Source organism: Mycobacterium sp. FW102-FHT13B02, from assembly GCF_058790275.1.
This window is the reverse complement of the sequence record NZ_JBYTCM010000005.1, coordinates 291215-346924: the sequence shown is the minus strand read 5'-3', so window position 1 is coordinate 346924 and position 55710 is coordinate 291215. Positions and strand designations below refer to the sequence as shown.

The window sequence follows — 55710 nt, the reverse complement described above, 5'->3', positions numbered from 1 at the left end:
TCCGTGAATCCTCACGCGGGGTATGCGGTCGGGGCGAGGGCACAAAGGCCTTTTGGCCGGCCACATGAGTCACCGCTGGGGGCCACCCGTTGCGCGTTGCCTGTGGCGGGCCAACGAGTGACTTTCGGCCATAGCAGCACGTTGCCGGCGCTCGTAGCGTCGTGACCATCGGACCGGCAATGTTCTCGGAGGAAACTGTGACTGAATTAGCTTCCCGCCCTCATATTTTGGTCGGCATCGACGGATCGAGTTCGTCGCTGCTGGCACTCACCTGGGCCGTCAATGAAGCTCAGCTGCGCAACCTTCCGCTCCGGTTGGCGCACGCCGTCGACTTCGAGAGTTTTGCGATGGGATTCAACCCCGGCGCCTCGGAGAGTTTCTTCAAATACCTCGAAACCACGGGCCAGCGCTTCCTTGACGAAGCGCTGGATCACGTCCAGGTTCTGGACCCTGACTTGGAGGTGACCCTGACCCGAGTGGCTGGTCGGCCGGCCCGGGTATTGGCCGACCTGTCCAAGGATGCGTTCCTCACCGTCGTGGGCTCAACGGGCCTCAATGCGTTCATGGGGCTGCTCGCCGGCTCGGTATCGGTGGCGTTGACCGCGCACGGGCACAGCCCGGTCGTTGTGGTTCGTGCACCCGGGGTGCCGGTGACGGGCACCGTCGTGGTGGGGATCAGCGGCGCGCCGGACAGCGAAGACGCCATCGCGTGGGCATTCGAGGAAGCCTCGATGCGCGGTGCAGAACTGGTCGCTGTGCTGGTCTGGAGCTACATGCCGGCCTATTTCTACTACGTCGAACCACCCTGGAATGACCTCACCGGCCGGGCTCGAGAGGAACAGCAGGAGATGCTGCTGGCAGAGCGACTGGCGGGCTGGCAGGAGAAATTCCCCGACGTCGTCGTCCGTCGCATCACGGCACTCGGAAACCCGGCGCAGGTGCTGCTGAGCCACGCCCAGCATGCACAATTGGTCGTCGCCGGGAGCCATGGGCATGGCGATGTAACCGGATTGTTCCTCGGCGCCACCAGTCACCGGTTGATCCACCATGCGAACTGCCCGGTGCTCGTCGTTCGGCCGCGTGCTCGCGAGTCCACCCGGTGACCAGCACAACTCGTGCTGTCAGAGAGCCCTTGGCGGCGCCTCGGTTGCGGTCGGTCGACGCGTACTGGCGGGCTACCGACCGGCCGGTGATCTTTGCCTATCACGGTTACCCGCCGTTGATTCACCGGTTGACCATCGGGACTGGATCCGCACGCACGGTGAGGACCTGCCGGAGATACAGGAATGGAACTGGATTCCGGCGGTTGATTGACGCCGGGAGATGCCCGCCGGGCGCGGCGGGCATCCCGATACCCACCTGAAAACTATTGCGGCACTGTCTGGTCACCGGCAGATGCTGCCGCGCGGTCGGTGTGAGGTTCGGCTGCATCGTGATCCCGGTCGATGAAGACCACGAGCTGGCTCATATCCACCGGCTCGCGATGAATTCCTCCGATCACGGATGAAACGTCCAGTTTTCCAGTCGAATTCAACACCACGGTGACCGCCAACTCAGGATGGTCTCGCAGAAAATGCGGCAGCCCCGCATTCGTCGCTACGGGATACCACGTCACGTCGGGGTACTCCTGGCGCCATCGGTCCACCATCTGGTCCAACACGTCACGCGGGGTGGCTCCGAGATCGTTGTCCTTGACACCGAGCGCCAGCACGGGGGAGTGGTGACGACGTGCCCGACGTACCGCGGCTCGGATGATCCGGGAGTCGTCGGTGTACACGCTGACCGGTGCGACGACGAACTGCGGTTGGAAGTCGGCAGTTTTCGTTCCGTCTGCAGCCCGGATCAAAGCAACTGAGCAGGCGGCATCGCCGGCCACGGTTTCGGCGGTCGACCCGAGAAATGCCTTGACGAATCGGCCGATGCCGTTGGTGCCGAGACAGATAAGGGACGCGAATCGAGACTCGGCGACCAGGACTCCGGCAGGATTGCCTTCATAGAAATCGGTTTTCACTCTGGCTTCGGGGATGACCGACACAACGCGCCTGCGGACGGCGGCAAGTGCGTTCTTTGCCTTCTCGACCTCCACCCGGTACGACTCTGCGGGCATCGGCTGGCCTAGAACGGAATTGACCACGTAGATCAGTCGCAACTCCACGTTACGGCTGGCGGCTTCCTGCGCGGCCCATAGTGCCGCCGATTCAGCGGCAGGTGAGCCGTCGATTCCGACGATGACCGGAGCGGCTTGTTCGGTGTGCATGTCTTTCCTCATTCGGCGAAATGGAGTACGTCGGACAGTGGCCGACGTGGGGCCCGCGGCGGTAGCAGATCCCGGTTGCAGTGGGCCCCGATCCGCACGATCACCTGAGGCAGTGCCCGACCGACAACATCGGCCACGATGTCGCGAGTGGCGGGAACTTCGACCGCCCGGGTCATGATCGAGGTGGCGAAACCTGCCATGGTGGCCTCGAGGAGCACCTGCGAGAGTGTCTCACCACAGCCGAAGACCGCCCGGCGGGTGTTCTCGACCGCCGACAACACCAGCAGCACCGAATGATCATCGGCGACGTCGGTTCGTTCGTGCCGGTCTTGCTCGGATGATGTTGCGCCCCAATGATTCGTGTCTGATTCGAACGGCCGTAGCTGCTCGGCCAGCAGGGTTGTTTCGGTGATGCCGGCCCGATCGCCTTCAGCGATCACGTCGAGGTAGGTGAACCGGCAATCGACGTCCGAGTGCATCCGGGGCTCGAATTGAGACCAATTCGGTGGCTTGTCATACGGCAGCCGAGCGGAGCGCCGGTCGATGATCGCATGGGCGCGACGGCGCTGGAGTTCACTGACATAGGTCGCGGGTGCGATATCGATCGAGGCCAGGTACGCGAGACTGTTGGCGGATGGAAAGTACTTGACCTGGCAGTCGTAGCGGTTGGCTGCCATTGCGACGCGCAAGTGGTCCAGGGCCGCTCCACAGCTGATCAGCGATTGGCGCCCAGCGTGATCGACGGACGGCACTCGCTCGGGGGCAATGAACAGTTGCAATTGCGAATGGTCGATTATCCAGTTCCACGGCTGGCTGTTGCGATACGACGGAGCTCGACAGGCCATGCGCATGCCGTCCTCGAGCACCTCCACCGGTAGCATTGTCTTGAGCATCGTGATCCCTTCCGACAGCTGATTAGATTCGAGTCTCGTAGTGCTGCAGGGGGATCCGACAGGGCCGTAGGTCCTCGTTGGTGTGCCCTTGGGCTCATACTCGGGGAATCTATCGATCGACGGGAAGCCGGAGATCAGCTGACCTGGAGTACCGCGGCACCGGAGATACGTCCGGCCGCGAGATCGCTCAGGGCGTGCTGAGCCTGGTCCAATGGATACGTTGGGGCGGTGACTTCGATGTGATGGCTACCGGCGAACGCAAGGAACTCGCGGGCGTCAGCCCGGGTGTTCGACGTCACCGATCGGACCTGCCGTTCCTGAAACAGATGCCGCTGGTAGTTCAGTGCCGGGATGTCGCTGAGATGGATGCCGGCGATGGCCAGGGTGCCGCCACGATCGAGGGCTTCCAGGGCCGGCAACACCAATTCCCCGACGGGCGCAAACAGAATGGCGGAATCGAGTGCCACGGGCGGCGGATCAGCAGGACCCTGTGCCGAGGCGGCACCGAGTTCCATGGCCAGCTTTTGTGCGGCTTCACCGCGCGTCATGACGTGTACTTCCGCGCCGCGGGCCCGAGCCACCTGCGCGGTGATGTGGGCACTGCCCCCGAAGCCGTAGATGCCCAGCCGCCCGCCGCCCGGTAGGTCGGCTCGCAGCAAGGATCGATATCCGATGATGCCGGCGCACAGTAATGGCGCAAGCTGGGCATCTGAGTAGCCCGCGGGCAGGGAGTGTACGTAATCGGCTGGTGCGGTGATGAATTCCGCGTAACCGCCGTCTGCGTCCCAACCTGTGTAGCGAGACTGCGGGCAGAGGTTCTCCGCTCCCCGGAGGCAGAAGTGGCACCGCCCGCAGGTGTGCCGTAGCCACGCCACCCCGACGCGATCGCCCACGGCGAAGTCGCCCGGGGTCTGGTTTCCGACGGCCACCACTTCACCCACCACCTCATGACCGGGTGTCACGTGCGGATGGTGCACGGGTAGATCGCCTTCGACGACGTGTAGGTCGGTGCGGCAGACTCCGCAGGCGCGCACGGCGATGAGCAATTCGCCGTCGGCTGGTTCCGTGATGTCTGCGGTGCCGAACTCGAGCGGGCTGCTGCCGATGGGGGCCGGGGTACGAACTCGCCAGGTGCGCATGGTCGAGGTGATCATGACTGCGCCGCCGTGGCAACCGTCGGGCTGGTCTCTACGAGGGCTGCGTCGCGCCGCGCGACGATGACCGGTGTCGTCGTCGCGTGCACCAGTGTGGAACTGACCGAGCCCAACAGCATGCCGGCCAGGCCACCGCGTCCACGGCTGCCTACGACGACCAACTGGGCAGACTCGGACGCTTCCACCAGATGACGGGCTGGATGGTCGCGCACCACGTGATAGCTGACCGCCACTTCGGGATAGCGTTCCCGGTACGGCGCCAGGAACTGCGTCAGTCGACGTTCGGCGTCGCTCTCGAGTGCCCACCACGGAACCGCGGTGAGCTGGGGGACCTCGGCGTCACTGCAAGCGTGCAGCACGATCAATTCGGAGTTCCGGCAAGACGCTTCCCGGAAGGCTATTTCGACCGCGGGTACCGACCCGGCCGAACCGTCGGTGCCCAACAGAATCGGGGCATTGGCCGGAAGCGCCGGCGCGTCGGCGTGCACCAGCACGACGGGGCAGTGCCCGTGGTGGGCCAGTGCGGTGCTGACAGAGCCCAGCAAGGCGCGGTTGAACGTGCCCAGTCCGCGGCTGCCCAGCACCATCATGTCGGTGCGAGCACTCAGCTCGACCAACGCGGGCACGATGGCGCCGAACGGCATCATCGTGTCAATCTCCAACTCCCCGCCCGCGAGGGCACGCGCGAGATGTACCGCGTTGTCGAGCAATTGCCGTCCGCGGTCCTGCCGCCAATCGTTGAGATCTTGCGGCCAGACGGGTGCGGACATTCCGATGCCCGAGTATCCGCCGACCAGTGGGCTCACGACGTGTACAAGCGTGATCTTCTGATGGTTGAGCTTCGCGTCTCCGACAGCCCACCGCAGCGCGGCTTCGCCGTCCGCCGACCCGTCGATGCCGACCACAGTGCCGGCGATAGCAGCAATTGACATGTCTTCCATGGTGTTCGGCCCCTCGCTGCCGTACTAGGGACCAAGGTCATCGGACGGCGGCCGCGCTCAGATCAGGACCAACGGCTCTAACGGGACGGTGCCAACGACTCGTAGCGTCGATCGGATGCTTCAACACGATGCCGGAGACGGAAACACCGGACATGTACTGTCGGACAGCGAGATCGATATGCTGACACCCGCGCAGCGACGTGAGCTGATCCGCCGCCTCCAACGTCCGATCGGCGAAGTGATGTCTGCCGCACATCCGAAGCGACTGCGGCGTGCACACCTCAGCCTGATGACCGGAGGTGTGGTGTTCATGATCCCGTGGATCGTCTATCTGGCTTTCACCCTGCCGCGCACTCACGAGGTCCGGAATTGGCCGGTGATCTGGGTCGGATTCGATTGCCTGTTGGTGGTATTCATGGCGGCGACGGCAATCTTGGCATGGCTGCACCGCCATCTGTTGGTGTTCTCCGCGTTCACCACGGGAATCCTCTTGCTCTGTGATGCCTGGTTTGACGTGACAACGGCCAGTCCGGCTGAACTGCGCACCGCGGTCCTGACCGCTGTGCTCGGCGGTGTTCCCCTGGCCGGAATTCTCATCGCCGGTGCGTTGAGCCTGGTCCGGCTCAACGCCATCAGGTTGTGGGAACTTGATGCGGGGGAGTCGTTGTGGCGCTTGCCATTGCGGTACCACTGACCGAGGGGTGTCGGCTGCGCGGGATCAGCGCGCTCAGGGCTGCCGGGCAATGATGACCGGGACGGGCGACTCCGAAACGACCGCGCTACTGACCGAACCGAGTACGGCGCTCGCAATCGTGTTGCGCCCGTGGCTGCCGACGACGAGAAGTTGCGATGTTGCGGCTTCCTCCAGGAGTCGGTGGGCGGGATCGCCCCATGCCACCAACGGCCGGACACTGACATCCGGATACTGTTCGGCCCAGCCGGCCAGTCGCTCGGCCAGGATTTCCTCGCCGGACGTGTCGGGGGCGAGCGTGGTCCCCGCCAGCTCGATGGTTGTGTTCTCGCTGACCACGCAGAGCGCCACCAGTTCGACACCCCGCGACGCCGCTTCGTCGAATGCGATGGCTACAGCGGCTTCTGAGGCGGGCGAGCCATCGATACCCACGACGACAGGCAAGGCGCACGGCCGGATCCTGGCCTCTCCGCGCACGACCGCGACCGGGCAACCGGCGTGGCGAGCCAGGTCGATGCCGATGGATGGCCAGAACGTTGCCGAGGCGAGATGACGTTCAGTACCGCCCACGACGACCATGTCGGCATCGCCGGACAGGTCCGCCAGCGTCGCGGCCGCCGGCGCGGTGTGCAGCCTGGTCCGGAAGTATCCGAGCGGCGTGGCGTCCGACAGATGGTCGATGACGGATATCGCGCTGCCGACCAGGGCCTGGACGTCCTGCTCGACCTGCGGGCTTGACCGGATCGATTGCGGCGCGCTCGTCAATCCCCAAGCATTGCAATGGTTCTCAGGCTCGCGCAGGACATGCACAACTGTGAGCGGCAGGTCGTGCCGCGCCGCTGTGTCAAGGGCCCAATGGACGGCGCTGCGGGATTCTGCCGAGCCGTCGATGCCGACCAGGATGCCGAATCGGCTGTTGCGCGTTCTCATTGCCGGATGTCCGCTCGGCTCGTGACTGCTTGGCTGAAGTCGTCAGCCGAGATTTCGCGGCCGTGGCAGTGCAGGATCCGATCAACCAAGTCGCACAGCGAGTCTCCGTCATCAGCCACATGAGACAACCCGCGACTGTGGAGAAACCTCGCGACACGCTGATCGATCGACCAATTGACGAATTCCATGCGGGCGTATGGCGACGCCAGGAACTGCTGGGCAAGCACCCGGACGTCTGCTCGTGCTGCCGTCATTGCGGTCCCTCCGTGATCCGGCATCGTTCGGAGAAGGCGTGCGCGTCAGGAAGTGACGTGTAGAAGGCCGCCGCCGCACGACGGCGGAGCTGATCGATGTCGGTGATCTCGAACCGGCCCGGACCGGTCACGATCCAGCCGTGCGCGACGAAGTTCGCCAGTGCCTTGCCAACCGGTTCCTTTGGGGCGCCGACAAGTTCGGCGAACTCCTGACGGGTGAGGGTGTGATCGACGTGCATCACGCCCTCGACGGGAACTCCGAGGTGTTCTGCGAGCGTGAGCAATTCGCGTGCGACCCGAGCGGCGATGTCACCCGATGCCAAGAGCGCAATGTCTTGTTCGCGGGCGCGGATTTCCTGCGCGAGCGCCTGGAGCCAGCGTTGGGCGAGCGCAGGCCGGTGCCTGAGGAGCCGTTGCACGGCGCTACTGCTCAACGAAGCCGTGCGCACAAGAGTCTGGCACGTCGCGGTGCAGCCATGCGGGCTGCCGTCGAACGCCGCTGGCGCGTCGATGATGTCACCGGGGCCCAACAGTGATCGGACGGTGCAACGACCCCGGGGAATGGGCGCAGTGAGCTTCACGATGCCCGAGATGATCACGTAGACCCGGTTGGCCGGCCTGCCTTCGGCGAAGATCTGATGCCCGGTGGGGAAGTCGTTGAGGTGGAGCGATGGAGCCGATCCGGTGACCCCGAGAAGCTCATCCATTGTCTTGCGGTCGTGGATCAACCAGCTCTTGCTCAGCGCGTCTTTCCAATCGACATGGGTCGCCGGCACCGCGCATTCCGCCCAGCGATTCCGCATCGTCCTGGTGGCCGGGCGGGAACCGCTGCGGTTGAGAACCGTTGTTGCGGGATTCGACTCCGGCATACGACATGGTCGGGGCATGGTGTGACACTAAGTTCGCAGCCGGTAACTCCGATAGGGACGTTTGGCCCAATTCACCAACGTTCGGCTCGTACCAAAGTCCCTCGTTCCTTCGGATTTCGGCCGTCGACAACACGCCATAGGACATCCCGATGTCGCTACCTCGGCCCCTACACCCAGTATCACGCAGGTGATGTGATCGTTTTGTCAGCAATTCGGAGGTGATCGTCATGGGAGCAATCGCGGACTGGGTGGGTCGCGGATCAACGGCGGCCGATCAGCGCCCGTGTTTCTGCGTCCGGGATTGCTTGCACGGCGGCCGGACAGCGCACGTGTCCGGCGATATGGTCGCCGAAGTGGTCGCATCGTGGCTCGCCGAATTCGATGCGGTCAGCCCGGCAGTCGACGACCTGGCGCGCGCGGTGTGCGACGGTGACTGGCCCAGCGCGCACGCATTGGCTGCGCGGTTGTCGGTCGAGATCGAGGTCGAGGTCGAGGTCGAGGCCGACATCGAGGCGGTCGTCCGGAGGCCACGGCGGTTGTGGTCGGTGGCCACGGCCTAGTAGATGTGGATGGTCGAACCGGCGGCAAGCTGCTGGATATGTCCCCGGCATTCGACATCTATCGGTGCCACGTCCGAAGGGTCGGCGGTGACTTCGGCAGTTCTGCCATGAATCCTCAAATGCAGCCGATGACCGCGATACCAGATTGAAAGCCCCAGCGTTCCAGCATTTTCCGGCCACATGGGGCCGAGCACCAGCCGGTCACAACGCGTCTCGAGTCCGGAGAAGCATCGCTGTAACAAGTCGACACTGCCGGCCATGGCAGCCAAATGGATCCCTTCGGACGTGGTGCCGCCGGGGCCATCGGCGATATCGGACTTCAGTACCTGTGTGAAACACGACGTGGCCTGGTCACGGTTGCCGCGAGCCAACACCCAGGCATGCACGACGGCACTCAGCGTTGATCCGTGCGATGTCCGATTGAAGTAGTAGTCCACAGTTTTCGGAATAGCCTCGGGCGGCAGCCCGTACCCTAGTCGGCCCAGCAGTTGCCGCAACTCGTCGGCGGACAGTAGGTAGTACAGCATCAGGACGTCAGCCTGCTTGGACACCTGGTAATGGTCTGCGCTGTCGTGCTCTGCCTCGAGAATGCGGTCAAGTCTGCGGATATCGTTGTACCGCTTGCGATATGCAGACCAATCCAATTCGCGCAACTGCTCATAGCCTTCGAACTGGCTGATGATGCCGTCGTGAAACGGGACGAACATCCGCCGAGTTACGTTGTCCCACTCGGTGAGTTCGGGGCCGCGCAGATTGAGTCTGTCCAGGAGGTCCAACCGATCACGTAGCGGAAGGATGTCGAGCGATTCGAGGGCACGCGCGATGACCCACACCGCCATCACGTTGGTGTAGGCGTTGTTGTCGATTCCCTCGTACGGACGCCCCGGATAGCCAGTGTGGAACTCGTCAGGCCCGATCACACCCCGGATCTGGTAGCGGCCCCGCTGGGCGTCGAAGCTGGCGCGGCTGACCCAGAATCGGGCGATCTCGAGGAGCATTTCCGCGCCATAATCGATGAGGTACTTCAGATCGCCGGTCACCTGGTAGTACTGCCAGATGCTGTAGGCAATCGCTATTCCGATGTGGTGCGCATGCCGGCTGGGGTCTGGGTTCCACCTGCCCGACAAGGGATTCAGGTGCATCTGCTGGCTCTCTTCGCGGCCGTCGCTACCTGATTGCCAGGGGAACATCGCACCTGCGTAGCCACTGGCAGCTGCTGCGCGCCGCGCTTCGGGCAGCCGGCGATACCGATACTTCAACAACGCGCGACTGACCGCCGGGGTCCGGAGATTGAGCACCGGGATGATGAACAGTTCGTCCCAGAAGATATGGCCGCGATACGCCTCGCCATGTAACCCGCGAGCCGGCACTCCGGCGTCGAGATCAGCGGTGTGCACGGATACGGTCTGCAGCAGATGCAGGATATGCAGACGGTGAATGCGCAGCTCGGCGGTGTCGGCGACCAGGTGCAGGTTGAATGATTCCCACAGCTGACCCCACACAATGCGGTGTGCAGAGCAGAGTTCGTCGTACCGATGCACGCCGTTGAGTCTGCGGCGGGCCTCGTCGCCGGGTTCGCCCACCGCGTGATCGCGACCGGTGAATATCAGCGCGACCTTCTCGGTGGTCACCGACTGGCCCGCAGTGAGCTCTACAGTGACGGTGTGCCCGGCGCAGCCGTCGGCTTCGAAGTACCGGTAGCCCGAACCGACGCGTTGGTCTCCTTGCCGCACGGTGGTCCGGGCAGCGACTGCCACCGGAATTCGGGATTGCACCGTCTGGGTTTCCACCAGCACACATCCGTCCGACAGATCCTGCGCCGTGCTGACAGCGAGGTGGCCGGCGGAAAGGTCGCGGTAACGTTCCACACCCGCGTTTCTGACCGCGGCATCGACGGCCGAGCGGAACGCCATGGTGCCCGACCAGTCTTCGGCCGTGACCGTGGTCTGCAGCGCGCAGACATGAGGATCGTGCATCGAGGCGAACCGCCGCTGCTGGACGCCGGTGGTGCGTCCTGCGGCATCTCGGAATCTGAATTCCCGGATGGACTCGGCGTGGCGGACGTCGATCGATTGCCGGTATGTCAGGACCTCTACGCGGTCGATGTCGAACCATTGACCGTCGTCGATCCGAAACGTCAATGGTAGCCAGTTGGGTAGGTTGACGATGCTCTCATTGTCGATCACCGTGCCCGCGACGTCGTCGACGAGGCGGTTGTAGACGCCGGCCACGTATGTGCCCGGATAGTGGAAGTCACCTGCCGTGGCTTCGGGTGCGCAGCAGCGACTGCCCAGGTAGCCGTTGCCGATTCCGCACAGCACCTCCCGCAGCCGCTCATACTGCGGTTGGTAGTCGTCAAAGGTGATCGACCAACCGTCAGCCTCTGATCGTCCTGCTGCTGCCAGTTGGTCGGACATGTGCTCGAGAAAATCCACGACGCGCTCTGCGTCTTCGATACTGAACTGACCGGAAGTACGCCGGTCCCCGTCTTCGGTGTCCCGCAGGATGATCGACACGCCGTCGTGTTCGATCGCGTCGAACGCCATCTCATCCGACCGGCTGCTTCCGATATAGATCGGCAGCAGCGGTATCCCGTCTCCAGCCATCGCTATGATCCGGTGCAACATCTTGCACTCGTGCCAGTCGACATCCGGGTGCAATTCGACAGCGTTGTGGCCCTGGGTGATCCGCAGATGGTGCTGGCGGGCGGCGGCGTGCACCGCGATGTTGATGTCGGCGGTATGTTCCGTTGGGGCAGTTCCGTAGTGGATCACGATAGCAAACCGCCTGTGTTCCAAGCGGATTCCCGGGATGGCTTCGAGGCGGTTCTCGAGCATTGCAGCGGCGGACTCCAGCAGGGGAATGGCGGCGACGGCCGCGTCATGCTGGTGGTGACTGTGGTCGGGAGCGCAGAACTCAAAGCCGTCGCTCCCGGAGTACCACAGTCCGGGCACCCCGATTGAGGACTGCAGGTCGGCAAGGTCGTAACTGCTGAGGATGGTGACGGGGCACAGCGCCGCGAGCGCCGTCAGCGCATGTGTGGCGCGCGGAGTGAGCGCGCTGACGCCAAGCTCGCCTGCGACGTGTGGAAGCGCGCTGTCGAAGTCGATGAACAGCGCCGGGCGGCGGGGGACAGTGACACCACCCAGGAGGCCGAAGGATGTGAGCGCGTCCGGCAACGTCGATATCCGGCGACCAGTGACCTGGACGGTCATCTCGGCCATGTCGCTGAGCACAACGTCGGCGCCGGCGGCGAGCAACTCCTGCGTGAAACCGGTGCGGGCCACGCCGACGACCAGACCGAACCCGCCCGCACGGCCGGCCCTAACACCTGACGCGGCGTCGTCGACGACGACACATCGATCGGGCCGCACCCCCAAGCGATCAGCGGCCTCCTTCAGCATGGCGGGATCCGGCTTGCCGGCCAGGCCCAGTTGCTCGGCCAGCACCCCGTCCACCCGAATCGGAAACAACTCGTCGAGGCCGGCCGCGCGTAACACGTCCGCGCAGTTGCGGCTGGATGAGTACACGGCTGTGTGGATGTCCGCGCTGCCGAGCTGACGCACGAGTGCGGCGGACGACTCGAAGCCGGTGATGCCGCGTGCCAGTAGTTCGCCGAACAGTCGTTGCTTGCGGTTACCCAGGCCCCGGACGGTGTCGTCGTCGTCGCCGTCGCTGATGTCGCCTTCTGGTAGCGAAATTCCGCGCGAGGCCAGGAAGTCCCGTATTCCGTCCTCGCGCGGCTTGCCATCGACGAAGCGCCGGTAATCGGCCTCGGTAAACGGATTCGGTTCGGGACTGGTTTCTGTGCCGCGGCCGGCGAGGTAGGCATCGAACACGGCCTTCCACGCGGCGAAATGCACTGAGGCGGTATCGGTTATCACCCCGTCGAGATCGAACAGCACCGCGTCGTAGAAACGGGGGTCGATGATGACTGGACCGTCTGGGTGTTCCGACACCCTCTGACAATCTCAGGCAGCTCAGCTCGGGGGGGAGGGCCGAACGGCCGTGGTTGGGGTGACCTCTTCCCATTGGGTCCGTTGTCCATCCGGATCGGGACCTTTGACTCCTTATTGCTCATTTTGAAAAACCGTAATGTTGCCTTAGTCGGCATCACCGGGTGTGGGCTGGCCAAATGCGATACGGGGGCTACTGACAGCAAGACGCAGGACGCCTCGGGACGGAATGCCTCTGCGTCGATGAAATTGAACCTTGGAATCGCAGACTTTTCCGCGAAGTTCTACGTTCAGCAGCAACACAACGCGTGCAAGCGGTCAGCGAAAGCTTGCCCCAACAATGCGCAAAATTCGGTTCAGGCGATAAGGACGACGACATGCCATCCACCGATACCGCGGTAACTACGCGGACCGCGATGCAAACCAGCGAGTTTCCGTTGCCCAACGGCTTCTACTTCGGCCCCCGGCAAGGTCCCAAGTACTCTGTCTCCGGTGAGGGCGGCGGCGAGGAGCCGTCGTGGGCCGAAGCGCTGGGCCGCTGGCAGCAGGCGCTCGGGCTGCCAGTGACCAAGAAGTGGAACGACGGCACAACGCCGAAAGCTGCCGAATTCCTTCAGCACGAGAAACATTGGCGCCCAACTTCGGTACCCGGCTGCGGCAGCATCTACGGCTGTATCCACAAGGGGGAGTGGGACGCGGTGTTCACCGAGGGCTGGCGCTTGCCACCGGGTTGGGCTGCTCAGCCTGACCTGACACCAAAGGACTATCCGCTGCCGAACGGTTTCTATTTCGGCCCCCAAGAGGGTCCTGAGTGCAGCGTGTCCGGCGCAGACCCCAGTGAGAAGCCCGACTGGCGCCAGGCACTGGGCCGCTGGCAGCAGGCCCTTGGTCTGCCGGTGACCCAGCGGTGGCGAGACGGAAACACGCAGCAGGCCGCCGTCACCCTGCAGCTGGACAAAGGGTGGCAGCCCGCCGCCGGTTTGGACTACGGCTGTATCGGTGAGCGCGAGTGGAATGCGGTCATGAAAGAGCATTGGCTTATGCCGCCGGGGTGGGCGGCCGAGAAAGTCAGGGTGCCCCTGGACGCTGCACTGCTGTGGGCCATGGTGAGCCATACCGGTAAAGCCCGACAGTCCGAGATCATCGAGCAGATCAGCCCCGTGCTGGAGTCCACCCTCACCGGCGAGCAGTACCAGATCAATACCTTCCTGCGCGTCGCGCATTTCCTGGCCCAGATTTGCACCGAAACCGACGAATTGAACACGACCGTCGAGTACGGGAACGACGCCTACTTCGCTTATCTCGACAACCGGCCGGACCTGGGAAACATCTATGCGGGCGACGGGCCACGGTACAAAGGCCGTGGTCTGATCCAACTCACCGGCCGCGCCAACTACGCCACCTACGGTCCACTCGTCGGTGCCAATCTCGTGGATGATCCCGACTTGGCCGCCGACCCGGTGCTGTCGATCAAGATCGCCTGCGAATACTGGACGCGCAGGAACATCAATGCGATCGCCGATCGTGACGACATCGTCGCGGTGACCAAAGCGGTCCAAGGCGGCGCCGGTGGTCTGGCCAAACGCACAGCGTTCCTGGCGCGCGCGAAAACCCTGCTGCATCAGCGAGGTTGGGACACCCAGTCCGCGGCGGTACCGGCGGGCGGCACCCCGACACCGGCCGATCAGCTGCCCCTGCCGACCAAGGGCGGAGTGATGCCGCGGCCCACGGAGGCGACCCGCGACAACAGCTCGCATTACCACAATTGCATGTGCCTGGAAGACAATCCGTATCCCTCTCCGCTGCTGGCCGGCCTGACGGCTCAGGTCTGGCGGGAACGATTGGCGACTTTTCACAACGGTGATCCCCTGCCCGACCCGAGGACCCCCACCGGCGACAAGGCGATCGACACCCTCGCATTCGCAGCGGGCCAGCAGAACACCACCTACGCCTGGGGTGGGAACAAGCGGACCGACGGCCCATCTTCGGGAACGCTCGATTGGGATCCGCCGGACGGTGGAGCGCACGAACATCAGGACCAGAACCGGGTCGGCTATGACTGTGGCGGTCTGGTGCGTTTCGCGGTGGCTCAGGGAGCCGGCTTTGACACCGGTGTCCCTACCGACACGATCGACACCTGTCCCCATTTCACCCACATCTCCGGTGGTCTGGTCTCAAGTGAAGCGATCACCCATGCGTGCCCCGGCGATGTGTTCGTGTGGGGCGCAGCGGAACCCTTCGAGGGGACAGGTACCTATCACACCGGTATCTATGTCGGGAACGGATGGATGATCAACGCACCCTGCTCCGGTAATCCAGTGCGGGTCGAACCGGTCGTCACGCAGTGCACCAATCGGCGGGCGACGGATGTGCTGAGGATTCCCGCGTGACCAAACGGCCAGGCCGTCACGGCTTTGGCGCGATGCCTGTATCCCATTGGCAGGCTCGGCTATTCGATCGTTGCGAAGGGAAGAAGGGTCGCGATGGCCGTGAAGACATCCAAGGCCGGTCCTGGCGGAGCCGCGAGACGACTATCCCGGCACACCGGTCACCGAAGAATCCGGCGCCAGCGCAGCGTTTCCGCTGCATGACAGTCGGTTTGGCACCCGGAGGTTTCTATGTTCAGTCGTGATGAAGTGCTCCGAGAAGGAGCGGTCGGCGCGCCTCCGGCGAGCCATGTCGCAGGCAAAAGTTCTGGGAAACAACGAGAATCCGCGCGCAGAATCTACTTTGCAAGCGGGGCGTGGCGAGAGGAAGCCAAAGCACGCTTGACCCGGCTGGAAGCCCAAGCCCGCTGGCTTCACCAGAGCCGACAACCGTCGGCCGATCAGCTGGCTCTGATGCAGAGCCAGGTGTTCCAACCGCTGGCCGACTTGAACGTCGTGCTGCGCACAAGCCCACGGTGGAATGTGCTCAACAAGCTGCGGCTGTGGTTCCTCGGCAGCGAAATCGAGGAATGTTGGCGGCTGCTACGACAGGCAGAAGAAGGTCTGCTGATCGTTGACGACCTCGGTGTGCGCTCGCACGCCGAATCGGCCTTGGTGGTCGGCAACGCGGTGCTCGGCAACGCGGATCCCAAGGTCCAGAACCTCGCTCGAGAATTGGAAGACACCGGTACACCCAGCGCTGAGATGGCGTTGCAGCGGGCGGCCTTCGACGTTCTGAGCCATGCCCACGAAGTATCCGACGGAAAGCATCGGCAGATGCGGGGATTTCGTAACCAACTATTCGGCCTCTCCGGAATTTTGCTGATTCTCGCGGCGGCGCTGGTCCTGCTTCAACGATTCGTGATGAACGCGCCTCTGATTCCGCCTCCAGCGGCCGAAGCCTGGAGACCCGAACCCACCATCACCTTGATCCTGGTCATGTTTTCCGGTTGCATCGGCGCGTTGTTCAGTGCGGTGCCCTCATTGGCGCAGATCCCCGAGGCGGACCATCCGTTCGATCTCGCCCGCGCGCAGGCCATCCTGAAATGCGTCATCGGAATGTGGTCAGCCGTCGTCGGCATCCTGGTCGTCGATGCGGCGATCACCGGGCCGACCGCGCAGGCGGACTCCTCGACACTGGCGGGACTGTTCATCGTGGCCGCCCTGTTCGGAGCCGGTCAAGAAGCTATCACCAGGTTCGCGGACCACAAGGCGACCACGATTCGCTCCAGCGTCCAAAGCCCATGACGGGCTTCATCCGCCTTTACCTGCCGTATCGCCGATTGGCCGACGCAAGATCCGTGACGAATGACCGGCGCTTGGTGCGTGCATCGAATTCCGAGGTCGGCCAGAAGACATGGCCGGGCGCCGCCCCCGGCTCCTCCGGCGAGGGCGCGTCATCGCCACCGCCGGCGTCCTGGGTCTGCGCGCCGAGCGCCTGCGCGCTTGGATCGGTCATCGCTGGCTCCCTCGATGAGAGTCGAGATCGGTTCGGCCGCAGTCGCGCTGGATGCTCTCACGGACGGGGCTCCACTCTCGGTTTCACCCAGAGCCCCACTGCCGCACGCAGCTTCGATACTGCCCAGGTCTGACGCGGTGCAGGCAGGGCCATAAGTCCCATCGGTGCCGGGTCGAAGGACCTCGCTCTTTAGTCGGCCGGCAGATTGGCGAGATCGGCGACGGCCGGGTCATTCCTGACGACCGCGTCGGCCACTTCGGCCAGCTTCCGGTTGTGCAGGTGCGCGTAGTTGCGCAGTATGTCGAAGGCTTCGTTGATGGTCACGTCGGCGCGTTCGGCCACAATGCCTTTGGCCTGTTCAACCGCAAGTTGACTGTTGAGGGCCGCGTGCAGCTGCGAAAGCCTCGCTCAAGGTGTGCGCATACGAGGATTTGGTGCGTGCGTAAATATCGGTGAGGGCGTGATGAACAGGCCGGCGAGGGGTCGGCAGCCCAATAATTGGGCGCTACAACCGATCTCACGAGGTAGGAGATTGACGTGTCAGCCGATGTTCACCCGTAGGCCTTCGTGGCGCTGCTCCAGCTCGCTGCTCACACCCGTGAAGAGATCATTGGCGTCAACCCTGACGCCGTGCATGCTGACCGTTAGCGTTCCCGGCACTGAAGCGATGAGGATGCTGCCGTCAGGGCGTAAGTGATACTCGTGGCCGGTTTCCCGGGCATCGGCATAGCCCGCAGCCGATAACTCGTAGCCCTGATCGTCCCTGAGTCGGTCGGCCACCGCGGTGACGATCTCGCCTTCGAGTTCGGCGGCGTCAACGGTGTCGGGCACCGTGATCATCAGATGGGTCGCGGCACCGAACGCGGCCCTGCCCTCATTGGCCGGGTCAGGCTCCCGGAGGCCGTCGCCATCGAACCGTCTCACCACGGCAGTGTGCCGCAACGGCAGCCGCTCGTTAAAGGGCCTTATGTCCTCATTCTCAGCCAGCCGCCGCCCGATGCCGTGCGGCGGTTGCCTGATCACGTCGGTCTCAGCGATTGGCAGCTGCTGCCACCGGACGTGGGTGAGCGGACGCGCTCTGCCCATCTGGCACGTTCATTGCGGTCGCGGCGCCCGACTCCCGGGCCAGGAATGTGCCGAGTTCGCCGATCGCGCTCATCAGGGGCGCGGGAAACACGACGGTGGTGTTCTTTTCCACACCGAGTTCAGCCAGCGTCTGGAGATTGCGCAGCTGCAGTGCGAGCGGATGCGCCATCATGGTGTCGGATGCCTGGCCGAGAGCCGCCGCCGCTCTGGCCTCACCTTCTGCCGCAATGATTTTGGCGCGCTTCTCGCGCTCGGCCTCGGCCTCCCGCGCCATCGCTCGTTTCATACCATCCGGCAGTTGAATGTCCTTGAGTTCAACCAAAGTCACTTCCACGCCCCATTCGAGGGTGTTCGTGTCGAGAATCTGGCGGATGCTGGCGTTGATCTCGCTGGTGTTCGCCAGTACATCATCAAGAGAATGCTGGCCGACGACGTTGCGCAGCGTGGTCTGTGCGATCTGATTGATGGCAACGGCCACGTCTTCGATAGCCATGACTGACTTTCGCGCATCGACGACGCGGAAGTACGCGACAGCGGCGATGTCGACACTGACGTTATCCCGCGTGATGATGCCCTGCGACTGGATGGGCATCGTCACGATTCGCAACGACACCGCCAGCAAGCGGTCGACCGCAGGAATGATCAGCCGGAGCCCGGGGTTCCGCACGCCGATGATGCGGCCGAAGCGGAAATGCACTCCTCGTTCGTACTGCTTGACGACGCGGATCGAGAACGCCAGCAACACCGCGCCGACAGCCACGACAGCTGCTACCAGTACGCCGGTTCCGCTCATGACTCCTCCAGGGGGCGAGCTGGACCACCGCCTTGTCGCCGTGGGCCGCTATGACCAGCATCGCTTTGTGCGGAGGCTGCCGGACAGGGCCTTTGTGCCTGAGCTGCAATCTCTTGGTCAATTGGCCCGACTTTCAGCTGGGCGCAGCCGGTTGCGACGCCCGCCGGCGGAACGGGCGACGACAATGGTCAACGCAGACAGATATGCGGTCATCGTCAACACCTGTATGCGCTCAAACAGTCCCGTCCAGTCAGAACCGGCCAGGGCCGTGCCGATCTGCACACAGCCGAGCATCGCACTGACGGCCGCCACGACGAACCCGGTGGACCCGAGGTGGCGCGTCTCTGGTTGCCGGCGCAATGCGGTGCCAAAGGCCGCCATCGCGACGACCATGGCGGCGAATCCGATCACCCCGGAGGCGGTGTGCAACTGCGACAACTGGGCGAGCACGGCGGCATGATCGCCATCCCAGCACTGGTTATCCGTCGACGGGGTGCACGCCATGGGTGACAGGGCATCGATGATCGAGGTGGCGGCAGCTATTGTCAGGGCCGCGCTCCCGAGTCGCATCGGGGGTGACGGACGCCAGAGCAGCAGGATTCCCGCGAGTACGGTCAGACCGACTCCGGCCAGGAGGTCGCCGATTCTGAAGGCCTGATATGCGGGTTGGCCGGCGACCGACAGTTCGCTGATGTACGACCGCGTGGGGCTCAGAGGTGATCCGATCACCCATTGCAGCGGGAAAACGCAGTAGCCGATGAGTCCGGCGAGCACGACCAACAACCACGGCTGGGGTGCTGGCCGGAACTCGCTGGTGGAAACCATCGGGCCGGACTCCGTCGTCCGATCAGTTACGGGCTGGCCGCGACGGCACTGAGGTGTTCGACGAACCAGTGGCATGCCAGTTCCGCGACCTGCTCAAGAGTGCCTGGTTCTTCGAAAAGATGCGTTGCGCCGGGAACGACGACCAGCCGGCATGCGGTGCGCATCGCCGCCTGGGCCTGTCGATTGAGTTCCAGGACGATGTCGTCGCGCCCACCGACGATCAACAGCGTCGGAGCTCGAACGTCTGCCAGTGCCGAGCCCGCGAGATCAGGCCGGCCACCGCGGGAAACGACCGCGTCGATCTTGACTCTTGGGTCTGCGGCAGCACGGAGGGCGGCTCCCGCGCCGGTACTCGCGCCGAAGTAACCGATCGGCAGTGCCGCCGTATCAACTTGTCGGGTAAGCCATGCGCCGACTTCCACCAGACGTGCAGCGAGTAACCCGATATCGAAGACATTGGCGCGGTTGCGTTCTTCTGCGGGGGTCAGCAAGTCGAGCAGCAGGGTAGCCAGGCCGGCGTCATTGAGCACAGACGCGACGAAGCGATTGCGGGGGCTGTGCCGTGAGCTTCCGCTCCCGTGGGCGAACACCACGATTCCTTGCGCACGGTCGGGAATCGTCAGGCGTCCCGCGAGCTGGACCGAGCCGGCGTCGACGCTGATTTCTGCATCGCGCAACATGCGACGGGGCGCGCGCGCACTCGTCGCCGCATCTCGGTAGCTCGCCCCGGCCCGGGAGTACAGCCTGAGCACCTCGTCATCCGACGTCGGCGAGAACGCTTCGTAGGCCTGCCGTACCGCGCGGAAAACCGCGGGCGCTTCGAGACAGACCACCTCGTCGGCATATCCGTCCATGGTCGCGGGCAGATCCGGCGGCCCGACGGGGACAGCCAGCACCACCTTGCGCGCGCCCTGTGCCCGCGCGACTTGGCAGGCTGCTATGGCCGTCGTTCCCGTCTCGATGCCGTCGTCGACGATCACCGCGATCCGGCCGGCCAACGGAATCCGTTCCCGCCCATGGCGAAACCGGTCGAGTTGGCGCCGTAGCTCGACGCGTTCTTTGCGTTCGATTTCGTCCACATCGTGGGCGCTGAGACGGGCGGCGCGCACGATCGGCTCGTTGACCACCCGCGGTGTGTCCTCGCCGATGGCGCCGAAGGCCAACTCGGGTCGGAAGGGCACGCTGAGCTTGCGAATTACCAGAACATCCAATGGGGCCGTCAGCGCTTGGGCCACCTCGAAGGCGACCGGTACTCCGCCGCGTGGCAGACCGAGGACCACAATGTCCTGGCCGTGCAGGTATCCCAGTCGCTGCGCCAACTGACGTCCAGCATCTGAGCGATCAACAAACAGCGTCATGCCCGTGAGCATGATCCTGAGCAGGGCCCGCTGCTATGGCATTTGGTCCCTGAACCTGCCGACCAGAGTCCTGTTCGGAGACGCCGGACATAAGCCCTACCAGATTCGTTACTTCGGTCCCTACCGTCCGAGGAGTCCCCATGGTGGGCTGAAATATGCGCTGAGAGCCGGACGCGCGCCACGAAGCCGTTGTCGGGCAGAACAATTGGAGTTGACGATGGAACCTGGAATCCCTCTGGGGCGAGTGGCGGGGATTCCGCTGAGTGTGCACTGGAGCGTGCTCGTCATACTCTGGTTGTTCGGGTGGAGCCTGGCTGATTCGTTGCCCGCGACGGCGCCTGGCCACTCCGCCGGCACCTACTGGCTGGCCGGACTGTCCGGGGCTGTGGTGCTCGTGCTGTCAGTGTTTGCGCATGAATTGACCCATGCGTTCGTAGCGCGTCGGTATGGCGTCGAGGTGCGGGGCATCAGAATGTGGTTGTTCGGCGGTATCGCGCAGCTCGAGAGCGAAGCGACGGACGCGAAAGCCGAATTCCGGATCGCCGTTTCGGGCCCGGTGACAAGTCTGATTCTGGCTGGGCTGTTCGCAGCGGTCGCAACCGCCCTGCGCGGCATCGCAGGCGCACACATTGTCGCCGCAGTGATCTGGTGGCTTGCCGCGGTCAACGTCGTGGTCGGACTGTTCAATCTGCTGCCCGGCGCACCGCTGGACGGCGGGCGGATACTTCGTGCCTACCTGTGGAAGCGATACGGCGATGCGGAGCGCGCCGCGACGCAGGCGCTCCGGGCGGGGCGCATCCTGGCCTACCTGCTCATCGGCGTCGGACTGTTCGAATTCCTGATGGGCATCACCGTCGGCGGGATCTGGACGGTGTTCATCGGCTGGTTCCTGCTGAGTGCCGCGCGGGCAGAACAGATGACACGGTGGACCCGTCGGGCAGTCGCCGGACTATCTGTCGCTGACGTCATGACCGCACATCCACACACGGCCCCCGGTTGGATATCGGTGGACGAATTCATCCAGCGCTATCTCCTCGGCGACCGGCATTCGGCGTATCCGGTCGAGGACCGGAACGGGAACATCACCGGCCTGATCACGCTGAGGCAATTACGGAGCATTGCACCGGAATTGCGGGCCAGCACGTTGGTCAGCGAAGCGGCGATACCACGTGATCGGGTACCTGACACCAATATTCACGAATCGATCACCGACCTACTCGGGCGGCTGGATACCGAGTGCGGTAGCCGGGCACTCGTTGTCGATGCGGGACAGGTCGTCGGCATTGTCACTGCCGAGGACATTGTCCGGCTGGTCGACGTCCGCGCCCTCGCCGTACAGGCCTGACGTACCGGCGGCGGCTTGGTTTGCGTAGCCGATCAACTGAATCGCGACGCAGCGAGTCAGGCGCGCGCTGACGGCTGCCGTATGCACCACGATCCGGACGGTGCTACGTACCCTGTTCATCAACTATCTCCTAAAGGATTGCTGCCCAGCCGATTTGCACTATTCGAACGGGCCGCGGCCGTCGATGGACCGCCGCGGGCCCGCCCATTGCGTCGACGAAGCGCGCTCCCTATTTCGGTGGCATGAGCACCGTGTCGATCATGTAGACGGTGGCGTTGGCCGTCTTGACTCCGCCACATACCAGTGCGGCGTTGTCGACTTTGAGGTCGGCCCCGGACCCTGTCACATTCACCGTCTCGCTCTGCAGCGTGGTGTGCGTGCCGGCGACCGCGTCGGGCGAGAGCTGGCCCTGCACAACGTGATAGGTGAGAATCTTGGTCAGTGTGGCGGAGTCGGTTTTAAGTGAATCGAGAGTCGACGGCGACAGCTTTTTGAACGCGTCGTCGGTCGGTGCGAACACCGTGAATTGGCCGCCGTTGAGGGTCTCCACCAGGTTGACGTTCGGATTCAATTTGCCTGATAGTGCCGCTGTCAGCGTGGTCAGCATCGGGTTGTTCGAAGCGGCCACGGCCACGGGGTCTGCGGCCATGCCGGCCACCGAACCCGGCCCGGTCGGAACCTGTTGTGCATACGCCTGGCATCCCGTGCCCACCAAACCGGAGGCAGCGCCAGCAGGCTCCGCGGTCGCCGCGGCACCGGCCGTGGACGCGGCGCTGCTGGTTGTCGATGCTGCGGTCGATTCACGCGTGCTGTCGTTGGAGCACGCCGTCAAGGCCAACACGGCGAGAACCGACATGCCGGCCGCGGCGGCCCTCGGGTGATACGTGTGGTGCATCCATCACTCCTTCGTCTGGGCGACCGGTGTCGCCGTCATTGGTGTGCAGTGATTGATTCGCAGCCGAGGCCGTCGCGGATGGGCCGATGCTGAAATTGCCATATCGTTGGGCACTTTCGCGTGCCCATCCGGTGGTCGCCTGGTAGCGAACCACAGCCATGGTCTCTGTGATATTGATCGGTGTCCTCGGCGGGCTCATCACCGGTATCTCGCCGTGCATCGTGCCTGTGCTGCCAGTGATCTTTGTGTCGGGATCCGCGGGTGCTCGACGTCCCCTGCTGGTGGTCGCGGGTCTGGTGGTGAGCTTCAGCGTCAGCACACTGCTGGGTTCGCTGCTGCTACGGCTGCTTTCCCTGCCTGCCAACGTGATTCGGGTGACCGGCCTGAGCGGCCGGCTGCTGGACTATCAGGGGGCGACGGCTCGCAGTGAGACGTCATCGATACGACTGCGGTACCACGCCAAATCGGTGTACATCGTCGCCGGAGGAAAGGGCACACTCACCGTCGATCATGATGGGGCGCAGACCACGGTGCTGGTCGACGGCCCGCCCAACACCTATCGGCTCGCAGCCGCCGACCGGACAGAACCAGGGCAGCTGGAAGTGCGGCCGAGCCAAGGGCTGCAAGTGTATTCGTTCGCGTATGGCTGACCGGTGACACCTGACATCGGGGGAGCAGACCACCGGATTTTCCCTTCTCGCCTATCCGAACAGGTCTGGGTTCCGAATACCTGGACGTCACCACCTGACATCCGTCGGGCATCGCACTACAACGGAGGGTTTGCACCAATGAACAGCACCTTGCAGCGACTGACAACCGTGGTCTCGGCGGCCGCCATCGCCGCCGGCATCGGGCCGCTGTCGGCGGCGACGGCGAATGCCGAGCCCATGGATTCGTTGGTGGGTCCGGGCTGCGCCGGCTACGCCAGGCAAGTGCCGACCGGGCCCGGCTCAGTGGCAGGCATGGCCGCAGATCCCGTCGCCGTGGCGGCATCGAACAACCCAATCCTGACCACGCTCACGGCCGCCGTTTCCGGCAAGCTGAACCCGAACGTCAATCTGGTCGGCACTCTCAATAGTGGCGAGTTCACCGTTTTCGCGCCTGTCGACGATGCCTTCGCCAAGCTGCCACCGAGCACGGTCGATGGGCTCAAGACCGATTCGGCCGCATTGACCAACATCCTCACCTATCACGTTGTTCCGGGACGGCTCAGCCCGCGCGACATCGTCGGCACCCACCCGACCGTGCAGGGCCAGCCGCTGACCGTCACAGCGATGGGCAATACCATCAAGGTGAACAACGCTCAAATCGTCTGTGGCGGTGTACAAACCGCCAACGCCACGGTGTACATGATCGACACTGTGCTCACACCGCCGGCTCAGTCCTGATGGCTTCCGAGGTGCCGGTGGAAGCGAGCATCGAATGACGAGTCGGTACGACGTGGTGATCGTGGGCGGCGGCCCGGCCGGAGCCGCCGCCGCATGGCAGGCGGCGCAGGCCGGTGCTCGGGTAGTGGTGTTCGACAAGGCGCAGTTTCCGCGTGACAAGCCGTGTGGCGACGGCCTGACTCCGCGGGCGGTCAGCTTCATCCAGAAGATGGGATTGGCCGAGCAGGTCGCCAAGTTCCACCGGGTGAACCGCGCCACCGTCTACAGCCCGAGCCGATGGGATCTGGCGTTCCCGAACCGCCCGGGGATGCCTGATCACGGGTACGTCGCGCGGCGCCTGGAGCTGGACCTCATGCTGCTCGAGCGCGCCGAGTTGTGTGGTGCCGAAGTACGCCGCGGCACCGAGGTCTCGACACCGATCATCGACGAACAGGGCCGGGTCGGCGGCGTGGTTCTCAAAAGCGGCGCAAAGGTTTTCGCTGATGCAGTGATAGCCACCGACGGCGCCCATTCGCCGATCAAGCGGGCACTGAATCTGTCCTCGCGTTACAACGGCTACTCCGCCATCGCGATCCGCGCCGAAATGACAGCCAACCGCCCGGATGCCGATTCCCTCGACGTTCATCTGCAATTGAGATTCCGTGGCGATCAATTGCCCGGTTACGGCTGGGTGTTCCCGCTGGGCGGTGGTCGCGTCAACGTTGGACTGGGGTACGTCAACAGCTACAACAAGTGGCGGCAGATCAACGTGACGCAGCTGCTCAGCGAGTTCCTCGCCGGCCTACCTGCGGACTGGCAGCTGCCGACGATCGGCGAATTGATGAAAACGAAAGCGGTGCAGGCCTGGCGGCTGCCCATGGGCTTTACCGCCTGGCCACCCTGGCGGCCAGGCGTGCTGTTCGCCGGCGACGCGCTCGGCGCCGCCCGGCCTGCGTCAGGCGCGGGCATATCCAAAGCCCTGCAGTCCGGTCTGGCCGCCGGAGAATGCGCTGTGGCGGCGCTGATCAATGGCGGTCCTGACGACTTCACCAACTACACCCAGCGGGTACAGGAGGCGTGGGGGACGGAATACCGACGCGGGCGCTGGTTCCACCAATTGGTCGGTATGCCGGCGATCGCCAACGCGGGTGTCCGTGCCCTCGACGCCATGAGCAACCCGTCGCTACGGGCGCGGCTCCTGTTCTGGGAGAAGTGGGCTACTCCTTAGCGTGAATCGGCCCCGGGTGAGACCGATGTGGCGACTCACCCGGGGCCTGTTCGGGCCTAGCTGGTTTTCTTGCAGTACGTGGCGAGGGTGACGTCGAGCAGTCCTTCGGTGAAGTAGCGCTCACACCCGCGCAGGTACTTCATGAAACGCTGATACACCTCCTCCGATTGGATGTCGACGGCGCGCTCGTGATTGGCCTCCAGCGCGTCGCCCCACATGTTCAATGTCCGGATGTAGTGCGGTCGCAACGAGACTGCCTCGGGGACAACGAATCCGGCCCTTTCGCCGTGCTCGATCATCATGTCGGTCGTCGGAATTCGGCCGCCCGGGAAGATCTCGGTGACCATGAATTTGATGAAGCGCGCGGTTTCGAAGGTGACTTTCCTACCTTCCGCGTTCAACTGATACGGATGGAAGCCGACGCTGCTCTGTATCGTCATGCGGCCGTCCTCGGGGAGGATTTCGAAGCAGTTCTTGAAGAAATCCGGATAGCGGTCGAAACCGAAGTGCTCGAAGGCTTCGATGGACACGATCCGGTCCACGGGTTCGTCGAACTCCTCCCACCCCTGCAGCAGCACGCGGTGAGTCCGGTCGGTGTCCATGTCATCCAGAAGCTGCTGGGTGAAAGCCTGCTGGTTCTTCGACAGCGTGAGCCCGATGACGTTGACGTCGTACTTCTCGACGGCACGTTTGGCAGTGGCGCCCCAACCGCAGCCGATGTCCAACAACGTCATTCCAGGTTTGAGGTCGAGCTTGTCGAGGTTGAGGTCGATCTTCGCGATCTGCGCCTGCTCCAGTGACAGGGCTTCGGGTTCGAAATAGGCGCAGCTGTAGGTCCTGGACGGATCTTGAAAAAGGACGAAGAAATCGTCCGACAGGTCGTAATGCGCTTGAACTTCCTCGAAATGCGGTCGCATTTCGTCATGAGAACCAGATGACATCAATGTTGCCTTTCAGCCCGGCAGAAGGACGCCGGGCGTATCGGTGACGGTTCGGCGGCGGTCTGTTATTTGTGCAGGGTGAATTGGTTGACGTCGACTTGTCTGAGCCGGAACATGTCGGCGCAGCCGGTCAGGTATTTCATGTAGCGGTCGTAGACCTCGACCGATTGGATGGCGATGGCTTCGTCGCGGTGCGCTTCGAGCGCTTGGGCCCACCGGTCCAGGGTTGTCGCATAGTGCGGTTGCAGCGACTGCACCCTGGTCACCCGGAATCCCGCCGCAGCGGCGTGCTCGTGAACCATCGAGATGGACGGCAGCCGGCCGCCGGGGAAGATCTCGGTGAGAATGAATTTCACAAACCTGGCCAATTCGAATGTCAGCGGTATGCCGAGTGCCGCGGCTTGACCTGGTTCGATACCGCAGATGGTGTGTAGGAGCATGACTCCGTCGGGGGGTAGGGCGTCGTAGGCCATGCGGAAGAATGCGGGGTAGCGGTCGTGGCCGAAGTGTTCGAATGCTCCGATGGACACGATCCGGTCGACTGGTTCGTCGAACTGTTCCCAGCCCTGTAGCAGTACGCGGCGGGAGCGCGTGGTGTCCATGTCGTCGAGCAGGTGTTCGACGTGCGCGGCTTGGTTCTTGGACAGTGTCAGCCCGATGACGTTGACGTCGTGGTTTTGGACCGCGCGGTGCATGGCCGCGCCCCATCCGCAGCCGATGTCGAGCAGGGTCATGCCGGGCGTCAGGCCGAGTTTTCCGAGGGCCAGGTCGATTTTGGCCATCTGGGCCTGTTCGAGGGTCATGTCCTCGCGTTGGAAGTATGCGCAGCTGTAGGTCTGGCTGGGGTCGAGGAATAGCCGGAAGAAGTCGTCGGAGAGGTCGTAGTGTGCCTGGACGTCCGCGAAATGCGGGGTGAGTTTACTTGCCATGGCGTTCCTTTCTGGCGGATCACCAGGACCCACCGGTGGTGCGTGCAGGACCCTGCCGTGCGCGGGCCAATGCTCTGATTACGTTCGTCGAGGCGGCATGGTTCACCGCATCCGACTACCTGTATTCGTTGCCAGACCCCAGCCGGATGGCTGCGCCAGCGAACTTTCTGCCGCCGAGATTTCGCATTCGGTGAAGGCGTCTGGTGGCAGCGCGACGGGCGTTGATACCAGGGGCGCGGACCCCAGGCGTTTGCTCGGGTCCCGAGCTACCGGACCCGATGGGGGAGGCCGGTCTTCACTGTCGCCTACGTCAATTTATGTTGCGCTGCATGCTGATTGATGTAGCGCACCACGTCGTCCAGGGTGCGCAGGGACGAATAGTCTTTTTCGGGGATATCGACGCGGAGCCGCTTGTGGATGCCGACCAGAAAGTTCAGCCAATCCATCGAGTCGAGATCCACCTGGTCCCGAAGGGGCTGCTCGTCCCGGATATCGCGCGGGTCGACCTCGGGAGCGATGGTTGTCAGGATCGATAGAACTTCATCGCGAATGTCGTTGTCGCTCATGGCTGTCTCACTTGTCCAGGAGGTCAGGGCGTTGCAGCAGGTCGTTGATCGTGCTGAGGAACAGCGCGCCGCGGTGTCCGTCGCTCGCCCGGTGGTCGGCCGCGAGTGAGGCATGCACCGTGTTGGCGATGCGTATCCCACCGTCGACGGCGCGAACTCGCTGTGCCGGCGTGCCGAACCCGATCAGTGCCACCTGCGGTGGATAGATCACGCCGAAGACGGTGTCGACACCTCGTTCGCCGAGGTTGGTGACCGTGATGGTCGGGTCAGACATTTCCGAACTGCGCAGCGAACCGGCGCGGGCGCGGGCGACCAGATCCGTAAGGTTGCTCATCAGGTCGTCGAGCTTCTTGTCGCCGACGTCATGAAGAGCAGGTGCGACCAAGCCGCCACTGCGTAGCGAGATCGCCACCCCGATGTGGACGCCGGGGGCAGGTTCGAACGTATCGCCCCGCCAGAAGCCGTTGAAATCCTGGTAACGCGCAGCGGCAAGGGCAACCGCCTTCAACTGCAGCACCGCGGGCAGCAGGCGTTCGGTTATGGGCCTGTCGGCGTTGCGTTCGGTCAACCAGGCGAGGGCCGCGTCCATGACGATCTCGTGGGCGAGGTAGTAGTGAGGAATTTCCCGCTTCGACCGGCTCATCGCGGCGGCAATGGACATCCGCATCTGGGCGGCACGGTCGCCGGCCGGCTTCGATTTAGGCTGCGCGACCACTGCCGCCCGCTCCACGTCGCCGATGGTCACCGAACCCTGCGGTCCTGTTCCCGTCAGTGTGTCGACGTCGACACCTGTCGTCGCCGCGAGGCGACGGGCCGCGGGAGTCACCCACCGGCGCCGCTGGGGTACGGCGGCCGTCGGAGGCGGCACGGCGGCCGTCGGAGGCGGCCCGGCGGCCGTCGTTTCGCCGGTTGGTATTGGTGACGGTGGTCGCGGTGCCGTGCCGGCCGACTCACCGGGCGCCAGCAGTGTCGCCAACGGCGTACCGACATGGACGGTGCGGCCGACGGGGACCAACAGTTCTCCGACCGTGCCCTCATGCCAGCACTCGATTTCCACGGCGGCCTTGGAGGTTTCCACGATTGCCACCACCTGGCCGCGGGTCACCTTGTCGCCCGGTTTGATCAGCCATTCGTCGAGCGTGCCTTCGTCCATATCGGAGCCCAGCGATGGCATGCTGAACTCGATCATCGTTGTTCACCGAAGAGGGTTTTCACCGCTGCGACAACAGATTCGGGCTGCGGTAGCGTCGCGTACTCGAGATGTTTTGCGTAGGGAATGGGCACTTCGGCACTGCAGACCCGCGCAGCTGGTGCGTCGAGGTCGAAGAAGGCGTTCTCCATGATGCGTGCGCTGATCTCGGCCGCCAAACTGCCGCTGCGCCAAGCCTCGTCGACGATCACCGCGCGATGCGTCTTGCGCACGGAATCGATGATCGTGTCCGTATCAAGCGGCCGTAAGACCCGCAGATCGATCACCTCACAACTGAAACCGTCCAATGCCAGTGTGTCGGCCGCATCGAGGGCCTTGGGCAGCGATCCGCCGTAGGCGATCACGGTGACGTCAGATCCGGGGCGGCGTATCGCGGCGTGGGAGATATCGGTCGGGCCCAAACCATCGACCTCGGCCGAACTGTTGTAAAGCTGGACGTGTTCGAAGATCACCACCGGGTCCGGGTCGGCCAGCGCCGTGCTCAACATGCCGTAGGCATCGGACACGGTCGCCGGTGCGAGCACCGTGATGCCCGGAATATGGGCGTACCAGCACTCCAGGCTGTGCGAATGCTGCGCCGCGAGTTGACGTCCGGCACCGGTGGCCATTCGGACAACCAGCGGGACCGAGAACTGGCCGCCGGACATATGCCGCAGTGCCGCAGCGGTATTGACGATCTGGTCCAGGGCGAGCAAGCTGAAGTTCACCGTCATGACTTCGACGATCGGACGCAAACCGCCCAGCGCCGCGCCGATACCGACCCCGACGAAGCCCAATTCTGACAACGGGGTATCACGCACGCGTTCGGGACCGAATTCCTCGAGCAGCCCCTTGGATGCCGCGTAGGTTCCGCCGTAGCGGCCGACGTCTTCGCCCATCAACACGACACGGGGGTCATTGTGCAGGGCGTCCCGAAGGGCATCGTGCACCGCGGTGCGGTATACGGTCTTCATCGTGCCGATTCCGGAGTCAGCACGTCGCGTTCGAGGTCCTCGACACCCTCCCAGGTGCCGGCCTCGGCGAACGCTACGGCGTCGTCGATCTCCTGCTCGGCGGCTGCCTCGACCGCGGTGACGTCGTCCTGGGTGAGTGTGCCGTCCTGCAGCGATTCAGCGGTGAACTGGGCTATCGGGTCACGGGTGCGCCAAAGTTCGACCTCGGCCTTGTCGCGATACAGCTCTGGGTCGAACATCGAATGAGCGCGGAACCGGTACGTGCGAAACTCGAGGAAGAAGGGGCCGCCTTCGGTACGGATGTGGGCTGTGGCGTCGCGGGCGGCGGCATGGCATGCGGTGACGTCCATTCCGTCGACAGCCAGTGTCGGCACCCGATACGAGGCCGCCTTGGCTGTGAGATCGGTCTGCGACTGTGCCCGGGACAACGCCGTGCCCATCGCGTAAAGGTTGTTCTCGCAACAGAACAAGACCGGCAATCGCCACAATGCGGCCATGTTCAACGATTCATGGAAGGCACCCTCTGCTACCGCGCCGTCGCCGAAATAGCAAGCGGTGACGTGTTTTTGATGTTGCATGGCATCTGCCAGCGCCAGACCCACCGCGAGCGGCAGGCCGGCCGCGACGATGGCGTTGCCGCCGTAGAAGCGCGTGGCGGCGTCGAAGAGGTGCATCGACCCACCGCGCCCGCGCGAGCAGCCTTCGCGCTTGCCGAACATCTCGGCCATGATCGCCGTCATCGGGATGCCTCGCAGGAGCGCGTGGGCATGTTCGCGATAGGTGGCCACTACCGCGTCGCCAGGCCCCAGCGCACGAAGCGACCCGGCCGCGACGGCCTCCTGTCCGACATACAGGTGCAGGAAACCGCGAATCTTGGACTCCCCGTACAGTTCCGCGCAACGTTCCTCCATGCGGCGTACGCGGACCATGTCCGAAAGGAGCCCCAGTGCGAGCTCGTGGCTGAGGGGAGGCGGCGTCACTGTCGCACCTCGTGGTGCGGCTGATTGTGCGGATCCTCGACGGCCGACGTGTCGCCCTCCGGGAGCCCCAATTCGCGCGCCTTGAGCAGACGCCGCATGATCTTGCCGCTGCGGGTGTGGGGCAGTGCGTCGACGAATTCAATTTCCTTGGGCGCCACGGCGGCGCCGAGACGCTTGCGGGCGTATCCGAGCAGCTCCCGTTGCAGCGCCTCGCCGCCTGCGACGCCGTCTTTCAGCGTCACGAACGCCTTCACCACTTCTCCGACGGTTGGATCTGGTTTACCGATCACCGCAGCCTCGGCGACGGCTTCGTGGTCGGTCAGCACGCTTTCGACTTCGAACGGGCCGATGAGATGGCCCGCGGACTTGATCACGTCGTCGGCGCGCCCGACGAACCAGTAGTACCCGTCGGAGTCGCGCTTCGCCAGATCACCGGTGAGGTAGAAGCCACCGGCGAAACACGATCGGTATCGCGCTTCCTCATGCAGGTAGCCGCGGAACATCGACGGCCAGCCGGGGCGCAGGGCCAGCTCGCCTTCGGTGTCCGGAGCATCGATGACCGAAATAGTGTCGTCGTCGCCCCGGTGCACCAGATACGCGTCCACTCCCGGCAGAGGGCGGCCCATCGATCCGGGCTTGATGTCGAATGCCGGCGTGTTCGCGATCATGATGCCGCCGGTCTCGGTCTGCCACCAATTGTCGTGGATCGGTAGACCCAGCACGCGTTTTGCCCACCACACGGCTTCGGGATTCAGCGGCTCGCCGACGCTGGCGATGAACCGCAGGCGCGGAAATCGGTATTGGGCGGCGAGTTCTGGTCCGGCCTTGATCAGCATGCGTATTGCAGTGGGAGCGGTGTACCAGACCGTCACGTCGTCGTCGTGCAGGACGCGGTACCAACGCTCGGCATCGAACTCAGCCTGGTCGACGATCGACGTGACCCCGTGCAGCAGCGGTGCGATCACGCCATAGGACATACCGGTGACCCAGCCCGGATCGGCGGTGCACCAGAACACGTCGTCGGGGTGCAGATCGAGCGCGTAGAGCCCGGTGACGAAGTGCATGGCGACCGCACCGTGAACATGGATCGCCCCCTTGGGGGTTCCGGTGGTGCCGCTGGTGAAGTGCAGCAGCGCTGGATCGTCTGCGGTGGTGGGGCAGACCGGTGCATCGTCGTCGACATCAGCCATCCGGCTCCAGAAGTCCAGGGTCCCTGGGATTTCGGTGTCGTGGTTGATGTCCACGATGATGATGTGCCGCACCGACGGGAGCTGGTCACGAATCGCGGCGATTCTGCGGTGATAGATGGGCGCCGTGGTGACGAGCACGTCGGCCGCGCCGAGGTTGATCCGGGTGGAGAGGGGTTCTGGTCCGAACGCGGAGAACAGCGGGCTCACCACGCAGCCGTTGCGCAAGGCGCCCAAGACGGAGATGTAGAGCTCCGGGCATCGGCTCATCAAGGTGAAAACCCGGCCGCCTTTGCCGACGCCCAGTGCGCGCAGAACGTTGGTGAATCGTCGCGCGAGCTGGCCCAGCTCGCGGTAGCTCAGATTGCGACTGACCAACGAATGATCCCAGTCTGCGGCCGAAACGAACCGGAGCGCGGTCCGTGTTGCCGCCGGTCCCTCGGCGTGCCGGTCGAGCGCCGCATAGGCGATGTTGCAGCCTCCCGGCCCCATGCCTTCGCACAGGTTGGGTACATCGGCCCAGGAGAAATCGCGGCGAGTCTGCTCGTAGTCCCGCAGATTGGGCGGGACGCGACAGTCGCGAGCGGTCTTGTGGATGACGGCCACGGGAAGTCCTAGCCTGCCGACACCGCAAGGACGCCGCTGCGGAAAGCCGGGCCGATGTTGGTCATGACGCGGTTCAGCAGCGCGTTGAAGACCGATCCGTCGTCAACCAAGCCGGGCAGCCCTTGATGGATGAGGTATCGGTCGAGACGTTGTTCGATCGGCCACCCGACGTAGCGCCGTCCGGTGAACTCGGAACCCAGAAACTTCCAGGCGATGGCGTCGAGTAGGTCGCTGGTCAGTTCGAATTCATCGGTGCGTGACATCGGCTTCCTTTCGATCGCACGACACATTCATTCTTTTGGCGCGCGCCCGGGCAGCGATAGTGACCAAGGTCATCAATGCTGCGCGGTGGGAAATCACAGCCGCCCGGGATGACTGAAGCGGGCAGCCCGGCGGTGGATGCGGTGCTCATCACCCCGGCGTGACCGCGAAGCCGGGCGGCACCGGCAGATTGGCAGCGAGAAGTTCGCCGAGGTTCGCGGCCTTGCCGCCGACTTCCTCCGCATCGGCCAACCGCAGTGCGGAGAGGTTGTGGACATAGGTAGGAGTAGACATGGCTGATGTCTTCGACCTTCATTCTCATCCAACGAAAGGGACTGGTGCGCGGCCTTATCAGGCCTGTTGTGCGGTACTCGTGCGGGGCGTCTCGGCGGCGCGTTGCGCCGTCTCCGCCCGGTCCTTGATTCCCAACAGCATCCCGCGCACGGTGAGAGTGACTGCTGGACCGGCCAATTCGGTGATGAACAGCTGGCCCGGATGCCGCAATCCTGCCCGGGTGCGCACCAGCAGCCGGCATTGGTCGTCGTAATGCGGCTCAAGGTGGAATGACCAGACCGCGTGCCAAGGGAATTCTGGAGGCGCTCCACTGAGCACGATCGTCTGGTTTTCGACGATGCGCGAGACCGTGAGCAGGAGCCCGTACTTCCGTCCGAGCCAGCCGGGCGGCGCTAGGCGTACCGGGTCGCCCGGCGAGAGCCGCTGCCATTGCGGATGAATGGTGTTGTCAACGTGGAATTCGAGCCCAAGCAGGCTTTCGATGGTCTCGAAGGTGTAGAAGCCGGCGCGGTCTTGTCCGAGTTGTGTGAGCCAGGGCCAGACTGCTTCCACCGGTGCGTCGATCCACACGCCCTCGGTCGACTGAAGCACGGGGGCACGAACCAATTCATCACCCGGAAGCTTCTGTCGGCATTCCTGCTTGGTCGTGCCCCAATTGCGGTAGTACCGCCGCGCGGCGTACAGCAGAGCCGAGACGGCCACAGCTTGCGTCACATGCGTCCTCGTCATGCGATGACCCTGCTCTCGGATCGCCCCACCCAACTAGGGCCTTGCGTCCCTTAGTTGACGACCGACCGTCGACGAACGGCACACAGAGCTGGGCCTTCGGTCCCTACCGCGAAGCTGCGCGGCGGTGGTCGGATCTCGACGGAAACCATCAACCGCATCCAAGGAGGCGCCATGTCGAAACTGCCCGTCCAACACCGGCCGCGATCGTTCTGGCCGGACTTCACCGAACTGTTTGCCGGCCTGCCGGCCTGGCCGAGCATGCACCCCGTCTTCGACAACCACATCATCCGGGTCGAGGACGAGATGACAGAGGGCAGCTATCAGGTTCGCGCTGAACTGCCGGGCATCGATGCCGAAAAGGACGTCGATATCACCGTGCGCGACGGCGTCTTGACCATCAAGGCCGAACGCAGCGAGAAGAAAGAATCGAACGGCCGCTCCGAGTTCAGTTACGGCTCGTTCGTGCGGTCGGTGACGCTGCCGCCCGGCGCCGACGAAGACAGCATCAAAGCCGCATACGACAAGGGCATTCTCACTGTCACGGTGCCGGTCAGCGAGGTCACGCCGGCTGAGAAGCACGTGGCGATCGAGTCTGCCAAGTGACCTGTGCCGTGGTCCCGGGTCAACGACGATCCGGGACCACGGGCACCTGAATGCGGGAGGAGCGCTCACATGGATGTCGGTCGACCCAGAACGCTTAAGCGATGGACCGTGTACGTCTCCATCGACGAACGCGATGGCCACACCCGCGCCAAGGCACGTTTGTACTGGAGCGACAAAGAATCGGTGGGTTTCGGTGCGGCGCGCTGCAATCCGGCTGACCGAGACATCAGCGACATCGGCGACGAGCTCGCTGTCGCTCGTGCACTTCGCGACCTGGCCGATCAGTTGCTTGTCGCGACCAGCCACGACATCGAAGCCAGCACCTGCCAGCCCGTCACTTCGCTGCACTGATGACTCCGGACTGCCGCAACCGAGTCGACCTGCGGGGGATTTGACGTGTCCACACTGCCCCGCCGGCCGACGATCGTCACGCTCACGATGAATCCGGCCCTGGATATCACCACGGCAGCCGATGTGGTGCGTCCCACCGAAAAGATTCGTTGTGCCGGTGTTCGTTACGACGCCGGCGGCGGTGGCATCAACGTCGCGCGAGTAGCGGATGAACTCGGCGCTTCCGTGTCTGCGGTGTTTCCCGCAGGCGGTCCGACCGGCGGGCTGGTGTCCCAACTGATGGTCGAGTCCGGTGTGCCGTTTCGCCGGATTCCGATCACCGACTCGACGCGCGAAAGCTTCACGGTCAACGAGGACACAACCGGCAAGCAGTATCGATTCGTATTGGCCGGGCCTACGCTCGCGGCGGCCGAGCAGGCTGAATGCCTGGACCAGTTGAGGGACGCGGCGCACGGTGCCTCGTATGTCGTCGCCAGCGGAAGCCTTCCACCCGGCGTGCCGCCTGATCTGTACCAACGTGTCGCTGACATCTGCGGTGAACTCGGTGTGCCTTTCATCCTGGATACCTCTGGGCAGGGCTTGACTCACATCGCCGCCGGGGTCTCGCTGCTCAAACCAAGCCTGCGCGAGCTTCGGGAGTGCGTCGGCCGTGCCCTCGCGACAGAGGCAGACCAAGCCGAAGCGGCTCGCGAACTCATCGAGCGCGGGGTTGCGCGAGCTGTCGTCGTGTCGCTGGGCGCTGACGGTGCGTTGTTGGTGACAAATGACCAACAGCAACGGTTTTGGAGTGTTCCGGTACACGCGGTGAGCGGCATCGGAGCCGGCGACGCCATGGTGGCCGCAATCGCCGTTGGATTGAGTCGCCGCTGGCCATTGAGCAAGGCGGTTCGGTATGGGGTTGCCGCGGGCGCAGCCATGTTGACAACGCCGGGAGCGGCGGCGTGCCACCGCAGCACGGTGGATCACCTCTTCGAACTGGTTCGCGAGCCGTCGTCGTTGCCTGCCTAGTGGCGTACGACTCCTGCCTAATGTCGCACGACGATGACCGAGCATTCGGCTTGCGCGAAATGCGACAGGCCGCGCGCGTGCCCGACGAGCCGTGGGATCTCGTGGATGTCGGGCGGTCCGATCACCACCAGCTGGATGGGAACCTCACTGCTGGCGATGAATTCGTCGAGAGACCGGGCGGCCATCCAGCTCTGCACCGGGACATCCGGGTAGCGGGCCGACCAGGTTGCGACGGTTCGGTCGAAAAGTGAATCGCGTTCGGCTGTCTGCGCCGACCACGGGGCGAGGACCGCGATCACCCCGGTGTTGCGTAGCGCGGCCTCGCCGAATGCGACCGCCGCAAGTTCGTCTTCGTCGCCGGCAGTGTTGAAGGCCAGGGCAATCCATCCCGGATCCGCGGGCGACCGGTCGCAGTGGTCAGACGTGCCGCTATGCGAACGGATGATGGCGACCGGACATTGAGCGCGGTTCGTGACAGCCTCGGCCGTCGACCCCAAGACTTTGGCAGCGATCCGGTCTATGCCCACCGAACCCACGCACAGGAGAGCGGCAGCTCGTGACTCGTCGATGAGCAGACTGGTTGGGGCGGTGTGTCTTTGGACAGTTTCGAGCTGCACAGGCTTGCCAGTGGCCGCAACGGCGTCCGCTGCGGCCCGCAACGCCGCATCGACGGGTGCCGCCGCTGCCTCTGCAGTTCCTTTCGATCGTTCGGGGTGTGCCGGAGAGAGCGCGGCCGCCAGCCGTAACGGAACACCTCGGACCACCGCTTCGTCGATGGCCCACAGCGCCGCGCTGATGGCCGCATCGGAACCGTCGATGCCGACGACGACGGGCCGGCCGGCACGCGAGTTCGTCATGCCAACCTCACTTCGTGTCACGCCGGCGCTTTGGCCTCAAGTGTCGGCTGGGTCGCCGACCGACGATAGAGACCAAAGGCATCCGTCCGTCGCCAATGACTCGGGCCGGCCCAAAGGCCATTGGCACGCCGATTGGATGACTTTCGGCCACAGTCGTTGCACGCAGCGCTCCGTAACGTCACGGGCATGTCCCAACTAACGCAACCGATCTCCATCTTGTCGGAGAGTGAATGCTGGAATCTTCTGCGCAGTGTCGCGCTGGGACGGCTCGTTACGGTCGTCGACGGCCTGGTGGAGATATTCCCGGTCAACTTCGTCGTGCAAGGCCGCAGCGTGCTGTTCCGCACCGCGGAGGGCACCAAGCTCGTCAGCGCTGCCATCAACAAGAACGTGCTGTTCGAAGCCGACGACCACGATGCTGCCGAAGGCTGGAGCGTGATCATCAAGGGAATGGCCCAGACGCTACGTACCGATGAAGAAATCGACGAGGCGGATCACGCTCAGCTCATCCCATGGACCGCGACCGTGAAGCAGCACTACGTACGAATCCGCCCGCTCAAACTCACCGGGCGCCGATTCTCGTTCGGCCCCGAGCCCGACGTGGAATCCACGGCTACCTAGCCGCCTGCCGCGCCTTTCCGGTCATCTGGGTCCAATGGCCCTTACCGACCGGCGCGTCGGCGCCGACACTGACAACTACGAGCCGCCGCGCGGCAGTACACACCAAGGAAGACGAAGACCATGAGCGAAACCGCTGAATCAGCCACTGACACAGTCGTCGTCACCACATCCCAGTCAGGGCCACCCAGTCGGCTGACCCAGGTTGCCGCCTGGGTAGGCATTGTCGCGGGCATCGTTTTCATCGTTGCCCTGATCTTCTTCAGCGGCTTCTGCGCCGGAACCTACAGCGGTGGTGGGTACTGGCACGGCGGCTACCGGCATTATCAATCGCAGCAAGGGCCGAATTGCCCTATGGGGCCCGGGCCGATGATGGGGTCTGGCGGGATGATGGGGCCCGGCATGATGGGGCCCGGCATGATGGGGCCCGGGTCGACGGGACCGGGCGGCATGATGCCCGGAATGATGGAACCTGGACAGCAGCGGCCCAGCGCGCCCACCACACCGAGTCCGCGCCCCTAGCGGCCGGCATGAGCTCCTCTCCGACAGGCCGGCACCGACGCGGGTGATGGGGGTGGGCAATGCTGGCATTTCTCAAACGGACGTGGATTCCGATCGTTGTCGTGGTGGCGGTAGGCCTGGGTGGCGTCGCCGTCGTCCGGCTACGAGGTGTTTTCGGTTCTGACAAGCTCTTTTCGTCGACCGCGAGTAGTGCTGATGCCATCGTGTCGTTCAATCCCAAGCGGGTGACCTACGAGGTATTCGGACCGGGTGACACCACAGGCCACGTCAGCTTCCTGAACATGAATGCCGCACCCGAAGAAGCGGACTTCACGAGCCTGCCCTGGACCTCCACACTCACGACCACAATTCCGACTGTCATCGCGAACATTGTGGCCCAGGGTGACAGCGACACCATCGGGTGCCGCATCTTCGTGAACGGCGAGCTGCGGGACGAACAATCATCCAGCGGGCACCATGCGCAGGCTTTCTGCTTGGTGAAAGCCGCATGAACGCCGACGGCGATGCCCAGCCATTGTTCATGCGGCTGATCCGTACCCTGGCCGTGCCCATCATTCTGGTGTGGCTGCTCCTGACCGTCGCGGTGAATATTCTCGTGCCGCCCATAGAGTCGGTCGCCCGAACCCACGCGGTGACGATGTCGCCGCAGGATGCACCGGCGATGATCGCGGCGAAGCGAATCGGCGCCAAGTTTCAGGAGTCTGATTCAGACAGCATGGTGATGATCGTCCTGGAGTCCGACAAGGGGCTCGGCGACGAGGCGCACGTCTACTACGACGCTCTGCTCCAAAAGCTCGCCGCCGACGTCAAGCACGTGCAGCATATCCAGAACCTGTGGGGCGACCGCATCACCGCCGCCGGCTCCCAAAGCGGCGACGGTAAGGCCGCTTACGTTCAACTCAACGTCGCGGGCGACCAAGGCAGCACGCTGGGAAACCAGTCCGTCGATGCCGTCCGCAAGATCGTCGCGGGTTCACGGGCTCCCGACGGGATCAAGGTATATGTCACGGGGCCGGCGGCGCTGACCACCGACATGAACGAGGCTGCCGACAAGAGCATGTTCAAGATGATGGGTGTGACCGGACTGGTCATCATGATCATGCTGTTCATCGTCTATAGGTCGGTGAGCACGGTGCTCCTGGTTCTTGTCATGGTCGGTTTCGAGATGGGCACGGCCAGAGGCGTTGTCGCGATGCTCGGCAACTACGGGCTGCTGGCATTCTCGACCTTTGTCGTTGCCATGCTGTCGTCGCTGGCCATCGCGGCGGGCACGGATTATGCGATCTTCCTCATCGGCCGCTATCAAGAGGCACGTCAGGCCGGCGAGGACCGGGAAGCGGCTTACTACAGCATGTTTCGCGGAACCTACCACGTGATCCTGGGGTCCGGGTTGACCATCGCGGGGGCTTCCTTCTGTCTGCATTTCGCGCGGTTGTCCTACTTCAAGGCTCTGGGGATTCCCTCCGCGCTCGGCTTGTTGATCGTCATCGCCGGCGCGCTCACCGCAGCGCCGGCCATCGTGGCGGTGGCCACCCGGTTCGGCCTACTGGATCCCAAACGGATGATCAAGACACGGGGATGGCGACGGGTCGGTACAGCTACCGTCCGGTGGCCGGGGCCGATGTTCGTGGCGTCGCTGCTGATCGCCGTGATGGGCCTGCTCGTAGTGCCTACCATGGCAATCAGCTACAACGATCGGTACTACATCCCGTCGAGTCTGCCGTCCAACGTCGGTTATGCCGCGGCGGAAAGCCATTTCAGCGCAGCCCGGCTCAATCCCGACATCCTCATGGTCGAGACCGATCACGACATGCGGAATTCAAGCGACATGATCATCCTGGATCGGGTCGCGAAGGACATCTTCCGCACTTCGGGCATAGCGCGAATACAGGGCATCACAAGGCCGCTGGGAAACCCGATCGAACACACGTCAATTCCGTTCCAGGTCAGCATGCAGGCGCTGCCAATCCAGGAGAATCTGCGCTTCATGAAGGACCGGATGGCCGACATGCTCAAGATGAGCGACGATCTCGGCTTGATGATCGGCTCGATGCAACGGATTCACGGCTTGCTGGGGCAGATGAGCAAGTCAACGCATCGGATGGTCGGGGACATGGCCGAGATGAAGGTGACGCTCGACGAAATGCGGGACCATTTGGCCGATTTCGACGATTTCGTGCGACCACTGCGGAACTATCTGTACTGGGAGCCGCACTGTTACGACATTCCCGTCTGCTGGGCGACGAGGTCGGTATTCGAAGCAATTGATGACGTGGACACGTTCAGCGACAACATGAACGCTGTGCTCGGCGATCTGAACAACATCGATGGTGTGCTGCCGGGTTTGCTCGCTGAGTTCCCACCGATCATCGCGGTGGCGAAGTCCATGCAGGGAACCTTGTTGACTCTGCACAGCAGCTTCGCGGGATTGGTCACACAAATGTCACGGATGACCGATACCGCGAGCGCGATGGGCCAGGCATTCGACTCTTCGAAGGCTGACGACTACTTCTACCTGCCGCCCGAAGCTTTCGACAACCCCGACTTCCAGCGTGGCCTGAAACTGTTCATGTCACCGGACGGTAAAGCCGCACGATTCATCATCACCCACGACGTGGACCCTGCGACTCCGCAAGGTATTTCGGCCGTCAAGCCCGAGCTCAATGCCGCACGCGAAGCCGTGAAGGGCACCCCCCTGGCCAACGCCAGGTTCTATCTCACCGGCACCGCGGCGGTGTACAACGACATCCAAACCGGCTCTCGTTACGACTTGATGATCGTCGGAATAGCCGCGCTGACACTGATTTTCGCCGTGATGGTGATCATCACGAGGGCACTGGTGGCCTCACTGGTCATTGTCGGCACGGTCTTGCTGTCGTTGGGAGCGGCTTTCGGTCTGTCGGTGTTGGTGTGGCAGCACCTGCTGGGCCTGGACCTGAATTGGATCGCACCAGTCTTCGGGCTGATCATCCTGCTGGCGGTGGGGTCTGACTACAACCTGCTGCTCACGTCGCGGTTCCAGGAGGAGCTCGGCGCCGGGATCAATACCGGCATCATCCGGTCGATGGGGGAGACCGGTGGTGTGGTGACGGCCGCCGGACTGGTCTTCGCGTTCACGATGATGTCCATGGCCGCAAGCGATTTACGCTCGATCGGCCAAGCCGGTAGCACGATCGGACTCGGACTGCTGTTCGACACCCTGATCGTCCGCTCGCTCATGACGCCGTCGATAGCGGCCCTGCTGGGACGGTGGTTCTGGTGGCCACAGCGGGTGCGGCCGCGCCCGGCAAGTTACATGCTGAGGCCCTTCGGGCCACGAAGCCTGGTGCGCGCGCTGTTGCTCGGAGAGACCGCAGATACCGCAACGGCGCTACGCAGGAAGTCAACTGATGAAGGGAGCACCGATGACCGTCCGTGACAAGGTCCGGGTGTTCAACAAGCATGTACTGAATCCGCTCATGCTTGTGGCCGCAGGCCGAAAATACTGGTACGCCGGGGTGATCGAGCACACTGGACGACGCTCCGGGAAGAAATATGCGACGCCGGTTGTCATCGAAAAGGTGAGCGGCGGTTTTCTCATCCCGCTGCCCTACGGCACGGATGTCGACTGGCTTCGCAATGTTCAGGCCACGGGCCGTGCCGCCATCCGGGTGCACGGAAAATCCTTCATCGCCGCCGAACCGGTGATCATCGATGCGCCGACTGCAGCCGGCCTGCTCTCACCGCGCCGTCAGCGGGAATTCGGTAGGTTCGGCATCGCGAATTACCTCAAAATGAGCCAGGAATCCCCGGCAACGCGCTGAGGCCGGTGATCCCGTGGCGGCCGGCCCGCCACCAGCCGGAACTGTCCCGGAGGCTGCCGGGTGGTGGCTCGATGCGGCAGGCCGGCCGGCCGGGACTCTGTCGTCACGTCGACTTCGTCTCCGTCGCCGGGGGTTTCGATTCCGGCTCCTTGGTCCCGTGATGCGAACGGGTATAGGCCTCAGCGCTGAGTAGACGCTTGAGGGCTTCGAGGTAGCGGTTGGGAATCATTGGAGAATGTCCTCTTCGACCGGTCAGTCGGCGTCCTTCTTCTTGCCGCCGTCCGCGCGCGTCAGTGCGCCCTCGGTGCTGCGGATGAGATTGCGGTGGAACTGATACTGCGCAGCGGCCAGAGTGTCCGCCAGGCTGATTGCCGCGTCGACGATCTTGGCCCGCAGCGGATGGACGGCTTCTGGGATCGCCTCGTCCAGCACATTGTTGAACCGGCGCCACGCTTCGGCTGCGGCGTGCTGCCCCAGACGGGCGGATTCGCGGAACTCGTCAAGCAAGTCGGGTGACGACGACGATGAGGAGACGGTGCTCGACGAGGATGTCGACTTCGTGGTTTCGGGCATGCCAGGACCTTTCGTTTGAGTGAAATTCGCAGTCCAACGCTATGGGCGGTTCGGGCTGGCCTCGTAGCGCCAAAGGTCCTCAGGTGCCATGGTCGATGGTCTATTGAGGCAGCTGCACGCCAACGGATATGGGGATGCGAGGCTTCAGGGCCTGACGGCCTCTGTCCCGGTGACGAATGGCCCCGTGACGAGGTTGCACTCAGGCTCCTAACGTCGTGTCTGCGCCGCGCTTTCGCAGGCTCGGCGCGAATTTCCCGGCGGAGTTCGAATCGAGGGTCAAGATGTCGAGTGGGTCAGCAGATCGAGGAATTCTGGTCGGAGTCGACGGGTCGGATGGGTCAGACGCAGCGGTGCGCTGGGCGGCCCGTGAGGCGGGCCTGCGAAACGTCGTGTTGTCAGTGGTGCATGTGTTGCCGACTCCCATGGGCGGGTGGGGAGGTTGGGGCATCACGTCGACACCGCTCCCGGAGGATTTCTTCCAACAGCTGGAATCGGAGGGCCGGCGAGTCATCGCCGACGCCATACGTGTCGCCAAGGAGACGGTCGGCGACACCGCCGATATTCACGTGCGCGGCGAAGTGCTCTACTCGCCGAGCGTGCCTACCCTGGTCGAGCTGAGTAGTGACTCCCAGATGGTCGTGCTGGGCTGCCGAGGTCAAGGGCGACTACAGCGCGTCTTGTTGGGTTCAATCAGCACTGCGCTGGTGCATCACGCTCATTGCCCGGTCGCCGTCATCCACGACGAAGCTACGGCCGGACCGCAGGCGCCGGTTGTGGTGGGCATCGACGGCTCGCCGGCCTCGGAGTTGGCCACCGCTATCGCCTTTGACGAAGCCTCTTGGCGCGGAGCCGAATTGGTGGCCCTGCACGCCTGGAGCGACGCCGATTCGTCGGAGTTCCCCGCGACGCAGTGGTCGATTGTCCGTCCGCGAACCGAAGAAGAGTTGGCCGAGCGACTGGCTGGGTGGCAGGAACGCTATCCCGATGTCCGGGTGCGCCGTGTGGTGGTCTTGGATCAACCCGCGCGCCATCTGCTCGCTGAGGCCGAGTCGGCTCAACTGATCGTCGTGGGTAGCCATGGCCGGGGAGGGTTCGCCAGGATGCTACTCGGATCGGTGAGCACTGCCGTGGTTCATGCGGCCCGCGTGCCCGTCATCGTGGCGCGGGAGCGCTGAACCGGCGCCGAGAACCTCGCGGTCCAGGCGCCGAGAACCTCGCGGTCCATCAGTCGGTACCCACGAGGCGCCAACGTTTCGAGCGCTACGAGTTGATGAGGCCCGACTGCAGGAGTGCGGCATCGACAAACTGCTGCACTGGGCGCGATTCGAAGAATCCCGTGTGTCCGCCTTGATACCAGACGATCTCGGGCCGGCCCCAGTGCTCCCAGAGGCGAACAACCTGCTCGCGCGGATGCACGAGTTGGTCGGCGACTCCCGCGTAGATGAAGCGGCCTTGGAAGGGGACGCGCGGGGTCAATGACAGTGGCGAGACCATCCGACCCAGCGGTGCCGCCAGGTTCACCGTCTCACGACGCGGGTCGTCGTGCTTCATCCCGGCATGGCGCCCGAGTAGTTCGGTCATATCAGCGACCGGGACACCGAGAATTGCGCAGGTGAGGCCGTCCTCAAGGCTGGCGACAAGCGAAGTGATGTAGCCGCCGAGGGAAATGCTGTTCATGCCAATCGGCGATTCGGTCTCTTGCGCGCGTATCCAGGACAGCAACCGGCGTACGTCCCACACCGCCTGGGCCGTGGCATGGACATTGTCCAGCACATCCTGGCCGGGGAACACCGCGCCGGCGGGCAGACCCCGCCCCCGCGGGCCGTGCATCGGAAGTACGGGCAGGACAAGATTCAGGCCGAGATGCTCATGCAGATGCCACGCCCGGAACAACGCGAGGTCGAGCCTGCCGCGGCCCATCATGGCGCCGTGCACACACACCAGCCACGGGCGTGGCTCCTGGTGGCGCAGTAGCAACGCATAGCCGCGGCTGTTGGCGGCATAGCCGAGCCATCGCTGCCGGCCGGGCTCACCGACTTTCGGTTCGTATCCGCTGTCGAAAACGATGCGTTCGAAGGACCGGCCATAGGACTCTACCGGCTGAACCGTGATGTCGGTCAGTGGCGGGGGAGCCTCGAAGAACTCTTCGGGATCATCCAGACATCCATGGCGGCCATAGAATTCAATGCCCGCGCGGACTTCGCCGTTGATTCGCTCGAACTGTTCTTGGTTGCCGAGTGGCTGAAGGATCCGAATGCCGCTGAGAACAATTTCGTCGCGGAACGCTTGTGCGGCCAGTGCGAGCGTGGGGCGCGCCACCGGAAGCACGTCGCGCGGACGCTCCAGATAGTCCTGCCACGATCGAGCGTAGAAGCGGCCCGTCCGTCGGAACGGTCGGATGAAGTGGTCCAGCGCCGTGGAGCCACGCGAGGGCAGGCCGGTGGGAACCGCCCGTGGCCCGTCGTCGTGTGCGGGTGCTGCCATGTCGCCAACGGTAATTCGCGGCGGGCGGCACATCCTAGGGGAATAGGTCCCGCCCGTGGCTGACAATTGCCACTTCGACGAAAATTACGGTGGGGCAACGCTATTGTCTTGGTAGCGAAGCTCGGATACCGAGCTGTTGGAGGACTGGCCTGATGAATCCGGTGGAGCCGCTGGACGCGGCGATGCTCACGGCGGAGTTGCTCTCCGACCCGCTGCACGTGGCTGCACTGCTGATTCTGGCGCCACCGGCCGCGGCTGGGCCGGGATACGTCGACGAGCTGTTTCAACAGGGCCTTGCTGTCACCGCTGACATGGATCCGCGTTTTCGCCGGTATCCACACATCGGCCTCGACACCGCGGGCTTCTGGATGTGGCGCACCGAGGACAGCGTCGACATGCGAGATCATCTGGAGCGCCGAACCTTACCTGCGGGCGCAGACCGCGATGCGTTGTGGAAGTTGGTCAGCGAACTGCACAGCGAACCGCTCGCCCGGTCACGACCGATGTGGATCGCCTATCTGATCGACGGCCTGGAGGATGATCGCTTCGCCCTGTACATCAAGGTGCACCACACCCTGATCGACGGCGTCGCCGGATTGAAGATGATCGGTCAAGCGCTGAGCACCGATCCTGAACGCCGGGACGCGCCCCCGTTCTATGCGGTGCAACGATCGTCGGATGATGAGAGTGGCAGCCACAGCATGCTGCCGAATCCCCTGGCAATTGCACATGAGGCGCTGCACGGTGTCGTCTCAGGCCTGGGCTTCGTGCGCGAGCTTGCGATGGGCGAACTATCAACGGCGGTGGCGAGTATCGGCGCAGGGCTTACTGTACTGCCATTCGGGGCCCCGTACACACGATTCAATGGCCGCCTTGGCCGGGAGCGGGCGTTTGCCGGCGTGAGTCTGCCCAAATCTCGGATCGGGGCCATCTGCGAAGCCGCTGGGGTGACCGCCAACGACGTGCTGACCGCCGTGGTGGCCGGCGTCTTGCGTGAGTGGCTCGCGGCTCTGGGCGAGCTCCCAGACAAGTCGTTGGTGGCGATCTGCCCGATCACGGTGCGGGCCCGCGAGGGCCAGGAACGCTCGGCCGACGAGCGCCGGGCAAACCTGTTCGGCCTCGAATTATGCTCGCTGGGAACCCATCTCATGGATCAAGCCGATCGTCTGGCGCACATCCATCGCGCAATGGCCTGGGCGAAGGCCGAGGTGGCGCGGCGAGGCGCCAACGTCACGACGCTTCTGCTCGCTCCGAGTATCGGGCCCACGGTGTTGTCTCCATTGATGCCGTTCTCACCGCGGCGCCGTAGCGGTTACAACCTGTCGATCTCGCATGTCCCCGGGCCGAAGGCCGAGATGTACTGGAATGGCGCTCATCTCGAGGAGATCTATCCCGTGTCGGCGGCGATCACCGGTCAGGCCTTGAACGTGACCACGTGCTCGTACGCCGACCGGGTGATGTTCGGGTATATATCTGGGCGGCGGGTGATGCCCGATATCGAGTCAGTGGTGCCTCTGACCGAATATGTGCTGACAGAGTTGGAGGCCGCGCTCGTGCGCCGGTGCCGTTAGCCGTTGGTCGGCAAAGAGATGACGCCGGCTCGGGTGTCCTTGCGCAGCCGGGACTGAAGTCATCTCGAGTCAGGTCTTATGCATGTCGCAGCCGGTGAGTGACCAGGGGTAGGCAGATAGACAACACATGATGATCAGGCGGAAGGGCCACGATGTACTTGAAAGACGACACAGCGCTCATCGAGGACATTCTCGAAGAGCTGAAGGCTGACCCGGCAATCGAGTCCTCCTGCATCGCCGTCACCGCTGATGACGGAGTGGTGACGTTGACGGGCACTGTGCCCACGTGCTGGCAGAAACACGAAGCAGCCCAGGCGGTTTGGCGTGTCCTTGGGGTTCGCGCTCTGGCTGATGACCTACGTGTCGAGGTGCTTGGCACCCATGTGCAAAACGACACGGACATCGCAGCGGCGGCTGCCACTGTGTTGCGATCGCACAGCGAGCTACCCGAGACCATTGATGCGACTGTTCGCGACGGCATTGTCACGTTGAACGGCAAGGTGGACTGGCATTTCCAGCGCACGACCGCGGTGAATGCCGTCAAGAACATTCGCGGTGTGAAAAGTGTGCGTAACAGCATTGACCTGAACGACGCACCGAAGATCGCCGATATCAGGGAGCGCATCCGTATGGAATTGGCCCGGACGGTGAACGAGGAAGTCAACAGCATCATCGTCGAAACCGGCGACGGCACTGTCACTCTGAGCGGCACGGTCAGGTCTGAGTCGGACGCGGCGGCGGCGCGTCATGCCGCTTGGGCAGTTCCGGGGGTCAAGAACGTCAAGGACTTGCTGCAGGTTTCGTAGCTGAATCTATCGCCGTCCATCGGTAATCCACTTGTTGGCTCGCTCGACCTGACCCGCAGGGAACTGGCGAATCTGTGCTGAGACGAAATGCGAGACTAAATGCTGGGTAACCCCGGAGACAGGCAAATCGGTAACGATCGCGATTTTCTTCACGTGTCGATGATGATCATGCACGAACCGGACGTGACTGACCATCGCGCCGTAGCTGTCCCATCCTGGAAACCGTGGAGCATCGATGATAAGCCCGGCGAGATCACCATCTTGCTCGATCTTTGGGTCGACAGCTCTGGCAAGCGCAGCGAAATCGCTTGTACTCAAGGCTGAATCAGGTCGAACGGTAAGGACCGAGTGGTCTGTGTTCCAATGCTGATCCAGCATGGCTGCTCCTAAGGCGTCGCTGGTCCTCATCATCGGCTCCTCGTCTGTCGCGCGGCAACAGGCGAAAGTCCTCTATTCCTGGGAGACCGCCGAATCATAGGTCGACGAGTGCGATCACCGGGGCCATCACCTTGGCCGGCGCCGCCGCGACTGGCAACACATCGGCGAACGGCAGTTCAGGAAGGAACAAGCTGTGATGCGCCGCTGGAAACGCAAGTCCGCTGTCGCATATTTGACCGATGCGTAAGTAGCTGGGGCTGGGCCGGCGACAGCCGCCTGAAATGGGCGTACGGTGGGGATACGCAACAGCGTGTGCGGAGGTGTAGGGCAGTGTGAACAACACCGAAGACAGCAGCGGTTCGGTGTTTTCGCGGCTGAGCCGGCGGGGGCTGTTCGGCGAGATGCATGAACAACTCGACGAGCTTTTGGCTGGACGCGACCAGATGGAGTCGCTGCTGCGCGTCATCGTCGGCATCGGTGGTGATCTCGATTTGAACACGACGTTGCATAGGATCATCGATGCTGCGATCGAGTTGACCGGGTCACGCTATGGCGCGCTGGGCGTGCGGGGCTCTGATGGCATGCTCGATGCGTTCCTGTTCAAAGGGATCGACGCCGAGTTGCAGGCCCGTATCGGGCATCTCCCGGTTGGGAAAGGCGTGCTGGGAGTGCTGCTCGATCGCGCCGAGCCGCTGCGTGTCGACGATCTGACCCAACATCCGGCAGCGGTCGGATTCCCCGAGCACCATCCGCCGATGCGGGCATTTCTTGGCATGCCGATTGTGATCCGAAGTGACGTGTACGGCAGCCTGTACGTCACCGACGATCGGGCTGGGCACGTGTTCACCGAATCCGATGAGAACGCCATCCGTGCGCTGGGTGCGGCGGCCGGCGTGGCTATCGACAACGCCCGCTTGTTCGAAAGACAGCGGGCTTCGGCGCGCTGGATCAACGCCGGGCGGGAAATCACCTCAATCCTGCTGTCGGCGACCTCGCGAGAGCCACCACTTCAGATGATCGCCGAGCGTGTCCGCGAACTGGCCGACGCGGAGCAGGTCATCGTGCTGATCCCGAACGACATCGACCGGCCCGGCGAATCTGTCGATACGCTTGTTGTGGTCGCGGCTGCCGGCGGGCATCGCGCCGAGCTGCCGATCGGTTATCGGGTGCCAATCGACGGGTCCACATGTGGTGAGGTGTTCCGGTCCGGAACCCCGGTGATCACCGAGACCTTCTCCCATCTCATTCCATCCTTCTCTGACCACGGCGAGCGCCCGACGATGGCGGTGCCGCTACGTTCCGCGGATAGGGTGACCGGAGTTCTTGCGTTGGCGCGGAATTACGACCGCCCTCGGTTCACGGCAGATGACCTGAGCTGGGTGGTGGCCTTCGCCAATCACGCAGTAGTGGCGCTTACCCTGGCCGAAGCCAGTGAACGAGCCCGCGAGTTCACGATCCTCGCTGACCGTGAACGCATCGCTCACGACCTGCATGACCACGTCATCCAGCGCTTGTTTGCCGCCGGAATGGATCTGCAGGGCACAATCGCCCGGGTCCGTTCACCGGAGATCATTGCGCGGCTCACCCGCACCATCGACGAACTGCAGTCGACCGTCACCGAGATTCGCACGACGATCTTCCATCTGCAGTCGACGTCGGGCGGCGCTACCAGCTTCCGGGAACGCATTCAGGCCACAGTGGCCGAGCTGACCCAACACTGTGACCTCACCACGACCGTGCGTCTTCGAGGCCCCTTGTCAGTCGTGAGTACCGACCTTGCCGACCATGCGTATGCCGTTGTCGCAGAAGCAATCAGCAATGCGGTGCGCCACTCCGGGGCGAGCGCGCTTACCGTCGAGATCATTGCGGCCGACGAGCTGATGGTCAAAGTCCTCGATAATGGCCGGGGTATCCCTGCTGACAATCAACGACGCAGCGGTCTGGAGAACTTGAGTCGTCGGGCTCAACAACTCGGCGGAACGTGCGAATTCCTGACGCCGCCGTCCGGCGGCACTCACGTCTGCTGGACCGTCCCGCTCGATCTCGAATCCTGACGAGTCGGCATGGCATTGTCGCCAAGCGGTGGTTCAGCAGGTGACCAATGACCCTGTGGCGATCCACCGGATCTGCGCAGCATGAATTAGTGCTTGAACAGTAAGAAAGACTGGAGCTTCTCATGACCGAATCCATTCCCCGCGGAGATGACGCGGACTTGGCCGAGCAGGTGCAGTCTGTCGGAGATACCCTGGCGGATGCCGACGAAATTTGGGTGAATGGCGTTGTCCAGCAATGGGATGCGGACTTGGCGGACACGCTCGATCAGCACCGTGCAATTCCTGAATTTGACGACGATCGACGGTCGGAGGAGTAAATCGCCATGGCCGGCTAGCACTGTCGATCACCGACGACTACTCAACCGCTCAACAACGTGAGGTTCCCCAGTCGCCGGGTATGTGTCGCAGCGGATGCGACATCGACAAGTCGAGCAATGCCGCGCTCGATCCCACCGGCCAGTTCATCGACGTCGAGTTGGGCGTCGTAGTCACCGATGACACCGAAGGTCACGTGGTCGGCGTAGCTCATGATCGCGATACCCGTGCGGATCCCGACGGCGATGGGCGGTACCGGCACGAGGTCGATGATCTCCCGGTCCAACATGCGCATTCGCTTTCGCGGTCCAGGGACGTTGGTGGCCACGGCTACGACACCGTGTTGCGGCAGCCGTCCGAGTAGGCGTACCGCCGATGCCATGATCGGAAACGGCACCAGGTTGGCTGCCGCGACCCCCCATGAACCAGCCTGACGCTGGCCACTGCGCTTTGCGGCCGACAATCGCCGGTGGACCAGCCGAAGTTGTTCGAGCGGATCTGAACGATCGACCGGCAGGTCAGGCAGCAACAGCGAGAGCCGATTGTCTGGCACGTGCAGCAGTTCGGGGGGCCGGACGGAAACCGGTACCAAGGTCCGGATCGGTCCGGCTGAAGGTTGCATGTTGCGACGCAACATGGCCGAGCGGAAGCCGTCGGTGATGGCCGCGAGTGCCACGTCATTCACCGTGACACCGAAGCGTTTGCTGATCAACTGGACATCACTGAGCGGGACCTGAACGGCGCTGAAACGGCGCAGATCGCTGAGTTGGCCGTTGAGCTGCTGCGCGGGCGTGGTGAGCATGCCACCGACGATCTGAGCGGCGCCGAAGGCTACGCGCACGCCGCCCCGGGCAGTCGATGTCAGCATTCGCCACGCATCACTGCCGATCGCCAGCGGGTTGAAGCCGCGGCGCGGACGACGGCTCGAGGGTGACGTGGTGTTCGGTACTTCGTCGCGAGGGCTCGGCTGGTCGTCGCAGACGCCCGCGAGCATGGCCGCCGCCGAGACGCCATCGGCGATGCAGTGGTGCAGTTTGACCAGCAGGGCCCACCGTCCGTCGCCGAGACCGTCGAACACCCACGTCTCCCACAATGGACGAGACCGGTCGAGCCGGCGCTCCATCACTTCCGCAACAGCACGATAGACCGCGGCGTCGTCACCCGGAGCCGTTACGGCGTGCCTGCGAACATGGTGCGCAATATCGAAATTGCGTGCGGTCACCCATTGCGGGGCACTGATATCGAGCGGAAACGAATGCAACATCTGACGCATGCGCGGAACCTCGGCTGACCGTTCCTCGACGGCCGCCTGAAGTTCGGCAAACTCTGGGGCGGGACCCTCCATGATGGCCAGGACCGCAACAGCCAGACTCGCATGCGAGTCCGAATCTTCGGCCTGCAGGAAACCGGCGTCGAGCGCTGTCAGCCGTTCGTTCATCCGCGCGCCTGCACCGCCGGCCCGTTTGCCGGCGCGTATTCGATTGCGCGATGCCGGAGGAGCGCGCCGACGCCGTCGGCGAGCGTCAGGTCGTGGTGCACGTACGCGATGGCGGATCGGCCCGCGATCGCCGCGAACGGCAGTGCTTCGTCGGCGCGGACAACAGCCGTGGGGGCTTGACCCAGCTCCGACAGAGTGTCGGCATCAGTGGCGACCGTGGTCGGGCCGGAGCCGAGCAGCACGGCGGTTGCGCCGAGTTCGCCGATCAGCAGCGTCTCCACATTCCCGTCTCGTAAGCCCTCGCACACCGCCTTCAACCCATCGACTGCCCGCCCCGATTGGTTGCCACGCTGTTGAGTGAAAGTTTCTGTCAGGTGGTGCATCTCGGTCGCCCTCCGGGTGCGCAGCACTTCTTCGATGAACTCCTGAGCGTCGTGGTCCGACAGACGTTGTCCCGACGCCCCGCAGGGAAGTGTGACCACTGATGTAGCCAGTCGCTTGGGTAGTTCCGCTGTCAACTCGGCGCGGGTGCGCGCCTGTCCGGACACGAAAACCACCGCGGCGCCGATCTGGTCGGCAAGCTCGGTGACTCGGGCGGCAACAGCGCGGACGTTGATGCGGACAGCCTCTTCCACGCTGTGCTGGAAGTCGCCGTAGCCATTTAAACCGGCAGTTGCCGCCTTGTGCACCGGGTACCCGTCCCCTTGCAGCGTTTCGCGACGAATTCTGTGGTTATGGTGTGCGGTCAGGTCCGCACCTTCCCGGTCGACCGCGACGAACAGGTAGCTGGGGTGCCAGAGGTCTCCATTCATGAGCGGCAGCACGTAGGGCAGCTGAGACACCCGGGTCAGCGGCAATCCAGACCGTGGATAGCCCGCGGCCGCGGCGATGTGCACTCCGTCGGCGCTGGCAATCAGCCCGCGCGGTCCGGCAAGCGATAATTGTTGCCGCACTGCGGGTTCCAGAGTCTCGATCATCGTGTTGTCGGCGCCTTGGTGGAGCAGATCACGACGGATGTCCTGCCACGTCGCGTCCACACGCTCCCGTCCGTCTGGCACGTTGAGTGCGATATCGAAGTAGATCGAGGCAAACGGCCCGTGGTGGCCGAGCAGCGGACGGAACGGTGTGGTGTCCACGAAAACTCCCATCGGAGCGCGCGACGCGCATGAAGTTGGTGTTGGGTTCTTGTCGAATGATGCTCAACCTCATCGCCCTGCATGGGCAGGGCTGATCGGCCGCAGTCCGAGGGACCTTCGGCAGTAGCAGTAGGCGGCGTACGACACGATGGACCGAAGTCCCTTCGGTCCATGGCGAGTGACCCTTTTGGGCAGGGGCCAGCCGGGTGAACATCGGGAGAAGCAGCCGTCTTGACGACCGGTTGGGTGCTGCCGTCAGAGGCTTTCGGCGGAAAACCGGATCGATGGATAAGGAGCCGATCGATGTCAGCTCGAAACGTGACACAGCATGCGCCTCGGCGCGTGTTCCGCGATCGCCGCGAGGCGGGACGCGCGTTGGCCGAATTGTTGACCGCATACCGCGACAAGACGGACGTCGTGGTGCTCGGCCTGGCCAGAGGCGGCATCCCCGTCGCGTGGGAAGTCGCTGCTGCGCTCGGCGCACCACTGGACGCGTTCATCGTCCGGAAACTGGGTGCACCCGGACATGAAGAGTTCGCGATGGGTGCACTGGCGAGTGGAGGGCGCATCGTCATCAACGACGACGTGGTGCGGGCACTGCGGGTTTCGCCGCAGCGGCTGTCCGATATCGCCGAACGGGAAGGCCGTGAACTGCAGCGGCGGGAGGTCGCCTATCGGGACGGCCGACCGCCGGTCGAAGTCGCCGGCAAGACCGTCATCGTGGTCGATGACGGTCTGGCGACCGGCGCCAGCATGTTCGCTGCGGTGCAGGCACTGCGGGAGGCCGACCCGAAGGAGATTGTGGTGGCGGTGCCCGCTGCCTCGGAATCGAGCTGCCGGCAATTCGCCGGCCTGGCCGACGACTTCGTGTGCGCCAGCATGCCGAACCCGTTCCGGGCAGTCGGCGAATCCTTCTGGGATTTCAGCCAGGTCAGCGACTCGGAAGTGCGAGAGCTGTTGGCGACGCCGACGCTCCGGCCGGCTGTTGGGACTCGACTTCGCGGGAAGACGCCCGCCGAAGTCATCAACGGCGCGGCGATCGACGCGCCCGACGGGATTCCGCCCACAGAGGTGCTGGAGGAGCTGATCGGTGACGCGAAGGTCGTCCTCATCGGCGAGGCCTCACACGGTACGCACGAGTTCTACGCCGCGCGTGCCGCCATCACGAAATGGCTGATCCGCGAGAAAGGCTTCTGTGCCGTTGCGGCAGAGGCGGATTGGCCGGACGCGTACCGGGTGAACAGGTATGTGCGGGGAATCGGTCACGATGACTCCTCCGACCAGGCGCTGAGCGGGTTCGAACGATTCCCGGCCTGGATGTGGCGGAACGTGGTGGTTCGGGATTTCGTCGACTGGCTGCGCCGGCACAATGTCGAGTGCGCGAATCGCAACGAGAGGATGACCGGCTTCTACGGTCTGGACCTGTACAGCCTGCATCGTTCGATGGGCGAGGTGATCACCTACCTCGACAAGACCGATCCGCGGGCAGCTGCCCGGGCGCGGGAACGCTACTCGTGCTTCGACCATGCCTCGTCCGCCGGCGACGGGCAGGCCTACGGGTTCAAGGCGGCGTTCGGCGCGGGCGCGTCGTGTGAGCGTCAGGCGATCGAGCAACTCGTCGAAATGCAGCGGAACGCCGTGGAAGTTGCGCGGCGCGACGGTCTACTGCATGAAGACGAGGCTTTCTACGCCCAACAAAATGCCCAGACGGTTCGTGATGCCGAAGTCTATTACCGCGCGATGTTCGGTGGCCGCGTCGCGTCCTGGAATCTGCGCGACACCCACATGGTTCACACGTTGACCGCGCTGCTGGATCATCTCGGTCGCGAAGGCAAACCAGCGAAGATCGTTGTCTGGGCGCACAACTCACATGTCGGCGATGCGCGCGCGACGGAAGTGGGCAACGACGGGCAGCTCACCCTCGGCCAGCTTGTTCGGGAACGCTATGGCAGCGACTGCCGCCTCATCGGTTTCAGCACCTACACGGGCAGTGTTACCGCGGCCAGCGAGTGGGGTGGCATCGCGGAACGCAAGGCGGTGCGTCCGGCGCTCAACGGCAGCATAGAAGAGCTCTTGCACGAAGTGGGCAGGGAATCGTTCTTCGTCTCGCCGTTGATCACAGATGCGGCCGCCGAGCCGCTTTCGGTGGTGCGCCTCGGTCGCGCCATCGGCGTGATCTATCTGCCTGCCACCGAACGGCAGAGCCACTATTACCACGTACGGCCCGCCGACCAATATGACGCGATGATCCATATCGATCGGACACGCGCGCTCGAACCGCTGGAACCGACAAGTGTCTGGCACGCGGGCGAAACCCCGGAAACGTATCCGACCGGACTGTGATTCAGCGGTGCCTGAAGGCGTCAACCGCGGTCGGCAGGGTCGGAAAGATCCGGTCCTCGCCGATCCGTGCGAGTAACCCAGCTGCCGCGAGAGCGTCGCGGAGGTGTTGCTTGACACGTGCGACGGCAAGCACGATTCCGCGTTGCGCCAGGTCTTCGCGGAGTTGGTCAAGAGCGTCGAGGGCGGTCAAGTCGACCTCCACGTTCGCTTCGGCGTTCAAGATGAACCATTCGACGTGCCCGCCTGTTTGGTCCACTGCCGCAAGCGCGCGGCTGCGGAAATCCTGAGCATTCGCAAAGCACAGGGGTGCGTCGTACCGGTAGACGACCAGGCCGGGTAGCGGCGTCGCATCCGGATAGTCGTTGACGTCGTGCATACCGGCGAGGCCGGGAACGAAGCCGAGGACGCTGTCGTGCGCATGCGCGATGCGGCGCAGCAAGTCGAAGATGGACAGTCCGACGGCAACGAGTACGCCGTTGAGCACGCCGAAGCCGAGCACAGCCACAGCGGTCGCGCAGGCCAGCACTAGTTCGCTGCGCCGAAAGCGGGCCAGCCGGCGGTACTGGGCCACGTCGACCATACGGATTGCCGCGTAGATGACCAGCGCCCCGAGAACCGGGACGGGTATGTGAGACAGCACGTTACGGCCGAACAAGGCGACTGCTGACACCATCAGCGCCACGGTGATCGAATACAGTTGCGTCTTGCCGCCGACTGCTCGTGCCAAACTCGTGCGGGATGCGCTGGCGCTGACCGGAAACGCGTGGACCAGGCCCGCAGCAGCATTTGCGATTCCCAGCGCGCGCAATTCGCTGTTCGGGTTGAGCTCCTGATCGTCACGCGCCGCGAACGCTCGTGCGGTCAGTACCGCGTCCGAGAAAGCCACGATGGATATCCCGATAGCGGG

56 protein-coding genes and 1 pseudogene (1 of these 57 running past the window's edge) are annotated in these 55710 nt (G+C 63.8%); 25 read left to right on the top strand and 32 right to left on the bottom strand.

The window, feature by feature from the left end; translation table 11 throughout:
- Positions 1 to 197: 197 nt before the first annotated feature.
- Positions 198 to 1103 carry a universal stress protein gene (locus AC3WTE_RS11925; RefSeq protein ID WP_492437658.1) on the top strand — a complete coding sequence of 302 codons (906 nt, stop codon included), beginning with the start codon at positions 198 to 200 and terminating at the stop codon, positions 1101 to 1103.
- Complete coding sequence (locus AC3WTE_RS11920) at positions 1100 to 1363, top strand: phosphoketolase family protein (RefSeq protein WP_492437657.1); 264 nt, start codon at positions 1100 to 1102, stop codon at positions 1361 to 1363. The genes AC3WTE_RS11925 and AC3WTE_RS11920 overlap by 4 nt, the downstream gene beginning before the upstream one ends.
- Before the next feature lie 3 nt (positions 1364 to 1366).
- On the opposite strand, the gene AC3WTE_RS11915 is transcribed toward AC3WTE_RS11920, so the two are convergent.
- The 4 genes from AC3WTE_RS11915 to AC3WTE_RS11900 form a co-directional block, all read right to left on the bottom strand.
- Entirely contained in the window at positions 1367 to 2257 is an 891-nt protein-coding gene (locus AC3WTE_RS11915) for a universal stress protein (RefSeq protein WP_492437656.1), read from the bottom strand.
- Between the two features lie 8 nt (positions 2258 to 2265).
- Positions 2266 to 3150 (bottom strand): NAD(P)H nitroreductase, encoded by an 885-nt coding sequence (locus tag AC3WTE_RS11910; RefSeq protein ID WP_492437655.1) that lies wholly within the window; start codon positions 3148 to 3150, stop codon positions 2266 to 2268.
- A 134-nt stretch (positions 3151 to 3284) separates the two neighbouring features.
- Positions 3285 to 4304 carry a zinc-binding alcohol dehydrogenase family protein gene (locus tag AC3WTE_RS11905; protein WP_492437654.1) on the bottom strand — a complete coding sequence of 340 codons (1020 nt, stop codon included), beginning with the start codon at positions 4302 to 4304 and terminating at the stop codon, positions 3285 to 3287.
- Positions 4301 to 5236, bottom strand: coding sequence for a universal stress protein (locus AC3WTE_RS11900; protein WP_492437653.1), 936 nt, complete (start codon positions 5234 to 5236; stop codon positions 4301 to 4303). Before AC3WTE_RS11900 ends, AC3WTE_RS11905 begins: the two co-directional genes overlap by 4 nt.
- Positions 5237 to 5360: 124 nt before the next feature.
- On the opposite strand from AC3WTE_RS11900, the gene AC3WTE_RS11895 reads away from it, so the two are divergent.
- Positions 5361 to 5939: a hypothetical protein gene (locus tag AC3WTE_RS11895; RefSeq protein ID WP_492437652.1), complete on the top strand. Its 579-nt coding sequence runs from the start codon at positions 5361 to 5363 to the stop codon at positions 5937 to 5939.
- 33 nt (positions 5940 to 5972) lie between these two features.
- On the opposite strand, the gene AC3WTE_RS11890 is transcribed toward AC3WTE_RS11895, so the two are convergent.
- Genes AC3WTE_RS11890 through AC3WTE_RS11880 form a run of 3 tightly spaced genes read right to left on the bottom strand, consistent with a single transcriptional unit; the run spans position 5973 to position 7896 of the window.
- Positions 5973 to 6866: a universal stress protein gene (locus AC3WTE_RS11890; RefSeq protein ID WP_492437651.1), complete on the bottom strand. Its 894-nt coding sequence runs from the start codon at positions 6864 to 6866 to the stop codon at positions 5973 to 5975.
- Positions 6863 to 7120 (bottom strand): hypothetical protein, encoded by a 258-nt coding sequence (locus AC3WTE_RS11885; protein ID WP_492437650.1) that lies wholly within the window; start codon positions 7118 to 7120, stop codon positions 6863 to 6865. The genes AC3WTE_RS11890 and AC3WTE_RS11885 overlap by 4 nt, the downstream gene beginning before the upstream one ends.
- Entirely contained in the window at positions 7117 to 7896 is a 780-nt protein-coding gene (locus AC3WTE_RS11880; protein WP_492437649.1) for a Crp/Fnr family transcriptional regulator, read from the bottom strand. The genes AC3WTE_RS11885 and AC3WTE_RS11880 overlap by 4 nt, the downstream gene beginning before the upstream one ends.
- A 320-nt stretch (positions 7897 to 8216) precedes the next feature.
- On the opposite strand from AC3WTE_RS11880, the gene AC3WTE_RS11875 reads away from it, so the two are divergent.
- A complete protein-coding gene (locus AC3WTE_RS11875; RefSeq protein WP_492437648.1) occupies positions 8217 to 8549 on the top strand; it encodes a hypothetical protein in 333 nt (110 codons plus the stop codon).
- Here the strand turns inward: AC3WTE_RS11875 and otsB are convergent.
- A complete protein-coding gene (gene otsB / locus AC3WTE_RS11870) occupies positions 8546 to 12508 on the bottom strand; it encodes a trehalose-phosphatase (RefSeq protein ID WP_492437647.1) in 3963 nt (1320 codons plus the stop codon). The genes AC3WTE_RS11875 and otsB overlap by 4 nt on opposite strands.
- 374 nt (positions 12509 to 12882) lie before the next feature.
- On the opposite strand from otsB, the gene AC3WTE_RS11865 reads away from it, so the two are divergent.
- Entirely contained in the window at positions 12883 to 14895 is a 2013-nt protein-coding gene (locus AC3WTE_RS11865) for an NlpC/P60 family protein (RefSeq protein WP_492437646.1), read from the top strand.
- A 378-nt stretch (positions 14896 to 15273) separates the two neighbouring features.
- Positions 15274 to 16179, top strand: a complete 906-nt coding sequence (locus AC3WTE_RS11860) for a hypothetical protein (protein ID WP_492437645.1) — start codon at positions 15274 to 15276, stop codon at positions 16177 to 16179.
- A 16-nt stretch (positions 16180 to 16195) separates the two neighbouring features.
- Here the strand turns inward: AC3WTE_RS11860 and AC3WTE_RS11855 are convergent, their stop codons facing one another.
- The 6 genes from AC3WTE_RS11855 to AC3WTE_RS11830 all read right to left on the bottom strand — a co-directional run bounded on the left by AC3WTE_RS11855 (position 16196) and on the right by AC3WTE_RS11830 (position 20452).
- On the bottom strand, positions 16196 to 16390 hold the full coding sequence (locus tag AC3WTE_RS11855; protein ID WP_492437644.1) for a hypothetical protein: 195 nt from the start codon (positions 16388 to 16390) through the stop codon (positions 16196 to 16198).
- A gap of 189 nt (positions 16391 to 16579) precedes the next feature.
- On the bottom strand, positions 16580 to 16783 hold the full coding sequence (locus AC3WTE_RS11850) for an ANTAR domain-containing protein (RefSeq protein WP_492437736.1): 204 nt from the start codon (positions 16781 to 16783) through the stop codon (positions 16580 to 16582).
- 147 nt (positions 16784 to 16930) lie between these two features.
- Positions 16931 to 17413 (bottom strand): hypothetical protein, encoded by a 483-nt coding sequence (locus AC3WTE_RS11845; protein WP_492437643.1) that lies wholly within the window; start codon positions 17411 to 17413, stop codon positions 16931 to 16933.
- A gap of 7 nt (positions 17414 to 17420) precedes the next feature.
- Entirely contained in the window at positions 17421 to 18269 is an 849-nt protein-coding gene (locus AC3WTE_RS11840; protein WP_492437642.1) for a slipin family protein, read from the bottom strand.
- Positions 18270 to 18386: 117 nt separating this feature from the next.
- Positions 18387 to 19094 (bottom strand): DUF998 domain-containing protein, encoded by a 708-nt coding sequence (locus AC3WTE_RS11835; protein WP_492437641.1) that lies wholly within the window; start codon positions 19092 to 19094, stop codon positions 18387 to 18389.
- A gap of 26 nt (positions 19095 to 19120) precedes the next feature.
- The gene (locus AC3WTE_RS11830; protein WP_492437640.1) at positions 19121 to 20452 is read right to left on the bottom strand and encodes a phosphoribosyltransferase family protein; all 1332 of its coding nucleotides are present in this window, start codon (positions 20450 to 20452) and stop codon (positions 19121 to 19123) included.
- Between the two features lie 217 nt (positions 20453 to 20669).
- Between AC3WTE_RS11830 and AC3WTE_RS11825 the strand changes: the two genes are divergently transcribed.
- Positions 20670 to 21797 carry a site-2 protease family protein gene (locus AC3WTE_RS11825; RefSeq protein ID WP_492437639.1) on the top strand — a complete coding sequence of 376 codons (1128 nt, stop codon included), beginning with the start codon at positions 20670 to 20672 and terminating at the stop codon, positions 21795 to 21797.
- 229 nt (positions 21798 to 22026) lie between these two features.
- On the opposite strand, the gene AC3WTE_RS11820 is transcribed toward AC3WTE_RS11825, so the two are convergent.
- Positions 22027 to 22692, bottom strand: a complete 666-nt coding sequence (locus AC3WTE_RS11820) for a fasciclin domain-containing protein (RefSeq protein WP_492437638.1) — start codon at positions 22690 to 22692, stop codon at positions 22027 to 22029.
- Positions 22693 to 22850: 158 nt separating this feature from the next.
- On the opposite strand from AC3WTE_RS11820, the pseudogene AC3WTE_RS11815 reads away from it, so the two are divergent.
- The 4 genes and pseudogenes from AC3WTE_RS11815 to AC3WTE_RS11800 form a co-directional block, all read left to right on the top strand.
- Positions 22851 to 23078: pseudogene (locus AC3WTE_RS11815) on the top strand (cytochrome c biogenesis protein DipZ); the annotation flags it as partial.
- On the top strand, positions 23058 to 23342 hold the full coding sequence (locus AC3WTE_RS11810) for a hypothetical protein (protein ID WP_492437734.1): 285 nt from the start codon (positions 23058 to 23060) through the stop codon (positions 23340 to 23342). The pseudogene AC3WTE_RS11815 and the gene AC3WTE_RS11810, both read left to right, overlap by 21 nt.
- 138 nt (positions 23343 to 23480) lie before the next feature.
- Positions 23481 to 24080, top strand: a complete 600-nt coding sequence (locus AC3WTE_RS11805) for a fasciclin domain-containing protein (protein WP_492437637.1) — start codon at positions 23481 to 23483, stop codon at positions 24078 to 24080.
- Positions 24081 to 24114: 34 nt separating this feature from the next.
- Entirely contained in the window at positions 24115 to 25287 is a 1173-nt protein-coding gene (locus AC3WTE_RS11800) for a geranylgeranyl reductase family protein (RefSeq protein WP_492437636.1), read from the top strand.
- Positions 25288 to 25343: 56 nt separating this feature from the next.
- Here the strand turns inward: AC3WTE_RS11800 and AC3WTE_RS11795 are convergent, their stop codons facing one another.
- From AC3WTE_RS11795 to AC3WTE_RS11750, 10 genes are all read right to left on the bottom strand, one after another.
- Entirely contained in the window at positions 25344 to 26204 is an 861-nt protein-coding gene (locus tag AC3WTE_RS11795) for a cyclopropane mycolic acid synthase family methyltransferase (RefSeq protein WP_492437635.1), read from the bottom strand.
- Positions 26205 to 26293: 89 nt separating this feature from the next.
- A complete protein-coding gene (locus AC3WTE_RS11790) occupies positions 26294 to 27157 on the bottom strand; it encodes a cyclopropane mycolic acid synthase family methyltransferase (RefSeq protein ID WP_492437634.1) in 864 nt (287 codons plus the stop codon).
- 305 nt (positions 27158 to 27462) lie between these two features.
- The gene (locus tag AC3WTE_RS11785) at positions 27463 to 27723 is read right to left on the bottom strand and encodes an acyl carrier protein (RefSeq protein WP_492437633.1); all 261 of its coding nucleotides are present in this window, start codon (positions 27721 to 27723) and stop codon (positions 27463 to 27465) included.
- 7 nt (positions 27724 to 27730) lie between these two features.
- Positions 27731 to 28912: a dihydrolipoamide acetyltransferase family protein gene (locus AC3WTE_RS11780; protein WP_492437632.1), complete on the bottom strand. Its 1182-nt coding sequence runs from the start codon at positions 28910 to 28912 to the stop codon at positions 27731 to 27733.
- Positions 28909 to 29886 (bottom strand): alpha-ketoacid dehydrogenase subunit beta, encoded by a 978-nt coding sequence (locus AC3WTE_RS11775; RefSeq protein WP_492437631.1) that lies wholly within the window; start codon positions 29884 to 29886, stop codon positions 28909 to 28911. Before AC3WTE_RS11775 ends, AC3WTE_RS11780 begins: the two co-directional genes overlap by 4 nt.
- A complete protein-coding gene (gene pdhA, locus AC3WTE_RS11770) occupies positions 29883 to 30866 on the bottom strand; it encodes a pyruvate dehydrogenase (acetyl-transferring) E1 component subunit alpha (RefSeq protein WP_492437630.1) in 984 nt (327 codons plus the stop codon). Before pdhA ends, AC3WTE_RS11775 begins: the two co-directional genes overlap by 4 nt.
- Positions 30863 to 32659: an acetate--CoA ligase gene (gene acsA / locus AC3WTE_RS11765; RefSeq protein WP_492437629.1), complete on the bottom strand. Its 1797-nt coding sequence runs from the start codon at positions 32657 to 32659 to the stop codon at positions 30863 to 30865. The genes pdhA and acsA overlap by 4 nt, the downstream gene beginning before the upstream one ends.
- An 8-nt stretch (positions 32660 to 32667) precedes the next feature.
- Positions 32668 to 32922 (bottom strand): hypothetical protein, encoded by a 255-nt coding sequence (locus AC3WTE_RS11760; protein WP_492437628.1) that lies wholly within the window; start codon positions 32920 to 32922, stop codon positions 32668 to 32670.
- 148 nt (positions 32923 to 33070) lie between these two features.
- Positions 33071 to 33214: a PEP/pyruvate-binding domain-containing protein gene (locus AC3WTE_RS11755; protein ID WP_492437627.1), complete on the bottom strand. Its 144-nt coding sequence runs from the start codon at positions 33212 to 33214 to the stop codon at positions 33071 to 33073.
- Between the two features lie 57 nt (positions 33215 to 33271).
- On the bottom strand, positions 33272 to 33943 hold the full coding sequence (locus tag AC3WTE_RS11750) for an SRPBCC family protein (protein ID WP_492437626.1): 672 nt from the start codon (positions 33941 to 33943) through the stop codon (positions 33272 to 33274).
- A gap of 171 nt (positions 33944 to 34114) precedes the next feature.
- Between AC3WTE_RS11750 and AC3WTE_RS11745 the strand changes: the two genes are divergently transcribed.
- From AC3WTE_RS11745 to AC3WTE_RS11735, 3 genes are all read left to right on the top strand, one after another.
- Positions 34115 to 34546: an Hsp20/alpha crystallin family protein gene (locus AC3WTE_RS11745; protein ID WP_492437625.1), complete on the top strand. Its 432-nt coding sequence runs from the start codon at positions 34115 to 34117 to the stop codon at positions 34544 to 34546.
- A gap of 69 nt (positions 34547 to 34615) precedes the next feature.
- The gene (locus tag AC3WTE_RS11740) at positions 34616 to 34897 is read left to right on the top strand and encodes a DUF1876 domain-containing protein (RefSeq protein ID WP_492437624.1); all 282 of its coding nucleotides are present in this window, start codon (positions 34616 to 34618) and stop codon (positions 34895 to 34897) included.
- Positions 34898 to 34942: 45 nt separating this feature from the next.
- Positions 34943 to 35905, top strand: coding sequence for a 1-phosphofructokinase family hexose kinase (locus tag AC3WTE_RS11735; RefSeq protein WP_492437623.1), 963 nt, complete (start codon positions 34943 to 34945; stop codon positions 35903 to 35905).
- A gap of 17 nt (positions 35906 to 35922) precedes the next feature.
- Here the strand turns inward: AC3WTE_RS11735 and AC3WTE_RS11730 are convergent, their stop codons facing one another.
- Positions 35923 to 36762, bottom strand: a complete 840-nt coding sequence (locus AC3WTE_RS11730; RefSeq protein WP_492437622.1) for a universal stress protein — start codon at positions 36760 to 36762, stop codon at positions 35923 to 35925.
- Positions 36763 to 36948: 186 nt separating this feature from the next.
- On the opposite strand from AC3WTE_RS11730, the gene AC3WTE_RS11725 reads away from it, so the two are divergent.
- The 5 genes from AC3WTE_RS11725 to AC3WTE_RS11705 all read left to right on the top strand — a co-directional run bounded on the left by AC3WTE_RS11725 (position 36949) and on the right by AC3WTE_RS11705 (position 41705).
- Positions 36949 to 37383 carry a pyridoxamine 5'-phosphate oxidase family protein gene (locus AC3WTE_RS11725; RefSeq protein ID WP_459365491.1) on the top strand — a complete coding sequence of 145 codons (435 nt, stop codon included), beginning with the start codon at positions 36949 to 36951 and terminating at the stop codon, positions 37381 to 37383.
- Positions 37384 to 37503: 120 nt separating this feature from the next.
- On the top strand, positions 37504 to 37902 hold the full coding sequence (locus tag AC3WTE_RS11720; RefSeq protein ID WP_492437621.1) for a hypothetical protein: 399 nt from the start codon (positions 37504 to 37506) through the stop codon (positions 37900 to 37902).
- A gap of 59 nt (positions 37903 to 37961) precedes the next feature.
- A complete protein-coding gene (locus AC3WTE_RS11715) occupies positions 37962 to 38393 on the top strand; it encodes an MmpS family transport accessory protein (RefSeq protein WP_492437620.1) in 432 nt (143 codons plus the stop codon).
- Positions 38390 to 41320 (top strand): MMPL/RND family transporter, encoded by a 2931-nt coding sequence (locus tag AC3WTE_RS11710; RefSeq protein ID WP_492437619.1) that lies wholly within the window; start codon positions 38390 to 38392, stop codon positions 41318 to 41320. Before AC3WTE_RS11715 ends, AC3WTE_RS11710 begins: the two co-directional genes overlap by 4 nt.
- Entirely contained in the window at positions 41307 to 41705 is a 399-nt protein-coding gene (locus AC3WTE_RS11705; RefSeq protein ID WP_492437618.1) for a nitroreductase family deazaflavin-dependent oxidoreductase, read from the top strand. Before AC3WTE_RS11710 ends, AC3WTE_RS11705 begins: the two co-directional genes overlap by 14 nt.
- A gap of 252 nt (positions 41706 to 41957) precedes the next feature.
- On the opposite strand, the gene AC3WTE_RS11700 is transcribed toward AC3WTE_RS11705, so the two are convergent.
- Complete coding sequence (locus AC3WTE_RS11700) at positions 41958 to 42278, bottom strand: hypothetical protein (RefSeq protein WP_492437617.1); 321 nt, start codon at positions 42276 to 42278, stop codon at positions 41958 to 41960.
- A 281-nt stretch (positions 42279 to 42559) separates the two neighbouring features.
- Here AC3WTE_RS11700 and AC3WTE_RS11695 point away from each other — a divergent pair, with 281 nt between their 5' ends.
- On the top strand, positions 42560 to 43453 hold the full coding sequence (locus tag AC3WTE_RS11695) for a universal stress protein (protein ID WP_492437616.1): 894 nt from the start codon (positions 42560 to 42562) through the stop codon (positions 43451 to 43453).
- An 85-nt stretch (positions 43454 to 43538) separates the two neighbouring features.
- On the opposite strand, the gene AC3WTE_RS11690 is transcribed toward AC3WTE_RS11695, so the two are convergent.
- Positions 43539 to 44678: an alpha/beta hydrolase family protein gene (locus tag AC3WTE_RS11690; protein ID WP_492437733.1), complete on the bottom strand. Its 1140-nt coding sequence runs from the start codon at positions 44676 to 44678 to the stop codon at positions 43539 to 43541.
- Positions 44679 to 44914: 236 nt separating this feature from the next.
- Here AC3WTE_RS11690 and AC3WTE_RS11685 point away from each other — a divergent pair, with 236 nt between their 5' ends.
- Both AC3WTE_RS11685 and AC3WTE_RS11680 read left to right on the top strand, forming a co-directional pair.
- Entirely contained in the window at positions 44915 to 46333 is a 1419-nt protein-coding gene (locus AC3WTE_RS11685; RefSeq protein ID WP_492437615.1) for a wax ester/triacylglycerol synthase family O-acyltransferase, read from the top strand.
- A 152-nt stretch (positions 46334 to 46485) separates the two neighbouring features.
- Entirely contained in the window at positions 46486 to 47139 is a 654-nt protein-coding gene (locus AC3WTE_RS11680; RefSeq protein ID WP_492437614.1) for a BON domain-containing protein, read from the top strand.
- A gap of 6 nt (positions 47140 to 47145) precedes the next feature.
- On the opposite strand, the gene AC3WTE_RS11675 is transcribed toward AC3WTE_RS11680, so the two are convergent.
- On the bottom strand, positions 47146 to 47517 hold the full coding sequence (locus AC3WTE_RS11675; RefSeq protein WP_492437613.1) for a SpoIIAA family protein: 372 nt from the start codon (positions 47515 to 47517) through the stop codon (positions 47146 to 47148).
- Between the two features lie 401 nt (positions 47518 to 47918).
- On the opposite strand from AC3WTE_RS11675, the gene AC3WTE_RS11670 reads away from it, so the two are divergent.
- The gene (locus AC3WTE_RS11670; protein WP_492437732.1) at positions 47919 to 49571 is read left to right on the top strand and encodes a GAF domain-containing sensor histidine kinase; all 1653 of its coding nucleotides are present in this window, start codon (positions 47919 to 47921) and stop codon (positions 49569 to 49571) included.
- A 122-nt stretch (positions 49572 to 49693) separates the two neighbouring features.
- A complete protein-coding gene (locus AC3WTE_RS11665) occupies positions 49694 to 49888 on the top strand; it encodes an Rv3202a family protein (RefSeq protein ID WP_492437612.1) in 195 nt (64 codons plus the stop codon).
- 41 nt (positions 49889 to 49929) lie between these two features.
- On the opposite strand, the gene AC3WTE_RS11660 is transcribed toward AC3WTE_RS11665, so the two are convergent.
- Both AC3WTE_RS11660 and AC3WTE_RS11655 read right to left on the bottom strand, forming a co-directional pair.
- Positions 49930 to 51324, bottom strand: a complete 1395-nt coding sequence (locus AC3WTE_RS11660) for a wax ester/triacylglycerol synthase family O-acyltransferase (RefSeq protein ID WP_492437611.1) — start codon at positions 51322 to 51324, stop codon at positions 49930 to 49932.
- Positions 51321 to 52460 carry an Rv2629 family ribosome hibernation factor gene (locus AC3WTE_RS11655; protein ID WP_492437610.1) on the bottom strand — a complete coding sequence of 380 codons (1140 nt, stop codon included), beginning with the start codon at positions 52458 to 52460 and terminating at the stop codon, positions 51321 to 51323. Before AC3WTE_RS11655 ends, AC3WTE_RS11660 begins: the two co-directional genes overlap by 4 nt.
- 303 nt (positions 52461 to 52763) lie before the next feature.
- On the opposite strand from AC3WTE_RS11655, the gene AC3WTE_RS11650 reads away from it, so the two are divergent.
- Positions 52764 to 54803, top strand: coding sequence for an erythromycin esterase family protein (locus AC3WTE_RS11650; RefSeq protein ID WP_492437609.1), 2040 nt, complete (start codon positions 52764 to 52766; stop codon positions 54801 to 54803).
- Position 54804: 1 nt separating this feature from the next.
- Here the strand turns inward: AC3WTE_RS11650 and AC3WTE_RS11645 are convergent, their stop codons facing one another.
- On the bottom strand, positions 54805 to 55710 hold the 3' portion of the coding sequence (locus tag AC3WTE_RS11645; protein WP_492437608.1) for a SulP family inorganic anion transporter. It continues 777 nt past the right edge of the window; 906 of the gene's 1683 nt are visible here — the last part of the coding sequence; its start codon lies beyond the right edge, outside the window — the gene reads right to left on this strand; its stop codon occupies positions 54805 to 54807.

Excerpts from the sequence above, each read along its gene's own strand:
- AC3WTE_RS11915 (WP_492437656.1), bottom strand. The coding sequence starts at position 2,257 with ATGCACACCGAACAAGCCGCTCCGGTCATCGTCGGAATCGACGGCTCA.
- AC3WTE_RS11910 (WP_492437655.1), bottom strand. The coding sequence starts at position 3,150 with ATGCTCAAGACAATGCTACCGGTGGAGGTGCTCGAGGACGGCATGCGC.
- AC3WTE_RS11905 (WP_492437654.1), bottom strand. The coding sequence starts at position 4,304 with ATGATCACCTCGACCATGCGCACCTGGCGAGTTCGTACCCCGGCCCCC.
- AC3WTE_RS11900 (WP_492437653.1), bottom strand. The coding sequence starts at position 5,236 with ATGTCAATTGCTGCTATCGCCGGCACTGTGGTCGGCATCGACGGGTCG.
- AC3WTE_RS11895 (WP_492437652.1), top strand. The coding sequence starts at position 5,361 with ATGCTTCAACACGATGCCGGAGACGGAAACACCGGACATGTACTGTCG.
- AC3WTE_RS11890 (WP_492437651.1), bottom strand. The coding sequence starts at position 6,866 with ATGAGAACGCGCAACAGCCGATTCGGCATCCTGGTCGGCATCGACGGC.
- AC3WTE_RS11885 (WP_492437650.1), bottom strand. The coding sequence starts at position 7,120 with ATGACGGCAGCACGAGCAGACGTCCGGGTGCTTGCCCAGCAGTTCCTG.
- AC3WTE_RS11875 (WP_492437648.1), top strand. The coding sequence starts at position 8,217 with ATGGGAGCAATCGCGGACTGGGTGGGTCGCGGATCAACGGCGGCCGAT.
- AC3WTE_RS11865 (WP_492437646.1), top strand. The coding sequence starts at position 12,883 with ATGCCATCCACCGATACCGCGGTAACTACGCGGACCGCGATGCAAACC.
- AC3WTE_RS11855 (WP_492437644.1), bottom strand. The coding sequence starts at position 16,390 with ATGACCGATCCAAGCGCGCAGGCGCTCGGCGCGCAGACCCAGGACGCC.
- AC3WTE_RS11840 (WP_492437642.1), bottom strand. The coding sequence starts at position 18,269 with ATGAGCGGAACCGGCGTACTGGTAGCAGCTGTCGTGGCTGTCGGCGCG.
- AC3WTE_RS11835 (WP_492437641.1), bottom strand. The coding sequence starts at position 19,094 with ATGGTTTCCACCAGCGAGTTCCGGCCAGCACCCCAGCCGTGGTTGTTG.
- AC3WTE_RS11830 (WP_492437640.1), bottom strand. The coding sequence starts at position 20,452 with ATGACGCTGTTTGTTGATCGCTCAGATGCTGGACGTCAGTTGGCGCAG.
- AC3WTE_RS11825 (WP_492437639.1), top strand. The coding sequence starts at position 20,670 with ATGGAACCTGGAATCCCTCTGGGGCGAGTGGCGGGGATTCCGCTGAGT.
- AC3WTE_RS11820 (WP_492437638.1), bottom strand. The coding sequence starts at position 22,692 with ATGCACCACACGTATCACCCGAGGGCCGCCGCGGCCGGCATGTCGGTT.
- AC3WTE_RS11805 (WP_492437637.1), top strand. The coding sequence starts at position 23,481 with ATGAACAGCACCTTGCAGCGACTGACAACCGTGGTCTCGGCGGCCGCC.
- AC3WTE_RS11800 (WP_492437636.1), top strand. The coding sequence starts at position 24,115 with ATGACGAGTCGGTACGACGTGGTGATCGTGGGCGGCGGCCCGGCCGGA.
- AC3WTE_RS11795 (WP_492437635.1), bottom strand. The coding sequence starts at position 26,204 with ATGCGACCGCATTTCGAGGAAGTTCAAGCGCATTACGACCTGTCGGAC.
- AC3WTE_RS11790 (WP_492437634.1), bottom strand. The coding sequence starts at position 27,157 with ATGGCAAGTAAACTCACCCCGCATTTCGCGGACGTCCAGGCACACTAC.
- AC3WTE_RS11785 (WP_492437633.1), bottom strand. The coding sequence starts at position 27,723 with ATGAGCGACAACGACATTCGCGATGAAGTTCTATCGATCCTGACAACC.
- AC3WTE_RS11780 (WP_492437632.1), bottom strand. The coding sequence starts at position 28,912 with ATGATCGAGTTCAGCATGCCATCGCTGGGCTCCGATATGGACGAAGGC.
- AC3WTE_RS11775 (WP_492437631.1), bottom strand. The coding sequence starts at position 29,886 with ATGAAGACCGTATACCGCACCGCGGTGCACGATGCCCTTCGGGACGCC.
- AC3WTE_RS11760 (WP_492437628.1), bottom strand. The coding sequence starts at position 32,922 with ATGTCACGCACCGATGAATTCGAACTGACCAGCGACCTACTCGACGCC.
- AC3WTE_RS11755 (WP_492437627.1), bottom strand. The coding sequence starts at position 33,214 with ATGTCTACTCCTACCTATGTCCACAACCTCTCCGCACTGCGGTTGGCC.
- AC3WTE_RS11750 (WP_492437626.1), bottom strand. The coding sequence starts at position 33,943 with ATGACGAGGACGCATGTGACGCAAGCTGTGGCCGTCTCGGCTCTGCTG.
- AC3WTE_RS11745 (WP_492437625.1), top strand. The coding sequence starts at position 34,115 with ATGTCGAAACTGCCCGTCCAACACCGGCCGCGATCGTTCTGGCCGGAC.
- AC3WTE_RS11740 (WP_492437624.1), top strand. The coding sequence starts at position 34,616 with ATGGATGTCGGTCGACCCAGAACGCTTAAGCGATGGACCGTGTACGTC.
- AC3WTE_RS11730 (WP_492437622.1), bottom strand. The coding sequence starts at position 36,762 with ATGACGAACTCGCGTGCCGGCCGGCCCGTCGTCGTCGGCATCGACGGT.
- AC3WTE_RS11725 (WP_459365491.1), top strand. The coding sequence starts at position 36,949 with ATGTCCCAACTAACGCAACCGATCTCCATCTTGTCGGAGAGTGAATGC.
- AC3WTE_RS11720 (WP_492437621.1), top strand. The coding sequence starts at position 37,504 with ATGAGCGAAACCGCTGAATCAGCCACTGACACAGTCGTCGTCACCACA.
- AC3WTE_RS11715 (WP_492437620.1), top strand. The coding sequence starts at position 37,962 with ATGCTGGCATTTCTCAAACGGACGTGGATTCCGATCGTTGTCGTGGTG.
- AC3WTE_RS11710 (WP_492437619.1), top strand. The coding sequence starts at position 38,390 with ATGAACGCCGACGGCGATGCCCAGCCATTGTTCATGCGGCTGATCCGT.
- AC3WTE_RS11705 (WP_492437618.1), top strand. The coding sequence starts at position 41,307 with ATGACCGTCCGTGACAAGGTCCGGGTGTTCAACAAGCATGTACTGAAT.
- AC3WTE_RS11700 (WP_492437617.1), bottom strand. The coding sequence starts at position 42,278 with ATGCCCGAAACCACGAAGTCGACATCCTCGTCGAGCACCGTCTCCTCA.
- AC3WTE_RS11695 (WP_492437616.1), top strand. The coding sequence starts at position 42,560 with ATGTCGAGTGGGTCAGCAGATCGAGGAATTCTGGTCGGAGTCGACGGG.
- AC3WTE_RS11685 (WP_492437615.1), top strand. The coding sequence starts at position 44,915 with ATGAATCCGGTGGAGCCGCTGGACGCGGCGATGCTCACGGCGGAGTTG.
- AC3WTE_RS11680 (WP_492437614.1), top strand. The coding sequence starts at position 46,486 with ATGTACTTGAAAGACGACACAGCGCTCATCGAGGACATTCTCGAAGAG.
- AC3WTE_RS11675 (WP_492437613.1), bottom strand. The coding sequence starts at position 47,517 with ATGCTGGATCAGCATTGGAACACAGACCACTCGGTCCTTACCGTTCGA.
- AC3WTE_RS11670 (WP_492437732.1), top strand. The coding sequence starts at position 47,919 with ATGCATGAACAACTCGACGAGCTTTTGGCTGGACGCGACCAGATGGAG.
- AC3WTE_RS11665 (WP_492437612.1), top strand. The coding sequence starts at position 49,694 with ATGACCGAATCCATTCCCCGCGGAGATGACGCGGACTTGGCCGAGCAG.
- AC3WTE_RS11660 (WP_492437611.1), bottom strand. The coding sequence starts at position 51,324 with ATGAACGAACGGCTGACAGCGCTCGACGCCGGTTTCCTGCAGGCCGAA.
- AC3WTE_RS11650 (WP_492437609.1), top strand. The coding sequence starts at position 52,764 with ATGTCAGCTCGAAACGTGACACAGCATGCGCCTCGGCGCGTGTTCCGC.